This is a genomic window from Actinophytocola sp., from assembly GCF_035634895.1.
GTDB lineage: Bacteria > Actinomycetota > Actinomycetes > Mycobacteriales > Pseudonocardiaceae > Actinophytocola.
Genome location: NZ_DASQCC010000234.1, coordinates 1 through 57671 on the forward strand (window position 1 = coordinate 1; position 57671 = coordinate 57671).

The window sequence follows — 57671 nt, forward strand, 5'->3', positions numbered from 1 at the left end:
AGCACGCCAGGCAGGTTCGCCAGCAACGCGCCGGTACCGTGCTCGACGAGCTGGCGGGTGCGGCCGACGCGATCCGCGTTGACGATGTCGCGGACCTGCGCCCATTGCGGCGCGACCAACAGGTCGTACGCGTCCCGGACGGCCCGCACGACCTGGACCAGAATCTCGCCGTCGCCGCTGGCGAGCGATCGTGCCCAAGGCGGTGGACCGCGGTGTGCGAACACGGCGGCCAGGTCGGCGGTAAGCGATGCCCGTGGGGTGCACAGCATTGCCTCGCACGCGGCGTCGAGGTCGCTCATGGGACCTGGCGGGGTGAGGAAGTCCGGAAAGGGGCCCCTCGGCGGGACCAGGCACTGCAGCAGCCCCATCGCGACCCGACCCCGATGCGCTCCCGCGAACCGGCGCTCGAGTTCCTGCCGCCACCCGACGAGCGGCACCGGCGGCCGCCGAGCCTGCGTCATGTGCAGGCCAAGCATCAACTCCCACAGCGGATCCGGCTTCCTCGCCAGCCGTATCCTCTGCAGATCCTGCCGATCGAACACCATGCGCAGCGTCATGCGTCCCCCAGTTGTGATCAGTCGCACGAGCTCCCTCTGGCACCGGCCCGCCGACCACCTGACGCGGCGACGCGAAGGTGGTCGGCGGACCGGCATCCCCCCTGTGCCGCCAAGTCCAGCATCTTCGTGGTTGCGGCGGAAGGTCGATTGACAGGTCCGCACAAGTCCGTACAGTCGAGTTCGTGGGGCATTAGTGCTTGACAGGGCAATTGATGTTCGCCGCAGGACACCGACTCGGAGGTCCGGTGGACAGCAGCGAGAAGATCCCCCGTCCGTCAACCGTGGTGACGAAAAGAGATTTCGGACTCGTACTGACCGCGCTGCGGGAAAACGCCGGCTTCACGGTGCGTGAGCTGGCCAGGAAGTTGGACGTCCCACTCGGCACCGTCAGCGGGTGGTGCACCGGCCGCCATCTACCGACCCTGTCACAGAAAGACATGTTCCTGCGACTGCTCGCCACGTGCGGAGTCGAGCACGGTGCCGAAGAAGAATGGTCGGCGTGCTGGTTGCGACTGCGGCGGCCGTTGGGACAACAGCGGACCGACGCGCCGACTCCCTACCGAGGGTTGGAGCCGTTTCAGCCGGAGCACGCCGACTGGTTCTTCGGGCGGTCGCGGTTGACACGGGCACTGGTGCGGCGGGTCACCTCCAGTGCACCGGGGATGGTCGTGGCCGTCGGCTCGTCCGGCTCGGGGAAGTCGTCACTCCTGCGCGCGGGACTGCTGCCGGCGTTGTGTGGAAACGGACCGGCCGCCCATCGCTGGCACGGTTTGCCGTTCACGCCCGGTCCGCGTCCGGTGTCGATGTTGGCGACCCAGCTCGCCATGGTGGTGGACGTGGCGCCTGAGGTGATCGAGGCGGAGCTCCGGGACGAACCGGCGCAGGCCGCGCGGCGGGTGGGGGACCTGGTCACGGCTCCGCTGCTCCTTGTCGTGGACCAGTTGGAAGAGGTCTTCACGGCGACGAGCGCCGATGTCGCCGAGCAGGGCGTGTTCCTCGGCGCGTTGCGCGCACTGGCCGGGTTGGAGAACGGCGCGCTGCGTGTGGTCGCGGGCATGCGTGCGGATTTCTACCCGGATGCGCTGCGGTGGCCCGTGCTGGCATCCGCCCTGCAGGAGAACCAGGTCGCCGTGGGACCGATGACGGATGACGAGCTGCGGCAGGTGATCGTGGAACCCGCGAGGCTCGCGGGGATCGACATCGAGAGCGGCTTGGTCGACTTGTTGCTGCGTGACCTCACTCCGGCGGGTGCCCGCCACGGACGAGTGGACACCGGCGCGTTGCCGTTGTTGTCGCACGTGTTGTTGGCGACGTGGGAACAGAGCGGCCGCCGCAGGATGTCGGTCGCGGACTACCTGATGACCGGGAGGATCCACGGTGCCGTCGCCAACACCGCGGAAGCCGTCTTCACCGGTCTCACCGAGTCGGAGCAGGCATTGGCGCGCCAGATCTTCCTGCGGTTGGTGCACGTCGGCGACAACAGCCCCGACACTCGCCGGCGCGTTCAGCTCGACGAGCTGACCGGCGGACGCGACGACGACAGGGACGCCAGAACCAGGGAGCTGTTGGGGCGCTACGTGGATCGCAGGCTGATCACCGCCGATGTCGATGGGGTGGAAATCAGTCACGAGGCGCTGCTCGACTCCTGGCCACGGCTACATGACTGGGTCGACACCGACCGGTCCGGCCTCCGCCTGCACCGTCGGCTGACCGAGGCGACGAGGAGCTGGGCGGAAGCCGACCGTGATCCCGGGGCGCTCTACCGGGGTGTGCGGCTCGACGCCGCGGTCGAGTGGGTCACCAGGCAGGACCATCGCGACGAGCTCAACCAACTGGAGCGGGAGTTCGTTGACGCCAGCGTCGAGGCGGACCGCACGGCACGCTTCCGCCAGCGCCGCGGGACCAGACGGCTGCGCTGGCTCGCCGCCGCGCTCGGCGCACTGCTCCTGGTGTCGGTCGCCACGACCGTCTACTCGATCCAGCAGCGCGCCACGGCCGACAGGGAACGCAACCTCGCGATCTCCCGCCAGGTCGCCGGCGCCGCCAATCGCCTGGCCGACAGCGATCCCGCACTGGCCGCGCAGTTGGCGGTCACGGCATACCGCATCGCGCCAACCATGGAAGCGACCTCCAGCCTGCTCGCCGCGGCCAGCCGCCCGGCGGTGAGCCGCATGGTGCGCCCGACCCGCGCGCAGCAGGCCGTCGCCGTCAACCCCGCGGGCACCCTGCTCGCGGCCGCCGGCGCCGAAGACACCGATCCCGCGGTGCTGCTGTGGGATCTGCGGGACTCCCGCGGGCCCAGACTGTTGGACTCACCGCTGACCGGTCATGACAAGGCGATCTACGCGGTCGCGTTCTCACCCGACGGCACCATCCTGGCCACCGGGTCAGCCGACAACACCGTGCGGTTGTGGGACGTCTCCACCCCGGCGCGCCCCCGGCCGCTCGGTCGGGCGCTCACGGGACCGCTCGACCGTGTCCTCGCGGTCGAGTTCAGCCCGGACGGCACCATGCTGGCCGTCGGAAGTGGCGACAAGAGCATCCGGCTCTGGGACGTCCGGGACCGTGAGCACCCGGTGCTCACCGGCCCGGCGTTGACCGGAGCGACGGGCGCGGTCCAGTCCATCGCCTTTGCCGCGGGGGGCACGGTCATGGCGGTCGCGGACGCCGACCACGCGGTCCGGATCTGGAATGTCGCCGACCGTCGGCACCCGCGGCCCCTCGGCTCGCCCCTGACCGTGCCCAGCCGAGTCAACGCCGTCGCGTTCAGTCCGGACGGCACGATGCTCGCCGCCGGCAGCAACGACGCGATCGTTCGCTTGTGGACCATGGCCGACCCGTCCCAGCCGGCGCCGGCCGGTACGCTCACCGGCACGACCGGTTGGATCAACGCGATCGCCTTCAGTTCCAACGGAAAGCAGCTGGTCGCCGCGAACGCGGCCGCCCGGGTCCAGGTCTGGGATCTGCCGACCGGGCAGATGCTGGTGGATCTTCCCCACGCCGAACCCGCCACAGCGGTCGCTTTCCGGGACGGCGACCGGGTGCTCTACACCAACAGCACCGATGGCATCGCACGCCGCTGGCTGGTACCCGGACCAGTCCTACCCACGGAGGGTCGCCAGATCACCGAGGTGATCTTCCACCCCAAACGGCGAGTGCTGTTCGACGGCGGTACGGACCTGCGGCGCTGGGACCTGACGAATCGGGACAACCCCACCCCGCTCGGGCAGCCGTTGATCGCCCCGCAGGACCGGATGGCCGGCGAAATCACCTTGAGCCCGGACGGCGACACCCTCGCCGCCGCGACGCGCACCGTCAACTCGATCCTGTTCTGGGACGTGACCGATCCGGGCCACCCTCGCCCTTATCCGGTCGGCCTCACCGGGCACACCGCGTTGATCGAACAGATCCGGTTCAGCCACGACGGGAAACTCCTCGTCAGCTCGGGCGACGACGACACGGTCCGGTTGTGGGACACGGCCAACTTGCGGGCCCCGGTGGCGCTCGCCACGCTCGACCCGGGCGTCGGGTTCGTCTACGCCGCGGACTTCAGCCAGGACGACGAAATCCTCGCCGCCGTGACACAGCACGGCTTTCTCGCGCTGTGGGACATCCGCGACCCACACCACCCCAAGCCCTTCGGCGCACCCGTCAACGTCGCTCCGGACGATGCCAGATCCCTCGCGATCAGCCCGAACGACCACACGCTCGCCGTCGGCATCGCGAACGGCACCGTAATGTTGTGGGACATCGAGAACCCCCGCCACCCCAATCCCGTCGGCCCCACGACCACAGGCCCGGACGGCATCGTCCATGCCCTCGCGTTCAACGCCGATGGCTCCATCCTCGCCGGCGGCGCCGGCATCGGACAGACCTGGATGTGGCGAGTCAGCGACGACCGAAGGCTCAACCCGCTGGCCATCCTGCAGGGATCGGGGACGGCCATCTGGTCACTCCAGTTCGCTCCCGATGGCCACGACCTGGCGGCCGCCGGAGATGACATCAATCTGTGGGAGACGGATCCCCAGCTTGCCATCCGACGCATCTGCCAGCACATGGGAGACCAGATCGACGAAACGGAATGGCACAGGAACATCCCCGACGCGCCGTACCAGAACATCTGTCCATGAAGGACTCGCCCATCACCGGGTAGCTGACTCAACCAAGTACGTGCACGGCGTTGTCGACGATGACGGTGTTGCGTTCCTGAATCGCGGTGAGCGCCGGCCTCGCGCGTTCGATCATGGAGTTCTCGTAGTCGCATTCGACGCTGTACCAGACGCCAACGACATCGGTGGCCGCTTTACAGGCCACATCGGCCAGTGCGGTTTCGATCTCCGCGGGCGAGATGACCGTGGCGGTGATGTCGAAGTCAGCGGCAACCGCGAGGGGGGTGGTGTACGCGTATCCGCGCTCGGTCATACATCGAGACCACCTGGCGAACACCTCGATGACACGCGGATCGGACTTCGATCGTGCGAACCCGTCGAAATCGATCTGGTCGGCCAGTGTCTCCTCGGTGCCGTCGATACCCAGGGCGTCGGACGCCGAGCCGAGACAACCGGTGTCACCCGCCCGGCCGGGAGGTAGCTGTCGACCGTCCGTGTTTCCTGTCAGGGCCCTCATTTCCGCGGGTGACGGTCGTGGCCCTTTATCGGCGTGGTTGACAACCAGCTGGTCGGGCTCGAGGTGATAACCCAGCCGCTTGGCTGTCGCCGGATCGGTGACGCCGTACCTACGTGACATCGGGTCGAACGAGGGGCGCGCATGCGCTGGCGCGGTCGTGAAGCCGGCACGGCGCATGCACTCCCCCACAAGCTGAGCGTGGGCACGGTCGACGACGGCCCGCTGTTCCGCGGTAAGCCGGTATGCCTGGACCGGCAATGCCAGGCCGCGCGGGTCGGCCAGCATCGGCGCACCTGTGTCAGTTTCAGGTGCGGCCGTGGGTGACGAGCACCCGACCATGGCGACGCTGAACACGATCATACCCGCGCACCACAGCATTGACCGTCGAAGTCCAGACACCTCGGCTCACCTCCGATCGAGAGGATTGAGATCAGCACCCATACCAGGAGAGAGAGGAGTTCCTGTTCGTCACATCAGCCAGGTTCCACCTGGCGGAACCCTCGAACCCAGACTTGTTGATGTCGGCGCGACTACCCTGCCAGCCTGGTTCCGACCAAATTATCGCGCAGTACATCGTATCGGCATTAGCGGCGGATGCCACGTTGTCCCACACTTGTTCTCCCCTTCCTGTCCCGTTGTCGGGGAAGTACGTCGCCGGGTTCGCCATATCCCACACGTTGTCCTGGAGGCAGATGTGCGCTCCTGTGTAGCTTTGTCCCCACCACAGCATTAACGGACCACCGGGCCGTGTCGAGCAGTCCGGGTCCACCGTCGCCGATGCCGAAGAAACAGGCAACAGGGTGATTCCGCCGACCGCCAGCAAGATCGCCAGAACGGATCTCAGTGAGTAACGGGTTGGTCTGATCATGACCATCTCCCTACGATTCTCCATACGGGTCGATGCCGATCATCGGCGATGATCCTACGAGCAAACAACGCCTTTGCCTTCAGGTGTAAAAAGTGTCAGGTGGAGCGACGAGGGTGACGTCAGGTTGTTGGCTGCGCTCACCCTGACCGCGACCGGCCGAGCGGCTGGCAGCCGCCCCAGCCTCGCCGCGCCGACGCGTGGGTATAGCTGGGAAACCTTGACGCGTTCCTTACTGCCGACGATCTACGCGCAGGTGGACTTTTCGGCGAGAATCGCGGCACTCATCGCAGTGTCCGTCGTGAGTGCCATACCCGCGGCGATGTTCCCCCGGTGATCCCTCGCCACAAGTTACCGCCCAAGAACGGTCCGAACCCTGAACGACCGATGACCGCATTCGTCAAAGCCTGACCACCACACGAGGAGCCATGAGTGCCGTTCTCAGTTCATGGATCCTGCGCGTTGATCGCAGCGAGGATGGCGCGCTCCAACAGGAGGTAACCGCGTTCGCGGGCGGTGGCCAGCGCCGTCGCGGCGAGCGCGGTGGCCTCCACATGACGACCCGCCCCGCGATGGCAGGTGGCCAGGCCGATCAGCACCCTGGTCTCGGTGTACCGATCCCCGATGGTCCTGGCGAGTTCACGGGCCCGCAGCAGGGTGTCCTGCGCTGACCGATGATCGCCGAGGCGGGCGTGGACGCTGGCGAGCACCGTCAGCGAAACCGCCTCGCCACGCCGGTTGCGGGTGTCGCGCGCCAGCGACACAGCCTCCCCGGCAAGGTCGAGAGCCTCGGCGTGCCGGCCTGTGTGCAGGTGGACGGCCGCGAGCGAGTCGAGGATGTCGATCTCGTTGCTGCGATCGGCGACCTCGCGGGCAACTACCAGCGCGGGAGCAAGCGCGCCCAGGGCGTCGTCGGTGCGGCCAAGGGCGTGGTAGACCTCGCCGAGGCCGGCCAGGGTCCTTGCCTCACTCGCGCGGGAGCCGGCCCGCCGGTCGAGTTCCGCGGCCTCGGTCAGGCGGCGCGCCGCGGAGTGCAGCCGGCCGAGCCGCAGGTCGACCAGGCCCAGGTTGGACAGCCAGGCCGACTGACCGGTTCGCCGCTCGATGGCCAGCGCCTGGGTGTACCACTCGGCGGCCTCCTCGGGTCGCCCCAGATCCTGGTAGACGTTGCCGAGTCCGCCGAGGGCGGCCGACTCACACTCGACCCAGCCCACCTCCTTGGCGTTGTCACGGGCACCGGTGTAGTGGTCGAGGGACGCCTCAATCTCGCCCCCCGCAAAGCACAGCGTTGCCATGCCGAGGTGGGCCGCGGCACGGGCACGCGGGTCGCCGTCCGCGGCGGCCGCGGCGAGGGCCGCATGGGAAACGGTCGCGAAGTCCACCAGATGCCAACACATGGACAGGTATCCGCGCAGCGCGCATGCGAGCAGCCATGCCGCCGGGCGCGTGCCGCACTCGGCGGCGCGGAGCACGGCGGCGACCAGGTTCGGCCGCTCCGCATCGAGCCATGCCAGCGCGGAAGTGTTGTCACCGAACGTTTCGATCACGCCGGTGACGGCCGGACCGGGCAACGGCGCGCGCAGGAACTGTGGGTAGAGCTGGCCAGCGGCGGCGTCAGCACCGCGTAGGTAGTGGTCGTACAGGCGGACGAACGCGATCCGGCGGGTGGCGTCGCCGTCCTCGGCGGCGGCCCGCTCGGCGGCGTAGCGGCGTAACAGGTCGTGGCAGCTGTACCGGCCGGGCCCGGACTCGTTGACCAGGTGCGCGGCGGCGAGCCTGTCGAGCAACCGGGCGGTGCGCGGTGGCGAGAGGCTGGCGAGGGCCGCGGCGGCCGGGATGGTGATGTCCGGGCCGGGAACCAGGCCGAGCAGCCGGAACAGTCGCCGCGCCGGCGCCGGCAGCGTCCGATAGGAGCGGTCGAACGCGGCCCGGACGGCGACGTGCGGATCACCACCGACCTCGAGGGCGGCCAGCGGGTTGCCGCCGGCGAGTTCCGCGGTGTAGCTGGCGATGGTGATCTTGGGCCGGGCGGTCAGGTTGGCCGCGGCGATCCGCAGTGCCAGCGGCAGGTGGTCGCACAGGCAGGCCAACGTGGCGACCGCATCCGGTTCCGCGCCCGCCCGCTCGACCCCCAGCAACCGGGTGAGCAGGGTTTCGGCCTCGACGGGGTCGAGCACGTCGAGCAGGACGCGCACAGCTCCGTCGACGGCGACCAGGCCGTCGAGCCGGTCCCTGCTGGTGATCAGCACCAGGCAGTCGGCACTGCCCGGCAACAGCGGGCGGATCTGGTTGGGATGGTGTGCGTTGTCCAGCACGACCAGAACCCGTTTGTCGGCAAGGAGGCTGCGGTACAGCGAGGTCGCGGCGTCCAGCTCGACCGGGATGCCTTCGGTCGGCACTCCCAGGACCAACAGGAACCGGGCCAACACCTCGATCGGCCGCAGCGGCGGCCCTGCCGCGTAGCCGCGCAGGTTGACGTAGAGCTGACCGTCGGGAAAGCGGTCCCGCACGCGATGTGCCCAGTACACGGCCAACGCGGACTTGCCAACGCCACTGGTGCCGACGATCGCCGAGATCACGACGGACCGGCGCGGGGCTCCGCCGGCCGGCAGCAGCGCGTCCAGCCGGTCCAGGTAACCGTCCCGGCCGGTGAATGCCGCGATCTCGGCGGGCAACTGCATCGGGCGCCCCCGGGCCGGGCCGGCCTGCGGGGCCTCACCGGCGATGATCGCCCGGTGCAGGTCACGCAGCTCGGTGCTCGGCTCGACACCGAGCTCGGCGACCAGCACATCGCGGGCACGGCGATAAGCGTCCAGTGCCTGCGCCCGCCGGCCGCACCGGTAGGCGGCCAACATCAGCAGGGTCCACAGCCGCTCGCGCAGCGGGTGCTCGTCGGCAAGGCGGTGCAACTCGTCCACCACACCGGCATGCCGGCCAAGCTCGAGCTCCGCGTGCATACGTTCCTCCAGCGCGCCCAGCCGGGACTGCTCGAGGCCGGCCACGTACGCCGTCACGGTCGGGGTGGCAGCCACGTCGACCATCGCCGGACCCCGCCACAGCGCCAGCGCTTCGGACAACCGCGCCACCGCCGCGTCCACCCGGCCGGCGGCCAGCTCGCCCCGCCCAGCGGCGACGAGCCGGGCGAACCGGGTCGCGTCGAGGTCGTCATCGTCGAGCCGCAGCTCGTACCCGTTGCCGCGGGTGACGAGCCGGGCGCCGAGCACCCTGCGCAGCTTCATCACGTTGTTGTGGACCGCGCCGACAGCGGTCCTGGGCGGCCGGTCCGCCCAGATCTCGTCGACCAGCCGGTCTGTTGTGACCACCCGTCCGGCCTCGGCCAGCAGCAGCGCCAGCAACACCCGCTGCTGCCGCGCCCGCACCGGCGACCAGACGGCGCCGTCCCATATCTGTACCGACCCGAGTATCCGCAACCGCATATCCCCTGTTTCGTGGCGAGGCTCGGTCCGGATCGGTCCGGGGGCCACACATGAGAACGGTGTGAGAGCGGTGTTATCGCCCGTTCCTACGGTTCGCCACGTCCAGCTCATCCCCACCCCGGAGGGCACATCATGAAATTGCGGAAGAGATTGTCGTTACGGCCGCTGCTCGGCACCGTCGTCGGCGTACTGGCGGTCGCCGCCCTGACCACACCGCTGCTGGTGGGATCGGCGACGGCGCAGGACGACCCGAGGGTCCCCGAGGCCGACTGCGTTGCCCCCGTCGACCCGACGACGATCACAGAACCGACACCGATCACAGAACCGACACCGATCACGGTGCCGACGACGATCACAGAACCGACGACGATCACGCTGCCGACGTCGGTACCGTTCGACAGCCCCGAGATGACCAACGCCGACGACAAGAAGTGCCCGGCACGCACCGAGGTCAAGGACCTGAACTACGGCTACACCGCCAAGATCGCGGACGGCAAGCTGGTGGTCACGTTCACCGACGGAAAGGCGTGCAAGGTCGAGTCGGTCGAGGCCACCGACGGCAAACTGCGCGACGACAAGGTGACCGTCGAACAACCGGTCAAGGACGGCGAGGCCAAGATCAAGGTCAAACTGACCGTGAAGTGCGGCGAGGACACGTTGGTCTACGAGGGATTCGTCATCGCCTACGACGAGTCCATCAACCAGATCAAGGTGGACGTGGGCGACCTCAAACCGACCGAGTAACTCCGGGCCACCCAAGCATGCCCCGAAGACAACCCTGGCACCTACGCGAAGCCAGGGCCTTCGGGGCAGCACGGGTGGCACGGTCGCGACCTCACCGGCGCGGGGCGTGCCGGTGTTCGGGTAGTAACGCCATCACTGCCACGCTCTCGGTCTCGTTGCCGATGCGGTCGTACAGGGCAAGCGCATTCCCCCACACGTGGGCCGCGAGGGTTGAGTCGCCGTCGGTCTGGTGGGCTCTGCCCAGTGCGGTGAGGGCGTGTGCCTGCTCCAGATCGTTGCCCATTCGCCGCGCCAGCTCGACGGCCCTGGTCAGCTGCTCGATGCCGGCCGCCACGCGGCCGGTCAGGGTGTCGACTGTCCCCAACAGCCTGACGCAGATGGTCTGTCCCCAAAGGACACTGTGCTGGTCGAACACGGCCATGCAGCGCTCGAGAGTCTGCCTTGGCACGACGAGCCCCAGTCGCAGCTTCAGTTCCGCTTCGGCGAGCAGCAGGTAGACCTCGAGGGTCAGCTCTCGCCTGCCACGGCACTGTTCGACCGCGTCGGCGAGGCGGCTGAGCACTGCCGCGGCCGTGTCCCGGTTCTGGCATGCGCCGGCGAGCTCCCAGAGCGCGAGCACTCGGTTGTACATGTTCCCGTTGCCATCGGCCAGCGCCAGGCTGCGTTCACCGCAGCGGGTGGCCTCGTCGTAGTGCCCCTGCTGGCGGCTGGTCGACGCGCGCAGACACCACAGCAGGCCAAGGCCTGCGTCGTAGTCGAGCGCCTGCGCCATCTCCATCGCGACCCGCGCGTGGGTCCGCGCCTCGGCGAGCCGACCGCGGCGCAGGCTGAGGAGCGCGCGCAGACCGCACACGTCCACCACCCCATGCGGTTGGTCGTACTCGCGGAAGACCGCCTCGGCACCGTCCAGATCGATGGCCGGGACCCGGACACCGACCACCCGCAGGTAACCGAGGTTGCGCGTGATGACCGCGGCACCGAGCCGATCGCCGCCCTCGACGCACACCCGCGACGCGAGCTGGTGGGTGAGCAGCCAGTCGTCGTAGTAGCCGCAGTGGGCGTGGTAGCCGACGCCGCGTGCCGCGATCTCCCATGCCTGCGCGGCGAGCCCGGTGCGCGCTGCCTGACCGACCGCGGCGACGAGCGTGCCGCGCTCGGCGTCGAACCAGGCCAGTGGGTCGCGGGCCACCTCGGCGGTCAGGTCGTCGTCGGTACGCCGTCGGGGCGCGTCACCCGGTATGTCCCAGACGACGTGCTCATGCAACGCGCGATCGGCGACGTCGGCCACGGCGAGCAGTGCGCCGAGGGCCCTGGACAGCGCCGCGACCCGCTCCTCTTCCCCGTCCTCGATCTCCCCCCGTTCTCGGGCGTAGAGACCGACCAGGTCGTGCAGGCGGTAGCGGAGGTGCCCCGTCCCCGCGGCCGTGCCGGTCACCAGCTGGGCGTCCACGAGCCGTTCGAGCAGCGTGTCGGTGCGTGCTGTCGGCAGGTCGAGCAGCGCGGCGACGATCCACGTCGGCGAGTCGGTCAGCTCCAGCAGTGCGAGCATGCGCAACGTCCGCCGGGTGTCCGGGTCGAGCCTGACGTAGATGGCGTCGATGCTGGCGCGGACGGCGAGGTCCCCGGTGGCCAGCTCGTCCAGCCGTCGCGCCTCGTCGTCGAGCCGTGCCGCCAGTCGTGCCAGCGGCCAGGCCGGCCGGGCGGCCAGTCGTGCGCCCACGATGCGCACGGCGAGCGGCAGGTGGTCACACCTGGCCACGATCACCTCGGCGAGTGCGGGCTCGGCCATCACCCGTTCCTCGCCGGCGATGGTGGCCAGCAGCCGGATCGCCGCCTCGTGACCCAGGGGGAGCAAGGGGAACTGCCGAGCGTTCAGCCCGGTGAGCGTCGTGCGGCTGGTGACCAGTACCGCACAGGTCGCGCTGCCGGGTAGCAGCGGACGAACCTGCCGCTCGTCGGCCGCGTTGTCGAGCACGAGCAGCACCCGGCGGTCGGCCAGCAGCATGCGCAGGCGGGTCGCACGTTCCTCCACCGTGGTCGGCAACGCCCTGCCGTCCATGCCCAGTGCGGTGAGGAACCGGGCGAGCACATGTGCCGGATCGGTCGCGTCCGGCTCGATGCCGTGCAGGTCGGCGTAGAGCTGACCGTCCGGAAAGGACTCTCGAAGCCGATGGGCGACGTGCACGGTGAGAGTGGTCTTGCCGACCCCGCCCTGCCCGGTCATCGCCAGCACCGGCATCGCGGTGGTCGACGGACCGGCGGTCAGTGCGTCGGTGATCGTGGCGACCTCGTCGTCACGACCGACGAAGTCGACGATGTCCGGTGGGAGCTGGTTGGGCGTGGGTGGGCGCACAGCGGGAGAAACGGCCACCACCGCGGGCACGCGCCGCTCGAACGTGCTGGCGGGCACGGGTTCGCCCGCCAGGATCGTCTGATGCAGCTCGGCGAGCTCACGCATCGGCGGGATGCCCAGCTCGTCGTCGAGCAGCGTGTGCCCCTGCTGGTAGGCCGCCAGCGCCTCGGAGCGCCGCCCGCACCTGGCGAGAGCGAGCATCAGCTGGCCACGCAGACCCTCGACCAGCGGGTGGGCGTTCACCCACCGAGCGAGCTCACCGACCACGTCGGCATGCCGGCCGAGACCGAGCTCGACCGACATCCTGGTCTCGACCGCGACCAGCCGGAGCCGCTCCAGCTGCGCGGCCTCCGCGGCCACCGCCGGGGTGTCCGCCACCTCGCTCAACGCGGGCCCGCGCCACAGCGTCTCCGCCCGGCCCAGCTGCTCGGTCGCCGTGGACAACCGGCCGGCGGACAGGCTCTGCTGCCCGGCGCGGACGAGCTGGGTGAACACGCGTGAGTCGACGTCGTCGTCGGTGGTCATCAGCCGGTAGCCGCTGCCTTCCGTGACGAGCAGCGCGCCGGCGGCGTCGCCGAGCAGCCGGCGCAGCCGCATCACGTAGGCCTGCACGGTGTTCAACGCCGATGACGGTGGCCGGTCTCCCCACAGCTCGGACATCAGCCGGTCGGTACTGGCGACCTTCCCGGACTCGATCAGCAGTATCGCGAGGACGAGGCGCTGCTGGCGTGCACGCACGCCCGTCCAGCCGGACCCGGTCGCGACCCGGAGCGGGCCGAGTATCTGAAAGCGCATCACGCCCCATCTCGCGAACAGTGCACGAACTGTAGCCGTCAGTGTCAGTTCAGTGAGCCGTCAGCGGCGACGGCCACCCTGATTGGTGTAATTTTCACCCACCAAAACGGATTCACGTTATTGATTTCCTCGACTTGGAGAGGCATGACTCGCAACATTCGTCCAGCAGCGGCGATCCGCGGCGCGGTAGCAGCCCTGTGCGTGGCGGCCGGGGTCGTCATCGTCACCCCGGGCACCGCGTCGGCCGTGCCGAACTTCCAACTACCGTTCCAATGCGACGACACCTGGCGGTTGAACACGTGGGACAGCGCGCATGCTCCCGCGCTGGACATGGTGCACGAGCCGCAGGCGAACACCGAGGGCCAGATCGTCGTCGCGCCCGCCGCGGGAACGGTGAACCAGTCGTACTTCCACAGCAACGCCGGCAACATGATCCAGATCAACCACGGCGGCGGTCACTTCACCACCTACATCCACCTGCAGTCCCGCTCGGTCTCGGTCGGCGCACAGGTGGCGCAGGGTCAGGTGATCGGCCGGGTCGGACACACCGGCCCCACCTCCAACGGCGTCTCCCACCTGCACTACGAGCAGGGCTTCGACGCCAACGGTGACGGCAGTGCCAGCTGGGGTTTCCAGGGTGCCGAGCGGGTCACGGCCCGGTTCAACGGCGTGAACTACGGTCCCGGCGCCGGCGGCGAGTGGCGCAACGTGGTGAGCAGGAACTGCGGTGGCGGAGGCGGCGGCTCGTCCGACGTCACCGGCGACGGCCGACCGGACCTGGTCGGCCGGACCGAGTCGGGCGATCTGTTGTTGTACCAGCACTCGGGTTCGGTCAACGGCGAGTCCACGTGGCGGTCATCGACGAAAGTCGGCCACGGCTGGGGCGCGATGACCGCGATCCTGCTCGGTGACGTCACCGGCGACGGCCTCAGCGATCTGGTGGGACGGACCGCATCGGGCGACCTCCTGCTGTACCCACACTCGGGTTCGGTCAACGGCGAAGCCACCTGGCGATCGTCGACCAAGGTCGGCCACGGCTGGGACGGCATGACCGCGATCGAGTTGGCCGATGTGAGCGGCGACGGCTGGGAGGACCTGGTCGGACGGACCGCATCGGGCGACCTCCTGCTGTACCCACACTCCGGCTCGGTCAACGGCGAAGCCACCTGGCGATCATCGACCAAGGTCAGCCACGGCTGGGGCGCGATGACAGGTGTGCTTCTCTGACAGGCCCTTGGCCCGTGCCAGCATCGCCTGCTGGCACGGCGCCCTGTCGGTGCGAGTCAGGCCATCACGATCAACCCTCACCTTGGCGAGACGCCCCCGCCGACTCTGGTGGCGGCGGAACACGACCCGGCGGCCATCAACGCTCAGGTCATGGCTTCACAGTCGATCGTTGACCCCTCACCCGACGGCCTGCTACAAAGTGTGAGAGCGCTTTCACGCGCGCCGGTATTTTTTTCTGCCGACTGGACCTGTGGTCGTTCGCTGTCCTGTTTCGCCCCTGCTCAAAGGAGAGCCGCTCATGCGAAACCGCACTGTCCCGCGGCCGGCGCGCCTGTTGGCCCGGCTGCGCACGATCGCCGCGTTCTCCGCCATGGCGATGGTGGGCACGGTCGCGCCCCTGCTGCTCAACGCCGCGCCCGTGGTCGCGGAGCCGGTGGGCGCGGGCAGCTACACCACGGCGCTCCCGGCCGGCGCCGCGCTGCCGTCGGGGTGTGGCGACCTGGCCACCAACCCCAGGCGGCACATGACCGCGAACGCCCCCGCCGGCCCGGTGCCCACCAACGACTGGTGGTCGTCGCTGGTCTACAAGCGCACCGACTGCGCGTTCTCGGACAACCTGATGGCACACCCGTTCTCGTTCGACACGGTCGCCGGTGGCCTCGGCGTCGACTACTCCACCAGCCCGACCATCACCGGCACCCCGACCACGGTCGGCGAGTACCACTTCCAGTACGGCGCGGACTTCACCCTCGGCGTCACCGGCCTCAACGCCACCGAGTCCAAGGTCGACGGCTGGACCGACTGGACCGTCAGCCCGTACTGGTCCGACGGCACCCGCACCCTGCGCACCACCATCGGCCACGGCTCGCCCTTCGTCTACGCCAGGGTGACCGGCGGGGACGCACGCCTGTCCTTCTCGAGCGCGCCGACCGTGTGGACCAACAGCGGCAACCGGGTCGGCTTCCGCGTCGACGGGCACGACTACGTCGCCTACGCGCCGTCCGGCGCGAGCTGGTCGTTGTCCGGCACCGCGATCACCTCCACCCTGGCGGGCAGGGGCTACTTCTCGGTGGCCGTACTGCCGACCACCACGAGCTCCACCGACGCGCGGCGCATCGCCCTGGCCGACTCCTACGGCGCCTACGCGCATGCCCACATCACCGGCACCCGCGTGTCCTGGGCCTACGACGCGTCCGCCAGCGTCGTGCGCGCCACCTACGCCTTCACCACCCAGGCGATGGAGGGCAGCCAGACCGGCACGGTCGTCGCCCTCTACCCGCACCAGTGGCACAACCTCGGCGGCGGCTCCCCCATCGCCGAGACCTACATCTCGCCACGCGGCCCGATGAAGGTCCTCGTCGGCGCGTCGTCGTTCACCACGAACACGCGCTACAACGGTGTGCTGCCCGAACTGCCGGGCGTCGGCATCACCGGCGGCGACGCGACCACCCTCAACGGCTATCTCGACCAGGCCGCGCAGGGCGACCCGCTCGCCGGCTTCGGCAACGACACGTACTGGACCGGCAAGGGCCTCGGTCGCGCCGCGCGGCTCGCCGAGATCGCCGACCTGGTCAACCGCGCCGACGTGCGGGACAAGATGCTCGGCGCGATCCGCACCCGGCTCACCGACTGGTTCACCGCGTCCTCGGGCAAGTCCCAGCGGGTGTTCTACTACGACCGCAACTGGGGCACGCTGATCGGCTACCCCGCCTCCTACGGCTCCGACGCCGAGCTCAACGACCACCACTTCCACTACGGCTACTACATCGCCGCCGCCGCGACCCTCGCCAAGTTCGACCCGACCTGGGCGTCGGACAGCCAGTACGGCGGCATGGTCGACCTGCTGATCCGCGACGCCAACAACTACGACCGCGGCGAGTCCCGTTTCCCGTTCCTGCGTGACTTCGACATCTTCGCCGGGCACGACTGGGCGGCCGGGCACGGCGCGTTCTTCGCCGGCAACAACCAGGAGTCCTCGTCAGAGGGCATGAACTTCGCCAACGCACTCATCCAGTGGGGCCAGGCCACCGGCGACACCGCGGTCCGCGACGCGGGCCTCTACATCTACACCACACAGGCCAGCGCCATCCAGAACTACTGGCTAGACCCGGACGACGAGGCCTTCCCGGCGGCCTTCGAGCACTCGACGGTCGGCATGGTCTGGGGCGACGGCGGCGCGTACGCCACCTGGTTCACCGCGGACCCGGAGAAGATCCACGGCATCAACATGCTGCCCATCACCGGCGGCTCGCTCTACCTCGGGCACGACCCGGCCTACGTCGACCGCAACGTCGCCGAGATCGTCCGCAACTCCGGCAGTGCCACCCCACGCTCGTGGGCCGACATCATCTGGTCGTTCCAGGCGCTGTCCAAACCCGACACCGCGCTGGCCGCGTTCCGTGCCAACTCCGGCTACACGGTCGAAGAGGGCGAAAGCCGGGCACACACGTTCCACTGGCTGCGCAACCTCAGCGCCCTCGGCCAGGTCGACACCGGCGTCACCGCCGACCATCCCCTGTACGCGGTGTTCACCAGGAACGGCGCACGAACCTACGTAGCCACCAACCTCGGCAACGCCAACCTGACCGTGCACTTCTCGAACGGCACCAACCTGGTCGTGCCGCCGGGCAAGACCGCCACCACCGGCGCCTACACCTGGACCGGCGGCAACGCCGTCCCCGGCGACAATCCGCCGACGACGGACCCGCCGGTGGCCAGCCCGGTTCTCAAGCTGGTCAGCCCGAGCTCACTGACCAGCGCCGACGGCACCGGCGCACGCGGAGACACGATCACCGGCGCGGGCGGCGTGAACCACGACGGCACCCCCACCAATGCCCGCGCCTACACGGCCTGCGGCATCACCGCGACCCTTGACACGAGCAGGCCGACCCGCTTCACGCTGCGCGTCGACTCCGGCACCAGCGTGGCCAACGGCGTCCAGGTCCGGATCTCCTACGACGCCAACGGATCCGGCGTCTACTCCCGATCGGAGACCTACCACTACTTCGCCACCGACCCCGTGGCCGGGTGGGAGACCTACACCCAGGACCGCGGCATCCAGTCCCAGACCGGCACCCCCGCCAACCTAGCCGGCGGCTGCGTCAAGCTGGAGATCTGGAGTGCCATCGGCAACGGCACCACCACGTTGCGCACCAGCGCCACGGCCACCGATGGCAACCAGTCCACTGTGGATATCCCCTTCACCGTGCCCGCGAGCTAGGACGACGGGCCGGTGTCGACCGCATCATCGCCTCACCGGAATGGAAGGAGGTCACCAGCGTGGCGGCGCTGGCGAGTCCATGGTCGGACCAGGGCGAGAGGGTGCCGGCCAGCCCGAGGACACTCCTCTCACCGTCCTGTTGGGACAATTGTGGGACGCCGGAGCACCCGGCCCTTCCGGATCGAGTACCGGAGCAGGAGTGTGGCGGCCACCAGGCTGGACACGATGCCGGCCGCTCCCGCCTCCGGGCCGAACGAGCCTCCCGTCAGGGCCGCTGGGCCCGACAGGGTCGTCTGGATCAGACTGCCGAACTCGCTCGTCTTTCCCGACACCGCCGTGCCGAATCCCGCCTCCGCCACGTTCCACGCGAAATGGACGCCGATCGGCAGCCACAGCGCCCCGGTCGCGACGTACGCCGCCGCCAGCATCAGCCCACCCTGCAGCATGATCGCCACGGCGCCCCACACCATCGCTCCCGTGCTCGCCTCCGAGATGCCAGCGAGGTGTATCAACCCGAACAGCACCGCCGACGCCGTCAGCGCGATCCACGTCCCGAACCGCTCCTCCGTGATGCGGAACACGATTCCCCGGAACACCACCTCCTCCGTGACCGCCGCGCACGCCATCATCCCCAGCGTCGCCACAAACTTCCACGGGGTACCCGCCGACACCTGCCACCCGCCGAACACCAGGATGATCAGCATCGTGACGACGAACGCGCCCGCTCCCATCACGCTTCCCCACACCAGGCCGGAAACCGCACGGTCCCTCGGTAGCTCCACAATGGACTGTCGCCGCTCCACGTACCTGCTCAGCCTCACGTAGCAGAACAGCGTCACCGCCGAGACGGCCACGCCCACCACCAGGTCCACGATCCCGGTGTCGCTCAGCGCCACCGTCAGCTGCTGCGCCAGTGCCATCACGACCAGCATCGCCACGAGCAGCACGGGAACGCGCCACCTCCGCAACCAAGACATGTCGATTTTCCCTTCTTCGTAACCAAGAATCATGGGGCGCGGTCAGGACATGTCCCGCGCCGCCGACGTTCCCGCGTCAGGAACGCCACCGTCGCCTCGTCCGCGCACCTCGAACCCGTGCCGCACATGAGTGCCCACCGTGTCCACGCCGACGAAATCCGACCCGTGAACCCAGCGCCCCGCACATCCCAGACCCGGTCTCCCATGACCAGAAAGCGCACGGCCAGACGTTCCGGGCATCCCGGCGCTAGCAAGCCGAGAGCCGCCGGCGCCATTCCTTCGGGCAGCTCGGCCGTTGTCTGCCAACTCCGGGCAGGCGCCCCAGGTGATCCGGGCCGGGCGTTGACCGGCTGGGAGGTCAGGTGCGGGCTCGGCGCAGGCCGCCGTGGCCGCTGTTCGGGCGAGGACGAGCAGTCAGCGCGTGAACATGGTGAATGCCCTCCGGTTTTCCGTGCTGTCGCGGGGATGACGGAAAGATAGGAGGACCGGCCCCTGCCGTGAGTCACCATGAAGGGGACATCGGCAAGTAGCTCGGACGGGGGACACTAGGCTCCGCGCATGCCGACGACCTGGGTCACCGAACGGTTGCGGACAGTGCGTGACTGGTGGCGTGCCTACAACCCCGCGGTGTGGGACCGATGGCTCGCCGCCCTGTTCGTCGTGCTGGCCTTCGTGCCGGCGCTGTCGCGCATGGGCGCGGAGTTCGGTGACCTGCCGAGACGGCCGGCCGACGCGTTCTCGGTCGTCCTCGTCCTGGCGGCGACGCTGCCGCTCGCCGTGCGCCACCGGTGGCCCCTCGTGTGCCTGGTGTTCGTCGGCCTGTCCTTCGCGGTCTACGAGTCGATGGCCTACCAGCCGCAGTTCAGCACGGTGACCGTGTACATCGCGCTGTACTCCGCCGGCGCGCGTCAGGAGCGGTTCCGGCACGCGACCGCCGCCGCGGCGACCGGCGCGTTCGTCGTGTTGTGCCTGGTGCTGACCGCGCTCGGAACGCCGGACGGGCTGGTCGCGTTCCTGCTCTTCTACTCGATCTTCGTATTTTTCTGGGTGCTCGGCACGTTCGTACGGCAGCGGCGAGCCGACGAAGCCAAACGCCGGCGCCTAGCCGCAGTAGCCGCGACCGCCACCGAACGGGCGCGGATCGCACGGGAGCTACACGACGTGGTCACCCACCACGTCACCGCGATCGTCGTACAGAGCGACGCGACACGATTCCTCGTCGACTCCCCGGACCGCGTCATCGACGCCCTCGACGCCATGGGCGGAACCGGACGACAGGCACTCGCCGAACTGCGCTACCTACTCGACGTACTGGAAGCGACCGGCGAGTCAGGCGTCCCGGTCCAGCGCACCGTGCGGGACCTCGTCGAACAAACCCGGCTGGCCGGACAACCCGTCAAACTGATCGAGGACGGCGACCCACCCGCACTCTCCGCCAAAGTGGGACTCGCGGTGTACCGAGTGGTGCAAGAAGGACTGACCAACGCAGTGAAATACGCCACCGGACAACCCACCGAAGTACACACCACCTACCGAGACGGCCGGATCGAGGTGGCGGTGACCACCGCACCTGCGCTGGTCACCGCAGGCGCACCAGCGGGGCCGTCGGGCGGGCGAGGCCTGAAGGGACTACGCGAGCGGATCACGACACTCGGCGGCGGGTTGACGGCAGGCGAGCAGCCAGACGGCCGCTTCCGCGTACACGCCGCGATCCCGATCACCGGGGACGCGTGACCACTCGGCTGCTGATCGGTGAGGACCAGGAACTCGTCCGCACCGGCTACGCCACAGACTTCGACGCGCAGCCAGACAATGTTCGCGAAATCAACAACCTGCAAATATACCTTCTCCTCGGCACCCGCGAAGAATAGACACCCCCCGGCTCTACAGGCAGGAAAGCGACTGCCGAACTTGACCCCAACCCTAAATCTACGGCCGCCCACATAATGGACCCGAGACCATTTCCTATATAAGTGGTGCGTATTTCGATACCACCTCAGCGTTCAGGCCACGTTGATGCCTGACGGGTGCCGGCCGGGTCCTGTGGGGCAAGCGCGCCGAGGTCGCCAGTTCCGCAGGACGGCAAGCAACCTGCGACGACTGCAGCAGCGGCTGTCTGTCGGGCTGGACAAGCCGGAGCTCACAGCTCACGTGGAGCCGGTCGTCGCCCAGTACACCGAACGCGCCCCGCCACTTCGAGTCTGCGTTCACCACGCACTCGATCACGCCCCTATTCCCGATACTCACTGCGGTGCCGTCGTCACCAGGGACGACGGCACCAGCCGCGGCTACCGCCTAGACCTGCTCGCCGTCGACCGTCGTCGCCGGCTGGGCACCGGGCCTGCGACGATCCTCGAGCTTGATCTCGCACTTGCCCACCAGCGCCACACCGGCACCGATCGTCGTGGCCACCGGAGCGGCCAACGCGGCCACCACCCCGAGAGCCACCGGCACCTCCAACACCACGTCGTCCTTGCTGTCCCGCACGACCACCCGACGGTTGATGCCCCCGCTGACCAGCCCGCGCACGGCGTCGACCACCGAGTCGACGGCGGAACGGGTGTACTCAGGCTCGGACTCGCTCATGACTCTCCTCGAACTGCGGATTCCCTGTACGACTCCAGCCTGCCCGTGACCAGACGCCGTGCCATCAGGGTTTCCCCCTGACCTCCACCTGATTCGACCCTCAGGGCCGTGAAGGGCCACCTCGGCCCCTGCCCGAACAGGAGGCCGCGACCCACGCCCGAATGGTTCACCAGCACCGAACCGACCCAGGCGCGGCCCCGCACAGCGTCGCCACCACGCCCGGCGGCACCAGGCCTGGATCCGGATCGACGACGGACGACGCGCTGATTCCATCTCATGACCGGCGCGGCCCCGGCGGCCGCCGCCGCCCGAGCCGCCGCAGTCCACCTGGACAACACCCTGGAGGACCACCGCCGGGAAATCCGGCGCCGCGTCTTCGGCCGACGGCGGGCACACCTGTCATCCACGGCGTGCCCGCCTCGGGAAATCGCGACAGCCGTGGTCGTCCAGCGACCCCATGGTCAATTGCGTAGGGTCCATTGTTGGTTGGCGCCGCCGTTGCACGACCAGAGGATGATCTTCGTGCCGCTGGCGGCGCCGGCGCCGTTGGCGTCCAGGCAGAGGCCGGACTGCACGCCGGTGATGGTGCCGTTCGAGTTGACGTTCCACTGCTGGTTCGCCTGGCTGTGGCAGTCCCAGATGATCACCTGGGTGCCGTTGGTGGTGCCCTGACCGTTGGCGTCGATGCACTTGTTGCCGTACACCCGCAGTCCACGGTCGGCCGTGGAGGTCCAACGCTGCCGGTCGACGCTCTGGCAGTCCGCCAGCTGCACCTGGGTTCCGTTGGCGGTGGAGCTGTTCGGGACCTCGACACACCGGCCGGACTGCCCGCCCACGATCTGGGCGCTCTGCTGCGGGTTGCTGCCGGGCGGCGCGTACCGGGCGGCCGTGATGTTGGCCTGCACGGCCTCCTCGGTGGCGTTCGACGGGTACCCGGAGGTCAGGACGCCCTCGTAGAAGGTACCGGCACCGGAGATGCTGTTGTCCCCGCCGATGCCGAGCAGGATCGCCCCCTGCTTCTTCATCGGGTGGTAGCCGTTGGGGCGCCGCCCGTCGTACACGGTCGACAATCCACCCGACTGCGCGTTCCCGCTCCGAATGGCCCAGTGGTTCGACTCGCCCTTGACGATGGCGGTCACGAAGCGGTGGTTGACGGGCGGGTTCGGGTTGTAGCCCGCGTTCACGCCGGAGAACAGCCCCCACTCCAGGTCGGCCATGACCCAGGGGCCCGAGCCGTCCCCGTAACCCCACTGCCGGTCGGCTCCGAAGTAGACGGTCTCCATGATGGCGGGCTCGGTGGCCAGGTTGGTCGTCTGCGCGTTGCCATAGTCGAAACAGCACCAGTTGTTGTAGTGCACGCCGTCGACGACCGCGTAGATGCCCTCCGGCTGGTCACCGGTCGCGACGCCGTTCGTCCTGTTGTTGCGGTAGCCGGTGCCAGGTGAGATGTAGACGCCGTACGCCTTCTGCCCGCCGACGGTGACCGGCGCCGCCGTCGCGACGGCGAGGTTGTCGTACCCGCCGGGAGCGGGGCCCTGGAAGCCGCCCGGGGGCGCTTGTGTGAGGTGGTTGCCCCGGCCGGACTGGTCGTAGATGACCGTGATGAGGCACGTCGTGCCGGAGCAGAACGAGTCCTGGGTGGCGGCGTTGGCCGTACCGCCCACGCCGAGCACGCCGATGTCCCGCGTCGCGTTGTCCGACGACCGCCTGACCTGGTAAAGCGCGCCGTTGTACGAGCCGTACAGCGCGCGGGTGGTGCTGTGCGCGGCCACGCACGGCGTGCCGCCCGACGCATAGATGTCGCACGGTCCGGTCGTGGCGGCCTGGGCTTCGGGCACCACAGACGTTCCCACGGCGAAGGCCAACGCGAACGTCGTCGCGACGGCGGCCGTGAGTCGGCCGAATCGGCTTCCCATGTCGGTCGAGTCCCTTCTCGTCAACGGCCCAGGAGTCGCCAGGTCTGGTTGAGTGGGCTGCTCTGGTTGACCGGCTTGCAGGTCCATTGGATGATCGGGGCGCGTGCGGTGGTGGAGACGCCGTTGACGTCGACGCACTTGCCGCTGTGCCGGGCGACGAGCTGGTAGTCGTGCGCGTCGTTGCCCGAGTAGGTCACCCTGCGCAGCGTGAACTGCTGGCTGGTACTGCCGTCGCAGCTCCGCTGGACAACGGTGGCACCGTCCGAAGTGGACGCATCGGTGACGTTGAGGCACTTGCCGGACTGCTGGTTGACCACGGTGTACGTGTCGGCGACACCGGACACCGGCTGGAAGTTCCACAGCTGTTGGTCCCCGCCCTCGCAGGGGAACTGCTGCTGCTGGTTGCCGTCCGATGTGGACAGGTTCGTGTTGTCAAGGCACTGTTGGGAGTGCTGGACGACGGCGACGGACTGGAAGCTGCTCTGCGACGGCGGCAGCAGAGTGATGGTGTAGGTGTCGTCCGCGTTGGCGTGCGGCACGTTCACCGTGGTCGCGTTGCCGGACAGGGTCACTACTGAGTTCTGGACCGTGACCGGCCCCGCCACGGCGTCACCGCCGCTGTACGGGACGCGTTGCACGATGACCCGTACCTGGTTGTTCTGCACGATCCCGCTGGTGGTGTCCAGGCGTTGCAGGGAGACCGCGACGTTGCCGGTGGTGCGGCCCCCGCCGACCAGGACCTTGGCGACGCCGGAGTCCTTGGTGGCGAAGCCGTCGTAGTTCTGGCTCGGTGTGACGGACGCGATCTGCCCGGTCTGCGAACCGTAGAACCGGTACACCCACCACTCCCCCTTCGGCAGCTGTCCGGCCGAGGTACGGACGAGCAGGCTCGCGAGGTCGTTGTGCAGGTTCCCGCCGCCGGCCCAGTTGGCGCGCAGACCGTCGGCGCCGGCCCGTTCGAGCCGCGCGATGTACCAGGAGCCGTCGCCCGGGTTCTGCTCGTTGGACGCCGCGTACTCGTTGATCTGGTACGGCCGCGGATGCGCGATGCCGCGCGCGTTGAGAGAGGAGTTCGCCGCCGCCACGTTCGCCACCGGGTCACTCGGGAGGCTGTGCCAGCTGACGATGTCGGGCACGACGTTGTTGGCACGCACGTAGTCCAGGTACTGGGTCCACCAGCCGGTCGAGGTCGTCGGCACCCCGGCCAGGCTCGGCCCGACGATCAGCTGCGACGGGAACGCGGCCCGCACACGCTGGTACGTGCGCCGCCACAGCTCGAAGTACTGGGACTGCGGCCGGTTCCAGAATATCGAGATGTTGGGCTCGTTCCACAGGTCCCACTGCACCGGAGCACCCGTGTTGCGCGCGTCGCTGATCAGGCGGGTCAGGAAGTTGTCGTAGTCGGTCCAGTCGCCGTTGTCGCCGGGAAACCGCGAGATCGGGTAACCGTCCGCACCCCACAGGTCGTGCACGAGCAGGATGAACTCACCACCGAGCGACCGGGTACGCAGCAGCTGAGCGCGAGTCGCGTTCCATCGGCGGTCGTACTTCCCGGACACCCACCCGCCGGGACTGTCCAGCTGGGCGCCACCCGCACGCATATAGCGGAACTTGACGTCCTTGAAGAAATGGTCCGCGGGCGCCGCGGCATTCTCGGTCATGCCATAGATCCAGCCGGACGCCCGGTAAGTCGGACTGGCGCCGGCTGAGGAGAAGTTGGCGGAGATGGACTCGTCCGCCGCCTGAGCGGGGCCGGCGGAAGCCACGAGGGCCCCGGCGACCAGCGCGCCGGCGGTGACGAGCGTCGCGAGGGCGCGACGAAACCCGGGTGTGATGTCCACGCGTGGCTCCTTCGACAGGCAGGGACGGGGTCGATAGCACACGGGTCGAACCGGTTCGATTGATTGGTCACCGTACGCGCTGAACGCTGCTGAACGCAACGCGTAACCAAGTCGAACCGGTTGGTCAGAATTGGGGGCGACGGAGCGCGCCGGTGCTCGACCGCAGGGAGATCGGCGGTTCCAGGAGCGCGTGGCGGGGCGTGGCGCCCGGATCCGCGATTCGCTCCATCAGCAGTTCCACGGCGAGCCGCGCCATCTCCTCGGCGGGCACGTCGGCGGCGGTCAGCGGTGGGTGGAAGTCCTCGGCGAGGCGGTCGGCGATGACCCCGGTGACCGAGAAGTCGGACGGCACGTCGAGGCCGGCGCGGTGCAGGGCCCGCTCCAGACCGGGCAGTGCCGCCTCGTTGATCGTCACCGCCGCGGTCACCTCCGGCCACGTGGTGTGGATCTCCTCGAAGCCCGCCAGGCCCGCGGCCGGCTCGTCGGCGCAGCACACGACATGCCCGGACAGGCCGCGCTGCGCGGCCGCCGCCAGGAAGGCGTCCGTCGCGCGTGCCGCGGGGCCGTAGCCGGCGGCCACCAGCTCAGGCGACCGGCTGACCAACACGACGTGCTCGTGACCGAGGTCGGCCAGGTGGTGCACGCAGCGCCGGACCAGGGCCGCGTAGTCCACGTCCACCCACCACGACGCGCCGGGGTGCTCGACGTGGCCGATGGTCACGAACGGCAGCGCGCTCTGCCTGAGCCGGACGACCCTCGGGTCGTCCAGGAGGATCTCCATCAGGATCACGCCGTCCACCCGGCGGCCGGTGACCATCCGCTCGAACGACCGGTCGTGGTCTCCCCCGCTGGGTGAGAGCAGGACATCGAGGTCGTGGGTCGCGGCGGCCTCGACCACGGAGGCGACGAAGCCGAGCTGCGCGTTGGTCAATCGCCTGCTGGCTGGCGGGATCACCAGGCCAAGGGTGCGGGTTCGGCCCTCGGCGAGCGCGCGGGCGCTGGCGTTGGGCCGGTAGCCAAGCTCGGCGATGACCTCGTTGATCCGCCGGGCGGTCGCCGTCGACACCGGCCGTTTGCCGGACAGCGCGTAGGACACCGTGCTGCGGGACACGCCGGCACGCTTGGCGATCTCTCCGATGTTCACCCGCGCGCTCCATCCAACCGGTTCGACGATCCGTCGATGATATGCCGACCGCCGTCTTGTGCTACCCCGGCCAGGTGGTTATGTTGGCGCAGTCCGGCTAGGTCGAACCGGTTCGACCACGGTAGTCGAGGAGTGTCGATGAAGCGCTCACCAATCACCGGCCGCCTGGTCACGACACTCGTCGCGGCCGGGCTGACCGCGTCCGCCTGCTCAGGGGCGCCGGCCGCCGACGACGGCACGTTCACGGTGTGGGACCCGTACCCACAGTTCGACAACAGCTCCGACTGGGTCAAGGTGATCGAGCAGTGCGGCACCAAGGCCGGGGTGAAGATCACCCGGCAGGGCTACGACACCACGGACCTGACCAACAAGGTGCTGCTGGCCGCACAGCAGGGCGCCGCGCCGAACGTGCTCGTCGTCGACAACCCTGTCGTGTCCACGCTCGCCGGCGCGGGCGTGCTGAAGTCCAACAAGGACAGTGGGCTGGACGCGTCATCGGCGGCACCGAACCTGGTCGCCGCGGCCAAGACCGGTGGCCAGACCTATGGTGTCCCGATCGGCGCGAACACCCTGGCGTTGTACTACAACAAGGCGGTACTCACCGCGGCGGGCGTCGACCCGGCGGCCATCAAGGACTGGGCCGGCCTCGACGCGGCGCTGGCCAAGGTCACCGCGGCCGGCAAGAAGGGCATCACGTTCTCCGCGATCGGCACCGAGGAGGGCACGTTCCAGTTCCTGCCGTGGTTCTGGGGCGCGGGCGCGGAGCTGACCGACCTGTCCTCCGCCGACGCCTCTGCCGCACTCGAGCTGTGGAAGTCGTGGCTGGACAAGAAGTACGCGCCGAACTCGGTCATCAACAACACGCAGACCACGAGCTGGCAGGAGTTCGCGACCGGCGAGTACGCCTTCGCCGAGAACGGCACCTGGCAGCTGCAGAACGCCGAGAAGGCGGGCTTCGAGTACGGCGTCATCCCGATCCCGTCGCGCACCGGCGGTGTCGCGCCTGCCCCGACCGGCGGTGAGTTCGTCACCGTGCCCGACCAGGGCAACTCGGACGCCGAGGCGAAAGCCGCCAAGATCGCCGACTGCCTCACCGCCCCGAAGAACGTGCTGACCACCGACACCGCGCTGACCTATGTGTCCGCGGTGGAATCGGTGCAGAAGCAACAGGTCAGCAAGGCCGCGGACTTCAAGGTGTGGGTCGACGCGGTCAGCTCGGCAAGGGGCCGCACGAGCGACGGGCTCGGCACGCGCTACCCGCGGATCTCCGAGCAGTTGTGGAAGGCCATGCAGGCGGCACTGACCGGCTCGAAGTCGCCGAAGGACGCACTGTCGGACGCCCAGACGGCCGCGGCGAAGGCGAAGTAGTGCTCCGTACCCGGCTCGCTGGCTGGGCCTTTCTTCTCCCGCTCGTCGCCTACCTTCTGGCGTGCTACGCGTACCCGCTGCTGACCACCGTCGACCTGAGCGTCCGCGACTACACCGTCCGCACCTTCGTGCACGGCGGCGCGCCATTGATCGGGATCGGCAACTACCTGACGGTGTTCGCCGACCCCACGTTCGGCACGGCGTTGCTCAACACGACCGTGTTCACCGTGGCATCGCTGGTATTCCAGTACGGCATCGGCCTGGCGCTGGCGGTGTTCTTCGCCCGCAACTTCCGGCTGTCCGCGACGCTGCGGGCGCTGTTCCTGGTGCCGTGGCTGCTGCCGCTGATCGTGTCCGCGTCCACCTGGGCGTGGATGCTCAACAGTGAGACCGGCCTGGTCAACGCGCTCCTCACGGCGGTCGGGCTCGACCCAGTGAACTGGCTGACCGCGCCGGGGTGGTCGCTGGTGGCCGTCACCGTCGCCAACATCTGGATCGGCGTCCCGTTCAACCTCGTCGTGCTCCACAGTGGACTCAAGAACATCCCGGCGCAGGTGTACGAGGCGTCCGCACTGGACGGTGCCGGCGCGTGGCAGACGTTCCGCCACGTCACCTTCCCCATGCTGCGACCGGTTTCCGCGGTCACGCTGCTGCTCGGACTGGTCTACACGCTCAAGGTGTTCGACATCATCTGGATCATGACTCGCGGCGGCCCGAACGGCTCGTCCACCACGCTCGCCACCTGGTCCTACGAGCTCGGCTTCGGCAGCATGCTGCCCCGGTTCGGCCCGAGCGCCGCGGTGGGCAACGTGCTCATCCTGATCGCCGTGGTCGCCGGCCTGCTCTACCTTCGCCTCCAGCGCCGGCAGGAGGCGGGATGAGCAGGTTCTCCTGGCGCACCGCCGTCGGTCTGGTGCTCACGGCCGTGATGCTCTTCCCGGTCTACTGGATGGTCAACGTCTCGCTCACACCGGCGGACCGGATGCGGATCTCGCCACCCGACTTCTTCCCCACCGCACCCGCGTTCGACGGGTACGCGCGGGTGCTCGCCGAGCAGCTGCCCTACTTCGCGACGAGCCTGCTGGTCGCGTCGGGCACCGTGGTCCTGACCTTGGCACTGGCCGCGCCCGCGGCGTACGCACTGGCGAAGCTACGGCCGAAGGGCCGCCGCGTGCTGGAGTTCCTGCTGCTCGTCGCGCAGATGATCCCCGGCATCATCATGGCGTTGGGGCTCTACAGCGTCTACGTCCGCCTCGGCGTCACGAACACGGTGTGGGGCCTGATCTTCGCCGACGCCACGATCGCCGTCCCGTTCGCGGCCCTCATCCTGACCTCCTTCATGGCGTCGGTTCCCGACGAGTTGGTGGCCGCGGCGCGGATCGACGGCGCCGGCGCGCTCCGCACGTTCTGGTCGATCGTGCTTCCCCTCAGCCGCAACGGGATCGTCACCGCGGCATTGTTCTCGTTCCTGTGGGCGTGGTCGGACTTCGTGTTCGCCACGACACTGGACGGCGGCGGCGCGCTGCAGCCGTTGACCCTCGGCATCTACCGCTACATCGGCAACAACAACCAGGAGTGGAACGCGATCATGGCCACCGCCGTGGTCGCGTCCGTGCCCGCCACCGTCCTGCTCGTGCTCGCCCAGCGTTTCGTCGCGGCCGGCATCACCGCGGGCGCGGTCCGGGACTGAAAGGGGCGTCGTGGACGAGTTCTCGGTACGGGAAATACCGTTCAGCCACAAGGGTTCGTGGTTCGGACTGTCCCCCGTGGTCGCCCAGGCCACCTACGCGGACGACCTCCACCTCGTGTCGCACCGCAACGGCATGCACGCGGTGCTCCGCCTGGTGCCCCTGGCGGACGGTGCCCGCGTGCCGGCCGAGGTGACGGCGACCCCGGCGGTGCTGACGTGGTCGGCTGGCCGGGGACGGGTGGCGGCGGCGTTCGAGTCCCCCTCGGCGCTGCGGATCGCCGGGCACGGCCTGGCTCTGCGCGTCGACGCGGCCGCCCCGATCCTGACACCGTTCTCCGGCACCTACCTCGTCGCCGACCCGGTCACGTCCGCGTACGTCTTCACCTCCTACGAGACCGGCCACCGCTACCGCGTGACCAGCCTGTCCGGCGCCGTGTCGGTGACCGGCGCGGCCGCGCTCGGGTCCGCCGACCGCGCGGTCGTGCTCGGCGCGGACGGCGGCGACTGGGAGGTGGTCCTCGAGGAGCTGACCACGACCCGGGCGGCCGCCACCGGCCGGACGCCGTTCGACGAGGTGGTCGCGGCGGCCGGGCGCGCCTTCGGCGCGTTCGCCGACGCGGTCGCGCCGTGGCGGGGCGACCGGACCCCGGCGGCCGAGCTGGCCTGCTACGTCCTGTGGTCGGCGACCGTGGCGCCCGGCGGGTTCGTCGGGCGGCCCGGCGTGCTGATGTCCAAGCACTGGATGGACAAGATCTGGAGCTGGGACCACTGCTTCAACGCGCTGGCGCTCGCCTCCGGCGCCCCCGACCTCGCCTGGGACCAGCTGCAGGTGCTGTTCGACCACCAGACCGAGGAGGGCGCGCTGCCCGACTCCGTCACCCACGCCGAGGTCCTGTACAACTTCGTCAAGCCGCCGATCCACGGCTGGGCCGTCGCCCGCCTGCGTGAGCGGCTCCCGGACGGGCTGCCGGACCTGCCGCTCGTCTACCGGCAGCTGTCCGCGTGGACGACCTTCTGGCTCGACCACCGCCGGGTCGCCGGGCAGCCGTTCCCCCACTACGAGCACGGCAACGACAGCGGGTGGGACAACGCCACCGTGTTCGACCAGGACCGGCCCGTGCGGACCGCGGACCTCGGCGCGTTCCTGGTGCTCCAGATGCGGGAGCTGTCGCGGCTGGCCACCGACCTCGGCAACGCGGCCGCCGCCGCCCGCTGGGACCACGAGGCCGCCGCGATGCACACCGCGCTGCTGACGACCCTGTGGCAGGGCACGGCCTTCACCAGCCACGCGGCCGACGGCTTCCCCCGCACGACGGCGAGCCTCCTGGACCTCATGCCAATCGTCCTGGGCACCGACCTGCCCGCCACCGTGCGGACGGCCATGACCACCGCCGTGGCCGGCCACCTGACCCCTGTCGGTCTGGCGACCGAGCGGCCCGACTCCCCGCACTACGAGGCCGACGGCTACTGGCGCGGCCCAGTCTGGGCCCCCGCCACCATCCTCGTCGAGGACGGCCTCCGCCGCGGCGGCGCGATCGACCTCGCCGACCAGGTCAGCACCCGTTTCCGAGCCGCGTGCGAGAAGTCCGGCTTCGCCGAGAACTTCGACGCCCTCACCGGCGAGGGCCTCCGCGACCGCGCCTACACCTGGACCGCCAGCGCCTACCTCCTCCTCGCCGCGGACGCGGAGGCCAGGCTCCTCCCCTAGCCTGACCGCGATCAGCGTTCTCGCGAAGGTCCCGTATCTGGGGCCCAGCAAGCACTGTGGGCGGCGACCTCCTTGCCGCGGCGTTACACAGGCCGTGCCAGAGAGGTGACCACCGCACTCACCGGCAAGGCCGTCTACCCGCAGCTGAACCGTCATGTCATTGCGCCGCCGGCCGCCTTTACGGCGCCCTCCGCGTCTCAGCGTTCGTCGCGCTGCTCGCCGGGCGCCGCGGTGTCTACCGCCGCCCTGCACAGCAATCGCCACCCGGCGTCGCGTCGGCGGCGTGCGTCCTCGGTCGAACTGATCGCGAAGCCGGAGACCATCGACAAGAAGACCGAGGCCGCGGACAGAGATCTCCGCGAACTGGTGATCACCCGCGGCTCCACGCTGCTCGACCCGCACGGGATCGGGCCGTCCGGCGCCGCGCGGCTGCTGGCCGACGTAGGTGACATCCACCGGTTCGGCAACCGTGACCGATTCGCGTCCTGAACCAGTGTGTCCGGACCGAAGGAGCAGACAACGAACCGGGATTCACCACGTGATCAGGAGCCGCCGCAGTCCTCGGGTCAGGCTCTCGGGCTGCCACGCCAACTCATCGTCCCGCTCGGCCACCCGTAGGCCGGGCATCCTGGTCACCAGGGCGTGCAACGCGACCTGCAGTTCCATCCTGGCCAGCGGCGCGCCGAGACAGAAATGCACACCCCGGCCGAACGACAGGTGGTGGGCCGCCTCGCGGCGGTCCACGTCGAACCGGTCTGGATCGGGGAAGACGGCAGGGTCCCGGTTGGCTGCGTTCACGACCGGGAACACCGTGGTGCCGGCTTCGACGGTCTGGCCGGAGAATTCCACGTCCTCACGGGCCATTCGTGGCTGCCCGGCGTGTCCCAGGGCAACGACCCGGAGCAGTTCCTCGACCGCGTTCGGCACCAGGTCCGGCGCCGCCACCAGGCGTGCCCACTGGTCCGGGTGGTGGGACAACAACAGTACGGACTTGGCCAGCTGAGCCATGGTGGTCTCCTGGCCGGCGCCGATCAGTAGCATCACGGTGATCAGCAGTTCGGCTTCGCTGAGCCGATCGCCATCCTCGTCGTGCACCTGGACCAGTCTGGAGAGCAGGTCGTCGCCGGGGTGGTGACGCTTGCGCTCGATCAACCCGAGCAGGTGCGACGCGGCGACGGCGCCGGTCACCGCGAACGCCTCCTGATCGAACGTGGTGGTGATGGACATGGCTTCGATGAAGGCGAGCAGGGGTTCGCGCTCGTCGTGGGCGATGCCGAGCAGTTCGCAGATCACGATGCCGGGCAGCGGTTCGGCCAGCGCACTGACCAGGTCCGCCGGCGGTCCGGCGGCCAGCATCTGATTCATCAGGCTGGTCGCGACCGTCTCCACTCTCGGCCGCAGGAGTTCCACGTTGCCGATGGTGAACGCCTTGGCCACCAAACGACGAAGTCTCGTGTGATCGGGTGGGTCCATGTTCGGCATCATTTCCGGTGACTGCAGGCCGGGGACGATGGTGGGTGCCTCCGGTGTCGCCAGCGCGGCGCGGCTCATCCTGGGATCGGACATCGCGCGCTGGACGTCGTCATAGCGGGTGACCAACCGGACCTCATGCCCGCTGGCCAACCGGACCAAGGGCACCGGGTCGGTGTGCAGCATCCGGATCGCCTCGGCGGGCGGGTCTGTCGAGGGCGGTGCATCGAACGGGAACAGTGGTGGTTGACCGTGCGCTGTCATCGCGCTCTCCCGTTGCCGTGTCGAAGCGACGATGGCCTGGTGTGCCCTCGACAGTGTGATCCACTTCTGTTCGGCCTGTAAAGGTCTCGCGTGCCGAGAGTCGCGGACGCGGCCGGACGTGGTGGGTTTGAGTTCACGTCGTCGTACGTGCGGTTGACGCAGTGCTGACAACATCGGCCCGGTCGCGACTGCTCTCGACCACACGTACGTTGGCCGTAACGGACATCAGCAGCGTCACCTGCGGCGTGAGCGCGTGGAAGGAATCGACGGTTTCGTGACGGCAGCCGAATCCGCCGGCGTCCGGCACGTGGTACTGCTATCGACCGGGTCTGTCATCCACCCGGACGCCGCGCGCGACCCGATCGCCCGGGCACATCGCCGTCGAGTCCGCCCTCGAGAACTCCAGCCTGGTGTGGACATTCATCCGACCGGGGATGTTCGCCACCAACACCCTGTGGTGGTGGCGGAACTCGATCCGCGACGAGGGCGTCGTCCGAGTGCCCTACCCCGACGCGCGGACAGCGCCCGCTCACGAGAAGGACCTGGCGGCGCTCGCGGTGACCGCGTTGACCCAGGCGGGTCACCACGGCCACGCCTACCCCGTGTGGGGGCCCGAGTCACTGTCCAGCCGCCAGCAGGTACGGCACATCGGTGCGGCCACCGGTCGCGACATCACCCTCGAGCCGATCTCGGTCGAACAGGCACGCGTCGAACTCGGCAAGACCATGCCGCCCACCGGTGTCGACGCGATTCTGGCCGCATGGCAGGCCGGAACCACCGCACCACCGCCGGTATGACCATCGTCGCGGACGTCACCGGCCGTCCCGCCCACACGTTCGCGAAGTGGGCCGAAGACCACGCGAACGACTTACGCTGAGGCGGCGCGCACGCCCACCTTGTGATGCACCCGATCGAAGCCGTCCGGCACGAACCTGCTCGGCCTGCTCAACCACGTTTGTCGTGGTGGCGACGCTCGCGGTAGGTACGGGTCTTGTGGCGGTTGCCGCAGATCTCCATCGCGCACCAGCGGCCGCGGCCGTTGCGCGAGAGGTCGTAGAACGCCCAGCGGCAGTCCGGTGCGGCGCAGAGCTTGACCCGTGACCAGTCGCCGTTGGCCACGCTGGACGCCACCGTCTCCACGATGGCGTCCAGCCACGGCCTGCCGGACGTGGCGGCGAGACGCAGCCCGTTCGAAGCGTCCAGTACGAGGCGCAGTGGATAGTCCTCGAGGGTCGTGGCATCGGCATCGGCGACGAGCGCCTGTCGGAGCGCCGTGCGCAGCGCGATGGTGGCCGCCACGTCCGTCGTGCCCAACGGGGTACCGCCGGACGTGAGGTCGCGGACCGCCAGCCAGTCCGCCAACGCCTGAGGAGAGGTCAGCCGCTCCCCGGGGACATGGCTTTCCCCATGCCGCGTGAACGTCCGCTCATCGACGGTGTTGAGAAAGTCCTCGACCACCTGCAGCGACACCACGACACCGTTGTAACACGAGAGTGGTGTTGCCCGCCAGCGACACCGGTGTTAGCGTTCGTTGGTGTCACCCGTACGGACGGAAAGGAGCAAGGCGATGACCGGCACGCACAAGGTGCTCGACGTCCCCGAGGCCGATCTGGACGACCTGCGAGCGCGCCTACGTCGCACCCGGTGGGCGCGACCGTGGCCGACCAGCGCCTGGGCGGCGGGCACGGACGGCGAAGAGCTCCGCCGACTGGTCGACTACTGGGCCTCGGCGTACGACTGGCGCGAGCACGAGGCCGCTGTCAACGCCCTGCCGTCCCGGTTCGCGGACATCGACGGCACCGTCGTGCACTACCTGCACTTCGCCGCCGAGAGCGACGGAGCGCTACCGATCCTGCTGGCCAACGGCTGGCCCAGCTCGTTGCTCGAGCTCGTCGGCCTGGCGGAGCGCCTGTCGGCCCCGTCGCGCTTCGGCCGCAGCCCGCAGGATGCGTTCACCGTCATCGTCCCGTCCCTGCCGGGCTTCGGCCTGTCCCCGCAACGCCCGTCCTTCGACGAAAGCATGCACACCTACGACATGTGGCATCGACTCATGACCGATGAGCTGGGCTTCGACCGCTACGGCGCGCACGGTTCCGACCTCGGCGCCGGAGACGTCAGCCGGCTCGCGCAGGCCCACCCCGACGCACTGGTCGGACTCCACCTCCAGGAGGCCCAGAACCCCGCCGAATACGACGTGACCGGACTGAGCGAGGAGGAACGGGCCTACCTGGCGGCGGAGAAGGCGTGGGACGTCGCTGAGCGGGGATACTCACACCAGCAGGGAACCCGACCGCTGACCCTTGCCCAGGGCCTGTCGGATTCCCCTTCCGGGCTGCTCGCCTGGATCCTCGAGAAGTACCGGGCCTGGAGCGACTGCGACGGTGTCCTGGCGAACCGGTTCGGCGACGACTTCCTCCTGACCCAGGCATCGCTGTACTGGTTCACCAACACGATCTCCACGTCGTTCCGCCCGTACTACGAGCGTCATCACCAGCTCGTCCCGCCCGTCGAGCGTGTCGACGTGCCGACCGCCCTGGCATTGTTCCCCGCCGACATCGGCGGCCGGCAACCCCGCGCCTGGGTCGAAACGCGTCTACACGGTCACCCACTACACCACCATGCCCCGCGGCGGCCACTTCGCCGCCTACGAGGAACCCGACCTGCTGGCCGACGACATCGCCGCCTTCTTCGGCTCACTGAGGTGACCGTTGGCCACCCGCGAGTACACTGAGGACGGAGATCGTCATGCCTGATGTGGCGCCTGATGTCGTCCGGGTGCCGGTGCTGGAGGACTTGCGCGCCCGGCTGCGGACCTACCGCCGGGTGGCGCTACCGCCGGGATTCGGGTGGGAGCGTGGCGTTGACGGCGACTTCCTGGCCGAGCTCATCGCCTACTGGGCCGAACACTACGACTGGCGGGTGCACGAAGCACGGATCCGTGCGCTGCCGTGGGTACTGACCAGCGTCCCCGTCCGGCTGATCCACCAGCGCGTCTCGGCTCAGGGCGTTCCGGTTCTCCTCCTGCACGGCTGGCCCGACTCGGTACTGCGGTTCGAGAAGGTCCTGCCGCTCCTGTCGGATCTGAACGTGGTCATCCCGGCTCTGCCGGGCTTCCCGTTCGCGGCCCCGGTGGCCCGTGGTGGCATGTCGGCCGCGGCCATGGCGGAGACGGTGGCAGCCGCGATGGCGGAACTGGGTTATGACCGCTACGTCGTCTCCGCCGGTGACATCGGCTGTGACGTCGCCGAGGTACTCGCCGCGGCCTACCCCGACAGAGTTGCCGCCCTCCACCTGACCGATGTGTCGCAGAACCGGTTCCTGGTCGATCCTCCGGAGGACCTCTCCACGGTCGAGCAGGCCTACGTGCGGTACGGGCGCCGCTGGCAGGCCGAGGAAGGCGGCTACATGCGGGAGCAGGCGACCAAGCCGCACACCCTGGCGGTAGGACTCGGCGACTCGCCGGCAGGGCTGGCCGCCTGGCTGTTGGAGAAGCTGTGCACGTGGACGGACTGCGGAGGCGACGTCACGACGGTGTTCACCCGCGAGGAGCTGTTGACCTGGATCACGGCGTACTGGGTCAACGGCTCGATCGGAACGTCGTTCACCCCGTATGCGGAAGTCGGGCCCGGGCCACGGGAACCGATCACCGCACCGGCGGCGTTCACGATGTTTCCCAAGGACCTCGTCAACGCTCCCCGGGAATTCGCGGCACGCTTCTTCGACATCCGGTCCTGGGTGGAGGAGACCAGCGGTGGGCACTTCGCGGCCTGGGAGCGCCCGGAGCGGTACGCCGCCGGAGTCCGTACCGCGATGTCCCTGGGCTGAGGGGCGTCCGAGTGACCTCCCAGACGGACGCGGGAACGAGCTCCGTCGACCTCGGCAGCCCGGTCCTGGACAAGGTGGTCGCCGTCCGGCTCCGCCAGGACGCCGACGCCATCCTCGCCGACCGGCGAGAACACCTCCGCCGTTCCCGTGCCGCCCTCGAGCAGGCCCCCTGCGCGCCCTCCTACCGGATTGGCGGTGGTCCTCTCCGCGAGCCGGTATGGCCCTGTGGGTCGAACTCCCCCACCCCAGCGCGACCCGCATCGCCTCGACGGCCCTCGACCTCGGCCTCCGGATCACGCCCGGTCCCCGCTTCATCGTGGACGGCACCGCCGACCGATGGCTCCGGCTGCCCTTCACCCTGGCCGCCCACCAGGCCGACACCGTCGCCGGCCTGCTTCGGGAAGCCTCGCTCCGGTCCGCGTCACCGCCGAACCGGGACCTGCACGTCCCACGCTGGACGGCCTGCCCTGTGGCGAGTCCACGCTCGCCATCCGGGTCGTCGACGACGGACGTGGTAGCGCCCGACGGGGAATCCTTGCCGGGAACCGGCATCAGCGGCATGCGCGCACTGGTCCGACTGCTCGATGGCTCGCCGCCGACGTCGAGAGCTGCGCATATACGCGCGCACAACGAAGGGCAAACGACGCGGCGCTAGCGTCGGCCGGGGCAGGGCTCGGGGCGAAGGGCGGGGCGGTGGAACGACCGGCGGGTGGAGCGGGTCCGGATCCTCGACGGGTGCGCGGGCTCGGCGATCTGGCCAGGGAGCTGGACCTGTTGCGCGCCAGGGCCACGGCCGGCACGCTGCGGGCGAGGGTCACCCTCGAGGAGCTCGCGCGGCGGGTGGGGATGCCGCGGTCCACGGTGCACCGCTACGTGACGGGCCGGACGGTGGCTCCTTCTGCAGTGCTCGACCGGATCGTCATCGCGCTCGGGGCGAGTCCCGTCGAGCAGCGGGAGTGGAACGAGGCCTGGTACCGGGTGCACGGACAACCCGACGCCGCGGTGGCACCGGTCCCCTGCGGACTGCCGGCACCGGTTCGGGGGTTCGCCGGCCGCGCACGGGAGATGGCACTGCTGACCGACCTGGTCACCGCGCCCGGCGCGCCCGCGTCGACCGGGGCGTCGCTCGGCACCGCGACAGACGGCGTCGTGCTGGTGGCGGTCTCCGGTGGCCCCGGCATCGGCAAGACCGCACTCGCGGTGCGGTTCGCGCACCGGGTGCGGGACCGGTTCCCGGACGGGTGCCTCTTCGTCGACCTGTGCGGCTACGGTCCCGACCGGCCGCTCGCGCCGGCCGACGCGCTCGCCGCCCTGCTCGGCAGTGTGACGCCGGGCGCGGAACTGCCCGCCGAGCCGTCGGTCCTGGCCGCGCGGTACCGGTCGCTGCTCGCCGACCGGCGGATGCTCGTCGTGCTGGACAACGCTTCCTGCGCCGAACAGGTGCGGCCGATGTTGCCCGGCGCTGGTGGTGGCATGGTCGTCGTCACCAGCCGCGACGACCTGGGTGGGCTCGTCGCGCGTGACGGTGCGCACCGCGTCGACCTCGACGTGCTCCCGCTGGCGGACGCGGTGGTGTTGCTGGAGAACGTGGCCGGCGCTGGCCGGATGAGCGCGCAACTGGCGCTGCGGTGCGGTCGGCTGCCGCTGGCGCTGCGGATCGCGGCGCTCGGCGGGGCGGCGACCGGCGACGGCCTCGGGTGGCTGGAGACCGGCGATCCGCGTACCGACGTGCGCACGGTGTTCTCCTGGTCCTACCGCGTGCTCGCCGAACGGGATCCCGAGGCGGCCGGGTTGTTCCGGGCGCTGGGCCACCACCGCGGCGCGGACTTCGAGGTGACCACCGCCGCCGTGTTGGGGCACACGACCGCCGACCACGCGCGGCGGCTGCTCACCACCTTGGTGCGCGCCAACCTCGTCCGGCCGACGGCGGCCGGCCGGTACCGGCTCCCCCACCTGCTGCGTGCCTATGCCGCCGAGCTGTCCGCCGGTGCCACGCCGCGGACTGCGTAGGGTGCGGGCGGCCGGTGGCCGCCCGCACCGCCGTCTCAGGTGCGCCGCAGGCGGAAGGCGAGGTAGCACGCCCCGGCGCCGTCGCCGGAGTTCAGGCCGATCGTGACCGGGTGGTCTCTGCGGACGGTCCAGACCTGTTCCGTCCCGGGTTGTGCGGCGCTGATGCACTGACCGCCGTCGGTGCCCTGGACGTACCAGTACCGGATGTCGAGAACGATGTTGCTCGTTCCGTCGAGGTACAGCGTCAGGTTGCACCAACCGGGCAGGAAGGCGTCGCTGTCGAGGGTGATCCCCGGGTCTGGTATCCAGACCGGCCAGTCGATCGGGAACGGGAAGAACTTGATCGGCTGCGGGGAGGGAGTCTGGAACGCGCACCGTCGGGAGGGCGCGCCGGTACTGACCGTGTAGGTGTAGCTGAGTTGCAGGCCGTCGAGCGAGCTATCGGGGTTGTTCAGACCGAACCACAGGTTGCAGCCACCAGACCGACTGTCCGTGTCGATCGCGAGGTACCGCGTCCAGCTGTCGATGGGAGCCCAGGTCGTGACATCGCCCGGCGGATCGGCCTCGACCCTGCACTGCCCGTTCTGGTTGTTGTCCCTGAACCTGACCCCGAACTCGCCGGTCGTGGCCGCGCTCGCCGGCGCGGCGGCCGTGACGAGGATGGCGCCGACGCTCATCGCGCACACCGCCATCACGGTCAACTTTCTTCGCAGCACTCGCATTCGCATGTGACGCTCCTGTGTCGGGGGATACCGAGCCACGTGATCCATGACTCGACGCGATCAGTGAAGCACCGTGCGTGCGCACCGCTCCCGAATGTGGGACAACCTGGGAAACATCGGGAAAGAGGGTTTCAGTCGGACTCCGCGACTCGGCGCGTGAGGTCCACTCTGGACCGGACGTGGAGTTTCGCGAAGGCGCGCGACAGGTGGGTCTCCACGGTCTTGTGGCTCAGGTACAGGCGTTCGGCGACCTCGCGGTTGGTCAGCCCCGCCGCCACGAGGTCGACGACCTCCCGCTCCCGCGCGGTGAGCGTCGCGAGCCCGTTCTCCGTGCTGCGGCGGGGTCTCGGCGCGCGGCCGGCGAACCGGCGTTCGTCCCTCGCGACCTCACCGGCGAGCCAGTCGGCGGAGGTCGCCGAGAACAGCGCCTTCGCGCGGCCGAGTTCGCCGCGCGCCGCCGCGCGCCGACCGCCGCGCGCGTGCAGGACGGCCAGGAGCCGCCGGGCGATGCCCTCCTCCACCGGCGACCCGGCCTCGGCGAACCCCCGCACGGCGGCGCTCGCGTGCTCGGTGGCCGCGCCGAGGTCGTCCTCGGCGTCGAGCACCACGGCGTGGGCGTGGTGCGCCGCGCCGAGGTGGTGGGCGAGACCCGACCGCCGCGCGTGCCGCAACGCCTCGCCGGCCGCGTGCCGGCCCTCGTCCGGATGACGGAGTGCCGCGCTCGCCACGGCACGCAGTGCCCACCGGTAGGACGCGGCGGTCGCGTCCTCGACGTGCTCACCGGCCAGCTCGGCGAGGCACCGCTCCTCGTCGCCGGCGCCGAGGTGCACCTCGGCGAGGCTGATCCGCGCGAGGTCGGACCACCACCCGCCGCCCGGCCGGCCCGCCGCGGCTACCTCGGCGGCCAGCGCCAGCGCGGCGCGGGGGCCGTGCCGCCACAGGGTCGGGCGCAGCCGGACGATGTCGGCCATGGCGGCCGCCTCGGTGGCTCTCATGATGGTCGCGCACTCACGCGCCTCGTCCGCGGCGGCCAGTGCCTCGGGCAGCTGCCCGAGGCGGGTGCGCAGGAACGTGTCGACGATCAACAGGTACGGCAGGGTGTGTGCGAGACCGTTGCTCCTGGCGAGCGCGAGCGCACGGCGGATGTGGCGCTCGGCCCGATCGTGGTGGCGCAGGTGGAGCTCGACCCAGACCAGCGGTGCGACGGTGCCGAGCTCGGGGAGCAGCGCGGCGTCCGGCGCGGCGTCCACCAGCCAGCCCGCCCTGGCGATGTGCGTGCCGGCGGGCGCGGTCTCGGCGCGCTGCAGAAGTCCCAGCGCCAGCACGGCGTGCGCCGACGCCGCGAGGCCCGTGTTCCCGGTGCCGGCGACCGCCTCGAGCGCGCGGCCCGCGTGCCGGCACACGTCCGCCGCGTCGTGTCGAAGCAGGTCGACACCGGACAGCTCGAGCAGGGCCTGCGCGACCCGCTCACCCCGTGGCGGCAACCGGTCGAGCTCGCTCGTGAGCAACGCTGTGGCCTCGTCCAGCTTGCCGAGCAGCCGGTAGACCACCGCGCAGAATGTCACCGCCTCGGCGCGCTGCGGCCCGTCCGCCTGGATCACCTCGTGCAGCAGCAGCCGGCTCTCCGCGAGCTCACCGCTGAAGCCGAGCGCTCTCGCGAGCAGCATCAGCAGCTCGAGGCGGCGGTCGGCGAACTCGGCGCGGTCCGGGACGAGCTGCAGCGCGCGGCGCGCCAGCCTGGCCGCCATCGCCGGGGCGGTGTGACGGGTCGCGGTGGCCGCGTCGACGAGCGTCGCCACCGCCACCTCGTCACCCGGCCGCGCGGACCGCTCGGTGTGGTGCGCGAGCGCCAGCACAGGCCCGCGGCGGTCCCTCAGGTATCCCGCGGCGCGGCGGTGGGCACCGGTGCGCCACGCGGGCGGGGCGAGCCAGTAGGCCGCGGCGCGGACGAGCGGGTGGCGGAAACGCAGGCGCGGTCCCTCCGGCGCCATCACCCCCGCCCCGCTCAGGGTGTCGAAGGCCGTCGCGGCGGCCTCGTCCGACAGCTCGGCGACGACCGTGACGAGGTCGCGGTCGGCCGGGTCCCCCGCCACTGCCGCGGCCTGCGCGACGAGGCCGGACACCGGGTCGAGCGTCGCCAGTTCGGCACCAAGCACGTCGAGCAGGACCTGTTCGGGCACCGCGCGGTCGTCGACGGCCTGCTCGGCGAGCACGGTCAGCGTCTGCTCGTCGGTGTCGGCGAGCGCGCGGAGGTACAGCGGGTTGCCCCGGGTCGCGCGGTGCAGCAGCGCCCGCCGCCGCGCCGGCTCCTCGGGATACAGCGCGGCCACGTCCGCGGGCCCGAGCGGGTCGAGCACCAGCTGTGTCGCAGCCGGATCCAACCGGGCCAACGCGTCCGCCAGGCCGGGCGGCGGCTGGGCGGTCCGGTAGGCGAGGGCGACCAGCACCGCCGCCCTCGGCGGCCGCCGCAGCAGGAACTCGATCAGCTCGAGCGACGCCTGGTCGGCCCAGTGCAGGTCGTCGAGCACGAGGACGGTGCCGGATTCGCCGGCCCGCCACTCCAGCAGTCGGCGCACACCGCGGAACAGGCGGTACCGGTCCAGCTCGGCCGTGCCGCCCCCGGTCACCGCGGTCAGGATGTCGAGCTCGGCGGACGCGTGGTGTATCGCGGCCAGCCGCTCGAAGGCGTCGGCGAAGATGGCGAAGGGCAGACCCCGCTCGAACTCCGTCGCCCGGCCGCGGTTCACCGTGAGGCCGCGGTGTTCGGCACGCTCGGCGAGCGCGGTGAGCAGCGCCGTCTTGCCGACACCTGGCTCACCGCGGATCGCCATCGCCCGGAACGCGCCGCCGGCGACCTCGGACAACACCACGTCGACGCGCGCGAGCTCCTGGCCCCGGCCGACCAGCTCGCCGGCCCGGGCTCCGGCAACGGCCATCCTCACCCTTCGACGCCCGACCAGTCCGCCTGTGCGGTAAGCGAGATCGCCAACCGAGGTTACCCGGATGTCAGGGTACGGGGTCCGGCACTCACCCGATCCTCTCCGGCCTCGCCGTCCGGTATTCCTTTCACAGGACCGGATGTGGTGATGACCGATGGAGTTCCGCGTACTGGGACCGCTCGAGGTCCTCAGGGACTCGCGACCCGTCGAGCTGGGCGCCGGCAAGCAACGCGCGCTCCTGGCGGTGCTGATCTGCCACCGCAACACCCCGGTGCCGAGCGAACGGCTCGTCGACGCGCTCTGGGGCTCCACACCGCCGCGGACGGCCGCCGACAACCTGCGGGTGTACGTCTACCACCTGCGCCGAGCGCTCGGCGACGGGAACCGGATCACCCGTCACCACCACGGTTACGCTGCGCTGGTGGCGCCGGGCGAGCTGGACGTGGACCGTTTTGTCGAACTCACCGGACAGGGTCGGCAGGCCCACGACCACCTGACGGCCGCGGCGAAGTTCCGCCAGGCACTGGAACTGTGGCGCGGCACGCCGTACGTGGACGTGGACGTGACCGGTGCCACGGCGCTGCACGAGGAGGTCCGCAGGCTCGAGGAGCAGCGGCAGGCGGTGCTGGAGCTGCGCGTCGACGCCGACCTCGCCGCCGGCCGGCACACCGAGCTCGTCGCCGAGCTGCCCGGCCTCGCCGCGCGGTATCCCCTGCGGGAACGCCTCCACACCCAGCTGATGCTCGCCCTCGACGGCGCCGGGCGCCGTGCCGAGGCGTTGGAGGTATTCAACCGGCTGCGCGCGCGGCTGGCGGACGAGCTGGGGCTGGACCCGAGCGAGCGGTCGTGGCGCGTCCAGTCCGCGATCCTGCGGGGTGACGCGTCCGTCGAGCCGCCGGCCGACGACCACGACGGCCGGCCGGCCGAGCACGCGGTCTGCCCCTATCCCGGCCTGGTCCCGTTCGACGTGGCAGACGCCCCGTTGTTCTTCGGCCGGGAGCGCCTGCTGGCGGAGGGCATGGCCCGACTGGTGACGCACCGCCTGCTCGCCGTGGTCGGCCCGTCCGGCAGCGGCAAGTCCTCGCTCGCCCGCGCCGGTCTCCTCGCCAGGCTCGCGCGGGACCACGAGACGGCCGTCCGCCGACCGGGCGCGCACCCCGGCACGCGACTGCCCGCACGCCTCACCGAACGGGGCGCGCCGTTCGTCCTGCTCGTCGACCAGTGCGAGGAGGCGTTCACCGAGTGCACCGACGCCGAGGAGCGCGCGCGGTTCTTCGATGCGCTCACCTCGGCGGCGGCCGACCCGGCCCGACACGTGCTGGTCATCGTGGTCCTCAGGGCCGACTACTACGGGCACTGCGCGGCCCATCCCGCGCTCGCCGAGGCGCTCGGACGGGCGCAGGTGCTCGTGGGTCCGATGGGTGAGGCCGAGCTGCGGCGGGTCATCGAGCGACCGGCCGCGCTCACCGGCCTGCGGGTGGCCGACGGGCTCAGCGACGCGCTCGTGGCCGATGTCGCGGGCCGGTCGGGCGCGCTTCCGCTGCTCGCCACGGCACTGCGCGAGCTGTGGGAACGCGGCCACGACGGCCTGCTCACCCTCGACGGCTACGTCGCGACCGGCGGTGTGCATGGCGCGGTGGCGAGGCTCGCGGAACGCGCGTACCAGGAGCTGTCCCCGGCCCGACGGGCCGTCGCCCGCCGCGTCCTGCTCCGGCTCGCCGCACCGGGCGACGGGGACACGATGGTGCGGCGCAGGGCTCCCCGCGCGGAGCTGGCCGCCCTGGGCGGCGGAGACCTCGACGCGGTGCTGCGGACGCTGACCGCGCACCGCCTGGTCAACGTCGACGACGGGGCGGTGGAGATCGCGCACGAGGCGGTGCTGGCGGAGTGGCCCCGGTTGCGGGAGTGGCTGACCGAGGACCTCGCCGGCCTCCGCCTGCACCGCGCGCTCACCGCCGCCGCGACCGCGTGGGCCTCGGGTGGCCACGCCCAGGAGGACCTGCTTCGGGGTGTGCGCCTCGCCGCCGCGGTGGAGTGGGCGGAGCCGAGGACCGCGGAGCTGACGACCGTGGAGACCGACTTCCTTACCGCCAGCCGGGCGGCGGCGGATCGGGCGGCCAGCGCGGCGCGGGCCCGCGCGCTGGCCCAGTCCCGCGCGAACCGCAGGCTGCGCCGCCTGGTCGTCGCGCTCGTCGCCGCGCTCGTCGGTACCGTCGCCGCGGGTGGCGCCGCGTTGGTGCAGCGTGACCGAGCGGAGGAACGGAGCCGCGCGGCGCACAGCCGGGAGCTCGCCGCCAGGTCGGCGTCGGAAGGTGACCTGGACCGGGCACTGCTGCTGGCCGTCGCCGCGACCCGGGTCGACGACTCCCCCGCCGCCGACGGCGCGCTGCTGTCCGCGCTGGTCCGGGCCGACTACCTCAGCGCGGTCACGCTGCTGCCGGTGTCGGTGGTTGGCACGGCGCTCGCGCCCGGTGACCGGTTCCTCTACGCGAGCGGCTTCGACGGCACTGTGCTGCGGGTCGACCTCGCCACCCGCGAGAGCGAGGTGCTGGATCGCGTCGCGGCCTCGTCGCTAGGCCGACCGGCGATCAGCCCCGACGGCCGAACCCTCGCGGTGAGCGCCATCGACTCCGGTCACGCCCGCGTGCTGTTCTGGGACCTGGCGACGGGGCGGCGGATCGGTGCGCACCCGATCGGCACCCAGCTGGCGGTGGCGACGGCGTGGCGCGCGGATGGCCGAGTGGTGGCGCTCACCGTGCCGGACGAGATCGTCCTGATCGACGTGACCGACCCGGGGTGGGAGCGCCGTATCCCGTTCCCCGGCCTGGCCACGTCCCACGCCGCCGACCTGGAGTTCACCGCGGCCGGCCTGGTCGCCGCCAGCTCGTTCGCGACGGCGGTGTTCGACCCCGGCACGGGGGTGGCGCTGCACCGCACGGAGGTCGGCGGCCCGCTCGCGTTGTCCCCGGCCGGTGACACGGTGTTCCTGGGCGGCGGAGGCACCCTGACCCCGGCGGTGCTCGACCTCGCCACGGGCGGGATCCGCGTCAGGCTCGACCCGCTGCCGTCGCTGGTGTCCGAGATCGGCTGGCGCGGCGACGAGCTCGTCGCCGCGAGTCTCGACCTCGTCGTGCGGGTGTGGGACGCGCACCAGCCCGCGGTCCCGCCCACCACGCTCCGCGGGCACACGGCGAACATCACGGGCTTGGCGTTCGCCACCGACGGCAGGACCCTGCACACCGCGGGTCTCGACCAACGGGTGCTCACCTGGGACCTGTCGGGCGACCACCGGTTCCGGCACACCGTCGACACCGGGATCACCACGATCGACCCACTGCCGTCGAGCCTCCACCCCGACGGCTCACTCGTCGCGATCGCCGTCCACGCCGACCAGGTGGCCCTCCACGACACCGCCACCGGCAGACTGGTCGGCACGCTCACCGCCGTCGAGAACACCCGTATCACCGCGCTGGCCTTCAGTCCGGACGGTTCGACCCTGGTCGCCGGCGACACTGCCGGACTCGTGTGGCGCTGGGACGTCCCCCACCGCCGGCCGCTCGGCGAGCCGTGGCGAACCGGCGGCCAGCCCCTGCGCCTACTGCGGTTCTCCCCGGACAGCACGACGCTGCTCACCAGCGACCTGCGGACCGGAGCACACCTGTGGCGTGTCGACGCCGGCCGGCACGTCCATCGGCTGCCGGGCCCGGCACAACTCGTGGACGCACTGTTCGTCGGCCCGTCCCTCGTGGCCATCGCGGGCCGGGACGGCGAGGTCCACCTGGTGCACGTCACCGAGAACAGGCCCCGCCCGGCCTGGCGGATCCCCTTGCCCAGCAGGGCCAACCACCTCGTCGCGGCCGGCGACCGCCTGCTCGCCACCGACGTCAGCGGCCGACTGCACGGCTGGAACCTCACCACGCGCCGGGAGCTGTGGCCGGCCCGCCGCATACCCGGCGGAGTCGCCAGCACGCTCTCGATGGACCGTCGAGGTACCCGGGTGGCCGTGTCGGCGGCCGGCGCCGCGGTCCACCTGTGGGACGTCACGACCGGACGCCGGGTCGCCGACCTCCCCCAACCCCAGGTGATCCCCGCGAAGACCACCTTCGACCAGGACGGCCGACGACTACTCGTCATGGGCGACAGCGGCACCCTCGTGAACTGGGACCTCGACCCGGAGTCCTGGCGCAGAGTCGCCTGCGCCATCGTCGACCGCGAACTCACCCCCGTCGAATGGGCGGAACTGGGCATCCCCGCACCGGACACCCTCCTGTGCGATGGCCGCTGACCACGTGCGGACATTCGTGCTGTCCGCAATCCGCCCGTGCCCCGACGGTCGGCCCGCGGAGACCACCTCACCGTCAGCGGTCATTCCGTCCCATGAGCAACGACGCCATCCGCTGAAATTCCACGACTCTTGTGTCCTGATCCGTGGCGGCCTGGACGAAGCGTTGGCGGATGGCGCGGTCGCCGCAAGGGGTCAGCACGGTCATCGCCCGGGACCGACAACTGCGGGTCGTTCTTCGTGGTCGCGGCACGCTGCCGCGGATAGCGTTCGCCCCATATGTCGCTTGATGTCTGGGGGAGTGATGAGACGGGTGATACCGCGTTGTGTGGTGACGCTGGTCGTCGTGGTGCTGGGGATGGCGGGGTTGGTCGTGCCGGCCAGCGCGGCGAGTGTGGGCATCGAGGGTTTCGTCACCAACGTCAGGACCGGAGCGCCCGTCGCCGGCGCCTGGGTCGAGGCATACAGCTCGGTGACCGGGAACTCGGGCGGGGCGAACACCGACGCGTCCGGCCACTTCGACCTGTACTGGTTGACGCCGGGCCGGGAGTACCGGATCAAGGTGATCGCCAACGACTACGTCGAGCAGTGGTCGTTCGGCAAGACGAGTTACGCGGACGCCGACCCGGTCACCTCGCCGGGCACGGCGTCGATCGCGTTGACGCCGCTGGACTACGGCTCGCTCGCCGGTCGGTTTGTGACCAGTGCCGGCGCCCCGATGCCCGACAGCCTCGTGGAGGTCTACGACCTGAGCCAGAACCGGCTCGACGGGACGAGCACCGACGCCAACGGGTCGTTCCGGTTCGGTCGCCTGCTTGCGCGCGGCTACAAGCTCCACTTCCGCAGCTCGACAGGAATTCCCCAATGGACGGGCCAGAAACGATCGTTCGACGCGGCCGAGGTGATCACCGTCGCCCCGGACAACGAGACCACGATGACCGAGACCATGTTCGAAACCGGCAACCTGGAGGTCACGGTCGTCGATGACGTCACGGGCGAGCCGGTGGCCGGTGCGACGGTGAACGGCAACGACTGGCAGGACCTCGACGTCAACATCAGCGGTGTCAGCGACACCGACGGGCGGGTGGTGTTCACGGGCATCATGCCGACGACCTATCGCCTGGCCTCGCAGCCGGACGGCTACCTGTTCAGCACCGTCGAGGAGACGGTGGTGCGCCCCAACGAGACCACCACGGTGATCCTGTCGCTGACCGCCAAGACACTGCTGACGATCAGCATGCGGGACGCCCAGACCGGCGCGGCGGTGCCCGGCGCCTGTGTCGTCGTGCTGGACGAGCAGGCCCGCGGCGTGGTCCAGCCGGAATCGAACTCGGTGTGCGCGGACGCCCAGGGCAACATCCGGCTCGACTACTACTGGCCCGGTCGGTACCGAGTGTTCGTCTACACGACCGACGGCGTGCACGGCAGCCAGTGGGTCGGTGCCGGCGGCGGCACCGGCGACCTGGCGCAGGCGGCCTGGTTCCAGCTGGCCAGCCACCAGACCACGGACATGCCGGTCCGGCTGGACCCCGCCGGTTCGATCAGCGGTGTGGTGACCGCGGCCCAGAACGGCGCCCCGGTCTCGGGCCTCTGCCCGTCGGTGACTCCGGTCGCGACCTGGTCCTTCACCCCGGTCAACACCCGGTGCACCGGGGCGGACGGGCGGTACACCATTGACAACCTCGGCCCGTACGAGTGGCGGGTCCAGTTCCCCGACTACTCCGGCGCCTATGCCTGGGAATGGTCGGGTGGCGCCGCCGATCGCTTTGCTGCACAAGGCATCGCCGTGCGACCGGGGCAAGCCGCCACCGCCGACGCCAGCCTGCCGGCCGCCGGGAAGCTGACCGGGCACGTCACCGGTGCCGACATTCCGCTGCAGTTCGTGTACGTCGTCGCCGCGAACGCGCGGACCGGTGACTGGGCCGCGCCGGAAGCCAGGATCAGGGCCGGAGCCGAGTACACCCTGTCCGGTCTCGCCACGCAGCAGGTCAGGCTCGAATACCAGGGCAAGGGCGGCCCGGACGGCGGTCCGCGGCACTACCCGGATCCCGTGGACGTCACCGCGGGCAGCACCGTCGTGCTCGATCTGCCGGCCTGACCGAGGACCGTGCCTGCCACGCCGTGCGAGTACAGCGTGGCAGGCATCCCGACCGTCACGCGCACATGAGCAGCCCCGCAGGTCCAGCAGACCTGGGCGCCGGCGCGGCGTGAAGTGGGAGGACCACGTCGATCTCGAAGCGGACCCGCCGACGATCATCGCGGGCGAGAACACCCGCACGATCGTGTGGGGCGACGAGGGTGGCGAGGTCGAAGAGAAGGGCGGGAAGACCGAGAACCGGGACCGCACGCTGCCTCTCCCCCTTCGAGCCGCCGCCGCGCTGCGCACGTTCAAGGCGCGGCAGGCGAAGGAGCGCCTCGCCGCCGGTGAGGCGTACGAGGCCAGCGGCTATGTAGTCGTTGACGAGCTCGGGCGGGCGGTCCGCACGGACTGGCTCCGGCGACGGGCGTACGAACTGATGGACGCGGCCGGTGTGCGCCGAGTGCGGCTATACGACGCGCGGCACGCGTGCCTGACGTTCCTGCGGATGTCCGGCGTGCCGGGGCCGATCGTGTCGGCGTGGGCGGGTCACGGCGACCTGACCATCGCAGACCGGGTGTACGTGCACCCATCGGCGGAAGACCTCCGGCAGGCGAGCGCCGTGCTCGAGGGACTCCTCGGAAGCTAGATCAACTTCATAGCGTGAGATTTTGTGAGATCCGAAGGCCCCGAACATGACTCAGGGCCCCTCTCGCGGATCACGAAAGAGGCCCTGACCTGCGCAAATGTCGGTCGGGCTGACAGGATTTGAACCTGCGACCCCTCGACCCCCCAGCCGCAGAAAGCTAAGTGCTGTGCTCGGGGATCGTCCGTCCAGCTCACGGAGAAGCATACCGCACCCAGTTTTCGGGTTCAGCGACTTCCCCACCAACACCGACATAGACACCGTTTGGTCAAGCAGAGTTTCGCTGGTCAAGCCGCACTTCTTGCGTCGAGGGTACCTCAGCATGGGCGCGAGGGCTGGTACTAGGGAGGTCTCGTCAGACACCTGTTTCTCAATGCAGGGTCCGACGATGCCACCGTGTCAGGCACACGAACGCTGTGCCAAATCAAGACCTCCGGAGACCGGAATACCAACGCGGCCAGCCCGATACTCTGCGGTGGCGCAGGCAGCAGGCGAAGCCGTCGCGCCAGTCAAACAGCAGGCGTTGCGCCGTCAACACCTTGAAATGTGCGGAACTTGGCCGGGAGATCGTCGAAGAGCTGGCTCGCGGCCTGGTACCGCTCATATTCAGCACGCAGGTTCGGACACCATGTCTCGCCGAGCACCAGTGCGAGAGGCAGGACATACGAGCGGACAGCGGGATCGTCGAGTCCGACGTCCTTCATGCCGTTGAGGAGCGACTCGGTCAGCTGCCAGCGCTGGCCAACGCTCTGGACGACGTGGCGAGCCAGGAGGTTGAGGTCCTGACGGGCGGCGTCCGGGGCCAATGCCAGCTGGTCGACCAGCCTCGTGTGCCCGATGAGCGTGTGCAGCAACGTTCCCTCGCGGTCCTACAGGCGAGCGGTGCCGTCCCGCGACCCGGTCACCAACCGTCCATCCGCCTCGAACGCGAGAACCTCCACCGCAGCGCGTCGTGCCCAGTGAGCGAGGACGAACCGGCACGCGAGCCGTCCTGCGATGCCCACCCAGTGAGCGTGCTGACCAGGCGATCCCGGTCGGCACCGCCAGCGTTCTCGTCGAGGCCGTCCACCAGCAGCAACCATCGGCAGCCCGCGACCCGTTCCTGGACGGTCCGCGTGGTCGGTGGGGAAACCACCAGCCGGTTGTACTCGGCGGCCGGGCTCTTCGCGAGCGCCTCCGGGAACGGCAGGTCCAGCCGTGTCGCCAGCTCGCGTGCCGGCAACCGCAGCGGGACGACCGGTTAGGCCAGCGAGGCCGTCTCGGGATCTGCTTCCCCGCAGAGCCACTACTGGCCACCATCGCGGCCAACCGCAACGACAGGGTTGACTTGCCCTGGCCGGGACCACCGGGGACGAGCAACAGTCGTTCTCGTCCAACGCCTTCCGGACCGTCCGCGCCGGCGGACGGACAGCCACGCGCATGACCGGGCGGCTCGGTGCATCGACCAACTGGCCCCTGCTGTCAAGGATCGACGCCGGACGTTGATGCTCCGACAGTGGCTCGTCCACGCCGCTGCCGAGGTCCTGGCGCACGTACACGATGTCCAGCGACGGCCGGCGGGCGCCGGGAAGCCGGTAGGGCAGGTCCTTCGCCGCTTCGACTTGCGCCTGCAGGAGAAACCGTACCTCGTCCGGGAGGGCAGGTACGTCGGCCCAGCCGGACGGCGGTGGCGTGGCCGGAGCGGCAGTGTCATCCTTGCTCGTGCCGACGTGCACGTGTATGCCGCCGTAAACGGTGTGCCTGGACAACGGCGCCGCGCACCGCGCCGGTGAGACGATTCGTGGCATCCTGATATGCCCGCCAAGGGTACCCGCTTCGCCGGGAGACGAGGCACAGGACAAAAAGTGGACAGAATGCCGCCAGGGATACCGCAGGCTAGTGTTTTTGTTCCACAGTGGGAATGTCGTTTCGCTCGCTGATTCCGGGAGTTGTATGTCCGACGTTGATGATTCCGTCGGCGGCGCCCGGCAGCGCGAGCCGATCGCATTGCCGCCGTATCGGGCAGTGCTTGTGGTTGACGCGAAAGAGTTCGGCCGCAACACCGACACCAACCAGGCGTTCCTCGCCGACATGATCCCAGACGTCCTGTCGCTCGCGTTCGAACAGGCCGGACTCGGCGAGGTCTGGCAGAACGCATTATTCCCGCACAACAGCGGCGACGGTCTCGGCATCGGGTTCGACACCCGCCACCTCCCCGCCGTAATCAGCAAGTTGTTCGACACACTGCAGGACGTACTGGCCCAACGGGACCGCCGCCTGCGAGAGCGGAGCCGCGACGTGCGCCTGCGCATGCGGGCCAGCCTCCACGTCGGTTCCAGTCCGAGAGCAGGGGACCGACGGGCACTCGGCGGTCATCGGCACCACGGTGGTCAACACGCATCGCCTGCTCGACGCCCAAGCCGTGCGCGACCTGCTCACCCAGTCGGACCCGGAACACACCTTCCTCGCAGTCGTCCTGTCCCAGCGGGTGTTCGACGACGTCGTGGCGAGCGAGCACGCGACGCTGCCGCCGTCGCGCCTGGCGCCGACGACGGTGCACGTCAAGGAGTTCACCGGCGTGGTCTACCTATACGTCCCCAACCTCAGCGGCGACCTACTGGCACATGGCGTCGACGAGCAGCGCGCCACACCCGAGTTTGCCGACGACGCCAACGAACCCCGGCCAACCCACATCAGCAACGTGATCCGCGGCGGCACGCACTCCGGAACCACCATCCAGGTCGGCCAACTCCGCGACGGCATCCACCGCGCGATAAACTGACCGACGCGCCACTCCGCCACGGTGGGACGGTTCCGGGTGGGCAACTACTCGGCGATGTACAAATAACGGCCAGCCGTCATCCCATGGCTTGGTCCGCCATCACGGGGGAGGCGATCGTCCAGGGAATTCACCACAACAGCGTTGCCTAAGCTTGACTCTGTCGGTGATCTTGGTTTCAGGGTTCGGCACGTGATCAATAGCATGATCGACCTCGTTCGAAGGTCGATGTAGCTGCCGAGGTGCCCGTTGTCCGTTCGTGTCCGTTCCGGTGAGCAGGTTCCGTCTCTGACCGCGCAGGTTGCGCGGGCGAGTAATCCGGGCGGTACGACTGCGATGTGGGTGAAGGATCGGCTGAACGGGCTGTGGCGTGACGAGGACTTCCTCGACTGGTACCCGCGTGATGGGCGTCCTGGTCTCTCACCAGCTCAGTTGGCCACGGTCTGCGTGTTGCAGTTCCTGCTTGATCTGTCGGACCGTCAGGCGGCTGAGGCGGTGCGCTGTCGCATCGATTTCAAGTACGCCCTGGCCATGGAGTTGGATGATTCCGCCTTCCATCACAGTGTGCTGGCTGACTTCCGTGACCGTCTCGCCCAGGGTGATCGCGCTGACCGCCTGCTCGACCTCGCGCTGGCCCGACTCAAGGACGCTGGGCTGGTACGTGAACGCGGCACGCAACGCACCGATTCCACCCATGTTCTGGCCGCGGTGCGCGACCTGACCCGGCTGGAGCTGATCACCGAGGCGATACGAGCCGCGTTGGAGGAGGTCGCGGGCGCCGCTCCGCAGTTGCTGGTCGGTCTGGTGGATGAAGAGTGGGGACGTCGTTACGGTCGGCCGGTCCGGCTGGGCAAGAATCCCACCAAGCCCAAGACCAGGATCAACACTTGCTGGCGATAACGCCTTACGGCTACTGGATCATCTCCACACTCATGGGAGGGGCCATGCGTTCGGGCCTCGGGTTCAGACGCTGCGGCAGATCGTCGTGCAGAACTACTACCGTGACGCGGCGGGCCGTCTGCGCTGGCGCACCGACGACGAGGGCGGGCTGCCGCCCTCGTCCCGGGCGATCGTCTCTCCCTATGACTCCACCGCCCGCTACGCACGACGGGGACAGACCACCCGCTGGACAGGATTCCTGGCCCATCTCACCGAAACCTGCTCAACTGAGGGCGCCAACGTGATCACAGATGTGGCCACCACCGCGGTCACGACCAGCGATGCCCAAGCTCTGCCCGGCATTCACACCCGTCTGAAGCGCCGTGGTCTGCTGCCCGCCGAGCATCTCGTCGACGGTGGTTACACCTCCCTGGTCCACCTGGAACACGCTGCCCGGGAACATCAGGTCACCGTCACCGGGCCGCTGCCGGGCAACCCCACTCGCCAGCACCGCCGCAACGAAGGCTTCGACCGAGACGACTTCCGCATCGACTTCGATCGCCAGCAAGTGACCTGTCCCCAAGGGCAGGTCAGCAAAGGCTGGCATGGCCCCTACCCAACCTCCTCACCCACCGCCGCCCCGCTGATCGTGGCGCGGTTCACCAAGGGCCAGTGTCAACCCTGTCCGGTCCGCAGCCAGTGCACCACTTCCCGTGACGGCGCCCGGAACGTGGGCTTTCCCCCGCGAGAACTCCGCGAACTGCAACTCCGCGTCCGCGCCGAGCAGCACTCGCCCGACTGGCATGCCCGGTATGCGGTCCGTTCCGGAGTGGAAGGCACCGTCAACGAGTTCGCTCACGGACACGGCATGCGTCGCTGCCGCTACCGAGGACAGCCCAAGGCCCACCTGCAACATGTGTTCACGGCGATCGCCGTGAACATCGAACGCCTCAGCGGCCTACCACCGTCCGGCGAGGCCATCCCATCCCGGCTGCCGACCGCCTTCCAGGATTTCCTGGACCAGCACGAGATCCCTCGACTCAAGTCCTGGCGGGCCGTCAGCAGCTGACCTCGACACAAGCAAGATCACCGACAGAGTCAAGCTAGCGGGGCGACGGCGATGACCGACCGGTCGAACAGGCGGGGTCGATCAGATCTCGGTGGCAAGTCCCCGGTGCGGAACACTGTCGCAATCATGCTCGGGCCGCCCCAGCGGCTCACGGCGGAAGTCCCCGACTTCGCCGGCCGGAACCATGCTGCGCCGAGCCTCGACAACCGCGACAGAGGCGAGGGACCGCGGCGTCGACCAGGCCAGGGGCGCCGACGCCCGCCCGGGCGCTACGTCACCTCGCCGCGACTGGCCTGGAGTGTGCGCAGGTTCGTCGCGGCGAGGGAGAGGTGTGTCAACTCCAGTTGTACTCGAACCAGAGTTGGTTCGGGTTGCCGAAGCAGTCCCACTCGATGATCGCGGCGTTGTCCTGGGTGGCCCAGCCGCCGACCTCCATGCAGAACTGGGTAGCGGCGTTGGTGTACAGCTGCAGGTTGGCGACGGTTCTGATCCACTGCTGGTTGGCGAGGCCGGTGTAGCACGGCATCTGGATGACGGCCGAGCCGCGGGTGAAGCTCCACAGGTCGAGGCACTTGCCGGTGGCGCCGTTGCCGATCAGCAGGTACGCGACAGAGCCGTCGCCGCCGGCCTGCCAGACGTACCAGGCCTGGGAGGCCCAACCCTTCAGACACTGGTACTGAACGGCTGCGGCGAGGTCGTCGTAGCCGGTCATGTCCAGGCATTTCCCGCTGTGCCCGTTCCGGTAGGTGTACGGCCCGGCCCAGGACCCCGCCAGCCGCTTGCCGTTCGCGTCCACCGGGATCGGTGGCGGTTGGGGCGTGGCGTTGGTGGCTGACCCGGTCAGGGGGTGGCCCAGGTCCGCGGCCGCCACCTGAACCAGTGCGCCGAGCCCGAGGAGGGGCATGAGTGTGGCCAGGGCGACGGCGGCCCAGGTTCTCCGTCTGCCAGGACCTTTTCTGGTGAACATCGGTACTCCCTCTCTTCTGTCGGTTGGGGCCGGCTGTCGAGGCGCCCGTCGGGTTGACGAGTACGAGCGGTGGCGAGAGCCGGCCCACCGCGCCTGAAGCTAATGACCGGGCGTTGTCCAGGTGGGCGGGAGCGACACTGAACGACATCGCCCGAACAACCGGTGTTCGGCGGTTGTCGTTCGGTGCCTCGAGCCGGTCGCTGAACATCGTTCGCGCGATATACCGACTTCGGTCGCCTGTCCTGGCGCCCCAGGCAGAGGAGGGGAAGGTATGCACGTGGGTTCTCGGCATCGGCACAGATGCCGCGGGAGGTTCGCGGTCCCGCTCGTCGCGACGGTGCTCGCGTTGACCGCCGTGGTCCGGCCCGCCGTCGCGGAGCCGGACGCGGTCCCGGCACCGCCGTCCAGCGAAGCCGCGCCGGCGGGCGTTCCCGCGGGGGAACGGGCGCGAGTCCTCGGTCCCGACTGGCAGCAGTCCAGTGACCGGGTGGTGGTGGAGGACGGCGATGCCACCGGACTGCACCTTCTCGTCGCTGACGCGAAGGACGGCTACCAGTGGCGGACCGCGGCCACGCTCACCGAACAGGGCGTCGACACCGACCAGTGGATCGGGCAGCACTGCCTCAGCTCTTCCGGCCGATACGCGGTCGTCGTCTACGCCCCGCGCCAAGCCGTCAACCACGAGGACATGTTCCGCGGCGGTGGGCTGGCCGCGATCGTGGACCTGGATCGCGGTTCGGTCCGCAAGCTCCCGTTCCCGGTCTCCCTCGCCTACTACAACCCGGGCTGCGGTGCCCACGAGGACGCCGCGTTCACCCGGAACTTCTTCGCCGGCGAGAAGTACGTCTCGCAGTTGCGCACGGTCGACCTCGCCACCGGCGAGGTCACCAGGACGATCGAGGCCCCCGGACAGCTGACGTCCGCGGTCCCGTACCGGGGTGGCATGGCCGTCGCCACTTCGGCAGGCCCGGCGACCGTCGACGACCAGGGGCGGACGAAACTGCTCGCGCCGACGAACGGCAGTCCCTTCCGGCTGACCGTGGACACCGGCGACGGCCTCGGCTACGAGACCCGGACCGACCACACCGAGGTGCACCGCTTCGACGGGACCCGCGACGCGACGCTCGCGAGCGTGCCGCTGGACTCGGTGCAGCTGCACCAGGTCGGCGGACAGGTGTTCCTGCAGGGCAAGGCGAGGATCACCGCGCCGCACGCGTGGCGGCAGGTCGACGTCTCCCCGGAGGCCGAGTTGTCCACGACGGGCGCCCTGGCGGTCACGTCGGTGGACAACCACCGGCAGGGGGCCGGCGCCGGCAATGACGAGGCCCGGCAGATCTCCATCCAGGCGGACGCACTCGCCACGCGGGTGCCGGCGGCGTTCACCGTGACCCCCCAGGCCGTGGACGCCGCGGCGGGCTCGGCGCCTTCGCCCGCACTCGGCGGATCGGGTGCGGAGTCCCCGCACCGGAGCGCGGCCGACCCGGCCACCGACACGACGGACCCGAACCGGGGTTGCGCGGTGGCGCGCAACGACCCGAAGATCGAAGCGCTGCAGCCGACACCCGCGATGGGTGAGTGGGCGGCGGACCTGGCGGTGAAGAACGCGCTCACCGTGCAGCGGCCCGCCCACTGGAACGGCTCCGACCTGCCGGCCTACACGCCGCAGGGCATGTTCCCGTCGCACCCGCTGACCGGCGGGGGTCAGGTGCCGGTGCAGATCCTGCTCGGTGTCATGGCGCAGGAGTCGAACATGTGGCAGGCGAGTCCCCACGCCACGGACGGGGAGAGCGGCAACTTCGAGATCGGCGGCTTCTACGGCAAGAACGTGGGCCTGGACACGGTGAACTTCAACAACGTCGACTGCGGCTACGGCGCCACGCAGGTGACCACCGGCATGTCGGTGCGGGAGGGCAACACCGTCTACACACCGACCCAGCAGCTGGCCATCGCCGTGGACTACGCCGCCAACATCGCGGCCGGTCTCCAAATCCTGCAGGACAAGTGGAACCAGCTGCGCGGCCTCGGGCTGATGGTCAACGACGGCAACCCGGCCTACCTGGAGAACTGGTGGTACGCGCTGTGGGCGTACAACACGGGCTGGCACAACCAGGGCGCGGACGCCTCCGGCCAGTACGGGCTCGGTTGGACCAACAACATGGCCAACGAGGACCTGCTGCTGGACCGGCACGGCTACCTCGACGCCACCTATGACGACGCGCGGCATCCCAACCACTGGTCCTACCCCGAGCGGGTGATCGGCTGGGCCCGGCACGCGTTGCTGCGGCTGAACTGGAAGACCGGCGAGTACGGCGCCGCCTACCGGACCGGGATCTGGGGCGCCAACGTGACAACCCCCTCCCGGCCACGGTTCGGCGAGTTCTGCACCGCGGCCGTGCAGTGCGACATGGCGCAGATCCACAAGCCCGGCGAGTATCCGGACGACCCCGGCAGCCACTGCCTGCGCGACGACCTCAAGTGCTGGTGGCATTCCTCGGTCGTGTGGACCACCTGTGCGGCCAACTGCGGGACGGAGAACCTCGCGTACCAGCCCGGCGCGCCGGAGCCGTCGCCGGCGAGCAGGAGGCTGTACAACCCGGACTGCTCGACGAACGGCCTGCCCGGCAACGCGTTGATCGTGGACGACGTGCCCGCCGGGGTGCAGACGCAGACCGGCTGTGGGAAGACGTGGGTCAACCACGGCACGCTCGG

Annotated in this window: 39 protein-coding genes and 1 pseudogene (1 of these 40 running past the window's edge); 23 read left to right on the forward strand and 17 right to left on the reverse strand. The window is 69.9% G+C overall.

Going from position 1 to position 57671, the window contains the following annotated elements; translation table 11 throughout:
• Positions 1-557: pseudogene (locus VET29_RS36195) on the reverse strand (ArsR family transcriptional regulator); the annotation flags it as partial.
• Between the two features lie 284 nt (positions 558-841).
• Between VET29_RS36195 and VET29_RS36200 the strand changes: the two are divergent.
• Positions 842-4687: a helix-turn-helix domain-containing protein gene (locus VET29_RS36200; protein ID WP_324929350.1), complete on the forward strand. Its 3846-nt coding sequence runs from the start codon at positions 842-844 to the stop codon at positions 4685-4687.
• A 28-nt stretch (positions 4688-4715) separates the two neighbouring features.
• Here VET29_RS36200 and VET29_RS36205 read toward each other — a convergent pair whose 3' ends face one another.
• The 3 genes from VET29_RS36205 to VET29_RS36215 form a co-directional block, all read right to left on the reverse strand.
• Positions 4716-5543 carry a hypothetical protein gene (locus VET29_RS36205; protein WP_324929352.1) on the reverse strand — a complete coding sequence of 276 codons (828 nt, stop codon included), beginning with the start codon at positions 5541-5543 and terminating at the stop codon, positions 4716-4718.
• A 70-nt stretch (positions 5544-5613) separates the two neighbouring features.
• Complete coding sequence (locus VET29_RS36210) at positions 5614-6051, reverse strand: hypothetical protein (RefSeq protein WP_324929354.1); 438 nt, start codon at positions 6049-6051, stop codon at positions 5614-5616.
• A 443-nt stretch (positions 6052-6494) separates the two neighbouring features.
• On the reverse strand, positions 6495-9479 hold the full coding sequence (locus VET29_RS36215; RefSeq protein ID WP_324929356.1) for an AfsR/SARP family transcriptional regulator: 2985 nt from the start codon (positions 9477-9479) through the stop codon (positions 6495-6497).
• 138 nt (positions 9480-9617) lie between these two features.
• Here VET29_RS36215 and VET29_RS36220 point away from each other — a divergent pair, with 138 nt between their 5' ends.
• Entirely contained in the window at positions 9618-10229 is a 612-nt protein-coding gene (locus VET29_RS36220; protein ID WP_324929358.1) for a hypothetical protein, read from the forward strand.
• Positions 10230-10320: 91 nt separating this feature from the next.
• On the opposite strand, the gene VET29_RS36225 is transcribed toward VET29_RS36220, so the two are convergent.
• On the reverse strand, positions 10321-13377 hold the full coding sequence (locus tag VET29_RS36225; RefSeq protein ID WP_324929360.1) for an AfsR/SARP family transcriptional regulator: 3057 nt from the start codon (positions 13375-13377) through the stop codon (positions 10321-10323).
• Between the two features lie 144 nt (positions 13378-13521).
• On the opposite strand from VET29_RS36225, the gene VET29_RS36230 reads away from it, so the two are divergent.
• Positions 13522-14604 carry a VCBS repeat domain-containing M23 family metallopeptidase gene (locus tag VET29_RS36230; RefSeq protein WP_324929362.1) on the forward strand — a complete coding sequence of 361 codons (1083 nt, stop codon included), beginning with the start codon at positions 13522-13524 and terminating at the stop codon, positions 14602-14604.
• A 298-nt stretch (positions 14605-14902) separates the two neighbouring features.
• Positions 14903-17824 (forward strand): glycosyl hydrolase, encoded by a 2922-nt coding sequence (locus tag VET29_RS36235; RefSeq protein WP_324929364.1) that lies wholly within the window; start codon positions 14903-14905, stop codon positions 17822-17824.
• Between the two features lie 128 nt (positions 17825-17952).
• On the opposite strand, the gene VET29_RS36240 is transcribed toward VET29_RS36235, so the two are convergent.
• Entirely contained in the window at positions 17953-18801 is an 849-nt protein-coding gene (locus VET29_RS36240; protein ID WP_324929366.1) for a type II CAAX endopeptidase family protein, read from the reverse strand.
• 558 nt (positions 18802-19359) lie between these two features.
• Between VET29_RS36240 and VET29_RS36245 the strand changes: the two genes are divergently transcribed.
• On the forward strand, positions 19360-20535 hold the full coding sequence (locus tag VET29_RS36245; protein WP_324929368.1) for a sensor histidine kinase: 1176 nt from the start codon (positions 19360-19362) through the stop codon (positions 20533-20535).
• Positions 20532-20672, forward strand: a complete 141-nt coding sequence (locus VET29_RS36250) for a hypothetical protein (protein ID WP_324929370.1) — start codon at positions 20532-20534, stop codon at positions 20670-20672. The genes VET29_RS36245 and VET29_RS36250 overlap by 4 nt, the downstream gene beginning before the upstream one ends.
• A gap of 424 nt (positions 20673-21096) precedes the next feature.
• Here VET29_RS36250 and VET29_RS36255 read toward each other — a convergent pair whose 3' ends face one another.
• The 4 genes from VET29_RS36255 to VET29_RS36270 form a co-directional block, all read right to left on the reverse strand.
• Positions 21097-21387 carry a DUF4342 domain-containing protein gene (locus VET29_RS36255; RefSeq protein WP_324929372.1) on the reverse strand — a complete coding sequence of 97 codons (291 nt, stop codon included), beginning with the start codon at positions 21385-21387 and terminating at the stop codon, positions 21097-21099.
• A 461-nt stretch (positions 21388-21848) separates the two neighbouring features.
• The gene (locus tag VET29_RS36260; RefSeq protein WP_324929374.1) at positions 21849-23303 is read right to left on the reverse strand and encodes an arabinofuranosidase catalytic domain-containing protein; all 1455 of its coding nucleotides are present in this window, start codon (positions 23301-23303) and stop codon (positions 21849-21851) included.
• A 20-nt stretch (positions 23304-23323) separates the two neighbouring features.
• Positions 23324-25144 carry an RICIN domain-containing protein gene (locus tag VET29_RS36265; RefSeq protein ID WP_324929376.1) on the reverse strand — a complete coding sequence of 607 codons (1821 nt, stop codon included), beginning with the start codon at positions 25142-25144 and terminating at the stop codon, positions 23324-23326.
• A gap of 124 nt (positions 25145-25268) precedes the next feature.
• Positions 25269-26288, reverse strand: coding sequence for a LacI family DNA-binding transcriptional regulator (locus tag VET29_RS36270; protein ID WP_324929378.1), 1020 nt, complete (start codon positions 26286-26288; stop codon positions 25269-25271).
• A 138-nt stretch (positions 26289-26426) separates the two neighbouring features.
• Here VET29_RS36270 and VET29_RS36275 point away from each other — a divergent pair, with 138 nt between their 5' ends.
• The 5 genes from VET29_RS36275 to VET29_RS36295 all read left to right on the forward strand — a co-directional run bounded on the left by VET29_RS36275 (position 26427) and on the right by VET29_RS36295 (position 31543).
• Positions 26427-27656 (forward strand): sugar ABC transporter substrate-binding protein, encoded by a 1230-nt coding sequence (locus VET29_RS36275; RefSeq protein ID WP_324929381.1) that lies wholly within the window; start codon positions 26427-26429, stop codon positions 27654-27656.
• The gene (locus VET29_RS36280; RefSeq protein ID WP_324929383.1) at positions 27656-28537 is read left to right on the forward strand and encodes a sugar ABC transporter permease; all 882 of its coding nucleotides are present in this window, start codon (positions 27656-27658) and stop codon (positions 28535-28537) included. The genes VET29_RS36275 and VET29_RS36280 overlap by 1 nt, the downstream gene beginning before the upstream one ends.
• Positions 28534-29346, forward strand: coding sequence for a carbohydrate ABC transporter permease (locus VET29_RS36285; RefSeq protein ID WP_324929384.1), 813 nt, complete (start codon positions 28534-28536; stop codon positions 29344-29346). The genes VET29_RS36280 and VET29_RS36285 overlap by 4 nt, the downstream gene beginning before the upstream one ends.
• A 10-nt stretch (positions 29347-29356) precedes the next feature.
• Positions 29357-31054, forward strand: coding sequence for an amylo-alpha-1,6-glucosidase (locus VET29_RS36290; protein ID WP_324929386.1), 1698 nt, complete (start codon positions 29357-29359; stop codon positions 31052-31054).
• A gap of 105 nt (positions 31055-31159) precedes the next feature.
• Entirely contained in the window at positions 31160-31543 is a 384-nt protein-coding gene (locus tag VET29_RS36295; protein ID WP_324929388.1) for a hypothetical protein, read from the forward strand.
• A gap of 42 nt (positions 31544-31585) precedes the next feature.
• On the opposite strand, the gene VET29_RS36300 is transcribed toward VET29_RS36295, so the two are convergent.
• Entirely contained in the window at positions 31586-32788 is a 1203-nt protein-coding gene (locus tag VET29_RS36300) for a cytochrome P450 (protein ID WP_324929390.1), read from the reverse strand.
• 434 nt (positions 32789-33222) lie between these two features.
• Between VET29_RS36300 and VET29_RS36305 the strand changes: the two genes are divergently transcribed.
• Entirely contained in the window at positions 33223-33585 is a 363-nt protein-coding gene (locus tag VET29_RS36305) for a hypothetical protein (RefSeq protein WP_324929392.1), read from the forward strand.
• 148 nt (positions 33586-33733) lie between these two features.
• Here the strand turns inward: VET29_RS36305 and VET29_RS36310 are convergent, their stop codons facing one another.
• Complete coding sequence (locus tag VET29_RS36310) at positions 33734-34261, reverse strand: CGNR zinc finger domain-containing protein (RefSeq protein ID WP_324929394.1); 528 nt, start codon at positions 34259-34261, stop codon at positions 33734-33736.
• A gap of 94 nt (positions 34262-34355) precedes the next feature.
• Between VET29_RS36310 and VET29_RS36315 the strand changes: the two genes are divergently transcribed.
• The 4 genes from VET29_RS36315 (at position 34356) to VET29_RS36330 (ending at position 38623) form a co-directional block, all read left to right on the forward strand.
• Positions 34356-35519: an epoxide hydrolase gene (locus tag VET29_RS36315; RefSeq protein WP_324929396.1), complete on the forward strand. Its 1164-nt coding sequence runs from the start codon at positions 34356-34358 to the stop codon at positions 35517-35519.
• A gap of 14 nt (positions 35520-35533) precedes the next feature.
• Complete coding sequence (locus VET29_RS36320; RefSeq protein WP_324929398.1) at positions 35534-36613, forward strand: epoxide hydrolase; 1080 nt, start codon at positions 35534-35536, stop codon at positions 36611-36613.
• Positions 36614-36830: 217 nt separating this feature from the next.
• Positions 36831-37268, forward strand: coding sequence for a hypothetical protein (locus VET29_RS36325; RefSeq protein WP_324929400.1), 438 nt, complete (start codon positions 36831-36833; stop codon positions 37266-37268).
• Between the two features lie 80 nt (positions 37269-37348).
• A complete protein-coding gene (locus VET29_RS36330; RefSeq protein WP_324929402.1) occupies positions 37349-38623 on the forward strand; it encodes a helix-turn-helix domain-containing protein in 1275 nt (424 codons plus the stop codon).
• Positions 38624-38658: 35 nt separating this feature from the next.
• On the opposite strand, the gene VET29_RS36335 is transcribed toward VET29_RS36330, so the two are convergent.
• Both VET29_RS36335 and VET29_RS36340 read right to left on the reverse strand, forming a co-directional pair.
• Entirely contained in the window at positions 38659-39351 is a 693-nt protein-coding gene (locus VET29_RS36335) for a hypothetical protein (protein WP_324929404.1), read from the reverse strand.
• Positions 39352-39476: 125 nt separating this feature from the next.
• Positions 39477-42281, reverse strand: a complete 2805-nt coding sequence (locus VET29_RS36340) for an ATP-binding protein (RefSeq protein WP_324929406.1) — start codon at positions 42279-42281, stop codon at positions 39477-39479.
• Between the two features lie 157 nt (positions 42282-42438).
• Between VET29_RS36340 and VET29_RS36345 the strand changes: the two genes are divergently transcribed.
• From VET29_RS36345 to VET29_RS36355, 3 genes are all read left to right on the forward strand, one after another.
• A complete protein-coding gene (locus tag VET29_RS36345; protein WP_324929408.1) occupies positions 42439-46569 on the forward strand; it encodes a BTAD domain-containing putative transcriptional regulator in 4131 nt (1376 codons plus the stop codon).
• A gap of 301 nt (positions 46570-46870) precedes the next feature.
• Positions 46871-48664: a carboxypeptidase regulatory-like domain-containing protein gene (locus VET29_RS36350; protein WP_324929410.1), complete on the forward strand. Its 1794-nt coding sequence runs from the start codon at positions 46871-46873 to the stop codon at positions 48662-48664.
• Between the two features lie 109 nt (positions 48665-48773).
• Entirely contained in the window at positions 48774-49292 is a 519-nt protein-coding gene (locus VET29_RS36355; protein ID WP_324929412.1) for a tyrosine-type recombinase/integrase, read from the forward strand.
• A 506-nt stretch (positions 49293-49798) separates the two neighbouring features.
• Here the strand turns inward: VET29_RS36355 and VET29_RS36360 are convergent.
• Together VET29_RS36360 and VET29_RS36365 are read right to left on the reverse strand one after the other, a co-directional pair.
• Positions 49799-50143, reverse strand: a complete 345-nt coding sequence (locus tag VET29_RS36360) for a hypothetical protein (RefSeq protein ID WP_324929414.1) — start codon at positions 50141-50143, stop codon at positions 49799-49801.
• A 47-nt stretch (positions 50144-50190) separates the two neighbouring features.
• Complete coding sequence (locus VET29_RS36365; RefSeq protein WP_324929416.1) at positions 50191-50511, reverse strand: hypothetical protein; 321 nt, start codon at positions 50509-50511, stop codon at positions 50191-50193.
• A 1143-nt stretch (positions 50512-51654) separates the two neighbouring features.
• Between VET29_RS36365 and VET29_RS36370 the strand changes: the two genes are divergently transcribed.
• The 3 genes from VET29_RS36370 (at position 51655) to VET29_RS36380 (ending at position 53995) form a co-directional block, all read left to right on the forward strand.
• Positions 51655-52050, forward strand: a complete 396-nt coding sequence (locus VET29_RS36370) for a hypothetical protein (protein ID WP_324929418.1) — start codon at positions 51655-51657, stop codon at positions 52048-52050.
• A 246-nt stretch (positions 52051-52296) separates the two neighbouring features.
• Positions 52297-52947 (forward strand): transposase, encoded by a 651-nt coding sequence (locus VET29_RS36375; protein ID WP_324929420.1) that lies wholly within the window; start codon positions 52297-52299, stop codon positions 52945-52947.
• Positions 52948-53032: 85 nt separating this feature from the next.
• On the forward strand, positions 53033-53995 hold the full coding sequence (locus tag VET29_RS36380; RefSeq protein WP_324929422.1) for a transposase: 963 nt from the start codon (positions 53033-53035) through the stop codon (positions 53993-53995).
• Positions 53996-54329: 334 nt separating this feature from the next.
• Here the strand turns inward: VET29_RS36380 and VET29_RS36385 are convergent, their stop codons facing one another.
• Complete coding sequence (locus VET29_RS36385) at positions 54330-54962, reverse strand: RICIN domain-containing protein (RefSeq protein ID WP_324929424.1); 633 nt, start codon at positions 54960-54962, stop codon at positions 54330-54332.
• Between the two features lie 271 nt (positions 54963-55233).
• Between VET29_RS36385 and VET29_RS36390 the strand changes: the two genes are divergently transcribed.
• On the forward strand, positions 55234-57671 hold the 5' portion of the coding sequence (locus VET29_RS36390) for an SGNH/GDSL hydrolase family protein (RefSeq protein ID WP_324929426.1). The gene runs 1402 nt beyond the window's last position; the window shows 2438 of its 3840 coding nt (coding positions 1-2438); it begins with the start codon at positions 55234-55236; the stop codon falls past the right edge of the window.

Bases quoted from the DNA above. Each gene is read 5' to 3' on its own strand.
- VET29_RS36205 (WP_324929352.1), bottom strand. From the start codon at position 5,543: ATGATCGTGTTCAGCGTCGCCATGGTCGGGTGCTCGTCACCCACGGCC.
- VET29_RS36210 (WP_324929354.1), bottom strand. From the start codon at position 6,051: ATGATCAGACCAACCCGTTACTCACTGAGATCCGTTCTGGCGATCTTG.
- VET29_RS36220 (WP_324929358.1), top strand. From the start codon at position 9,618: ATGAAATTGCGGAAGAGATTGTCGTTACGGCCGCTGCTCGGCACCGTC.
- VET29_RS36225 (WP_324929360.1), bottom strand. From the start codon at position 13,377: ATGCGCTTTCAGATACTCGGCCCGCTCCGGGTCGCGACCGGGTCCGGC.
- VET29_RS36230 (WP_324929362.1), top strand. From the start codon at position 13,522: ATGACTCGCAACATTCGTCCAGCAGCGGCGATCCGCGGCGCGGTAGCA.
- VET29_RS36235 (WP_324929364.1), top strand. From the start codon at position 14,903: ATGCGAAACCGCACTGTCCCGCGGCCGGCGCGCCTGTTGGCCCGGCTG.
- VET29_RS36240 (WP_324929366.1), bottom strand. From the start codon at position 18,801: ATGTCTTGGTTGCGGAGGTGGCGCGTTCCCGTGCTGCTCGTGGCGATG.
- VET29_RS36245 (WP_324929368.1), top strand. From the start codon at position 19,360: ATGCCGACGACCTGGGTCACCGAACGGTTGCGGACAGTGCGTGACTGG.
- VET29_RS36255 (WP_324929372.1), bottom strand. From the start codon at position 21,387: ATGAGCGAGTCCGAGCCTGAGTACACCCGTTCCGCCGTCGACTCGGTG.
- VET29_RS36260 (WP_324929374.1), bottom strand. From the start codon at position 23,303: ATGGGAAGCCGATTCGGCCGACTCACGGCCGCCGTCGCGACGACGTTC.
- VET29_RS36275 (WP_324929381.1), top strand. From the start codon at position 26,427: ATGAAGCGCTCACCAATCACCGGCCGCCTGGTCACGACACTCGTCGCG.
- VET29_RS36285 (WP_324929384.1), top strand. From the start codon at position 28,534: ATGAGCAGGTTCTCCTGGCGCACCGCCGTCGGTCTGGTGCTCACGGCC.
- VET29_RS36300 (WP_324929390.1), bottom strand. From the start codon at position 32,788: ATGACAGCGCACGGTCAACCACCACTGTTCCCGTTCGATGCACCGCCC.
- VET29_RS36305 (WP_324929392.1), top strand. From the start codon at position 33,223: ATGTTCGCCACCAACACCCTGTGGTGGTGGCGGAACTCGATCCGCGAC.
- VET29_RS36315 (WP_324929396.1), top strand. From the start codon at position 34,356: ATGACCGGCACGCACAAGGTGCTCGACGTCCCCGAGGCCGATCTGGAC.
- VET29_RS36320 (WP_324929398.1), top strand. From the start codon at position 35,534: ATGCCTGATGTGGCGCCTGATGTCGTCCGGGTGCCGGTGCTGGAGGAC.
- VET29_RS36325 (WP_324929400.1), top strand. From the start codon at position 36,831: ATGGCCCTGTGGGTCGAACTCCCCCACCCCAGCGCGACCCGCATCGCC.
- VET29_RS36335 (WP_324929404.1), bottom strand. From the start codon at position 39,351: ATGCGAATGCGAGTGCTGCGAAGAAAGTTGACCGTGATGGCGGTGTGC.
- VET29_RS36340 (WP_324929406.1), bottom strand. From the start codon at position 42,281: ATGGCCGTTGCCGGAGCCCGGGCCGGCGAGCTGGTCGGCCGGGGCCAG.
- VET29_RS36345 (WP_324929408.1), top strand. From the start codon at position 42,439: ATGGAGTTCCGCGTACTGGGACCGCTCGAGGTCCTCAGGGACTCGCGA.
- VET29_RS36350 (WP_324929410.1), top strand. From the start codon at position 46,871: ATGAGACGGGTGATACCGCGTTGTGTGGTGACGCTGGTCGTCGTGGTG.
- VET29_RS36385 (WP_324929424.1), bottom strand. From the start codon at position 54,962: ATGTTCACCAGAAAAGGTCCTGGCAGACGGAGAACCTGGGCCGCCGTC.